Annotated in this window: 49 protein-coding genes and 1 pseudogene (1 of these 50 running past the window's edge); 15 read left to right on the forward strand and 35 right to left on the reverse strand. The window is 55.0% G+C overall.

Going from position 1 to position 57,671, the window contains the following annotated elements; all coding sequences use genetic code 11:
* Nucleotides 1-260 precede the first annotated feature (260 nt).
* The 24 genes from BM022_RS07210 to BM022_RS07315 all read right to left on the reverse strand — a co-directional run bounded on the left by BM022_RS07210 (nucleotide 261) and on the right by BM022_RS07315 (nucleotide 29,066).
* On the reverse strand, nucleotides 261-1,133 hold the full coding sequence (locus BM022_RS07210) for a phosphate ABC transporter ATP-binding protein (protein WP_256209018.1): 873 nt from the start codon (nucleotides 1,131-1,133) through the stop codon (nucleotides 261-263).
* Nucleotides 1,130-1,981, reverse strand: a complete 852-nt coding sequence (gene pstA / locus BM022_RS07215) for a phosphate ABC transporter permease PstA (RefSeq protein WP_091138262.1) — start codon at nucleotides 1,979-1,981, stop codon at nucleotides 1,130-1,132. Before pstA ends, BM022_RS07210 begins: the two co-directional genes overlap by 4 nt.
* Before the next feature lie 34 nt (nucleotides 1,982-2,015).
* Nucleotides 2,016-2,885, reverse strand: coding sequence for a phosphate ABC transporter permease subunit PstC (gene pstC, locus BM022_RS07220; RefSeq protein WP_091138097.1), 870 nt, complete (start codon nucleotides 2,883-2,885; stop codon nucleotides 2,016-2,018).
* On the reverse strand, nucleotides 2,839-3,666 hold the full coding sequence (locus BM022_RS07225; protein WP_091138099.1) for a phosphate ABC transporter substrate-binding protein: 828 nt from the start codon (nucleotides 3,664-3,666) through the stop codon (nucleotides 2,839-2,841). The genes pstC and BM022_RS07225 overlap by 47 nt, the downstream gene beginning before the upstream one ends.
* Before the next feature lie 10 nt (nucleotides 3,667-3,676).
* Nucleotides 3,677-5,818, reverse strand: a complete 2,142-nt coding sequence (locus BM022_RS07230) for an FAD-dependent oxidoreductase (RefSeq protein WP_091138100.1) — start codon at nucleotides 5,816-5,818, stop codon at nucleotides 3,677-3,679.
* Between the two features lie 57 nt (nucleotides 5,819-5,875).
* A complete protein-coding gene (locus tag BM022_RS07235) occupies nucleotides 5,876-6,841 on the reverse strand; it encodes a radical SAM protein (RefSeq protein WP_256209020.1) in 966 nt (321 codons plus the stop codon).
* The gene (locus BM022_RS07240) at nucleotides 6,832-7,887 is read right to left on the reverse strand and encodes a methyltransferase domain-containing protein (RefSeq protein WP_091138102.1); all 1,056 of its coding nucleotides are present in this window, start codon (nucleotides 7,885-7,887) and stop codon (nucleotides 6,832-6,834) included. The genes BM022_RS07235 and BM022_RS07240 overlap by 10 nt, the downstream gene beginning before the upstream one ends.
* A gap of 20 nt (nucleotides 7,888-7,907) precedes the next feature.
* Complete coding sequence (locus tag BM022_RS07245; RefSeq protein ID WP_091138103.1) at nucleotides 7,908-8,594, reverse strand: TIGR04283 family arsenosugar biosynthesis glycosyltransferase; 687 nt, start codon at nucleotides 8,592-8,594, stop codon at nucleotides 7,908-7,910.
* Nucleotides 8,581-9,276 (reverse strand): TIGR04282 family arsenosugar biosynthesis glycosyltransferase, encoded by a 696-nt coding sequence (locus BM022_RS07250; RefSeq protein WP_091138105.1) that lies wholly within the window; start codon nucleotides 9,274-9,276, stop codon nucleotides 8,581-8,583. The genes BM022_RS07245 and BM022_RS07250 overlap by 14 nt, the downstream gene beginning before the upstream one ends.
* A 579-nt stretch (nucleotides 9,277-9,855) precedes the next feature.
* Nucleotides 9,856-10,680 (reverse strand): PEP-CTERM sorting domain-containing protein, encoded by an 825-nt coding sequence (locus tag BM022_RS15960; RefSeq protein WP_091138107.1) that lies wholly within the window; start codon nucleotides 10,678-10,680, stop codon nucleotides 9,856-9,858.
* 31 nt (nucleotides 10,681-10,711) lie between these two features.
* The gene (locus BM022_RS07260) at nucleotides 10,712-11,965 is read right to left on the reverse strand and encodes a bifunctional metallophosphatase/5'-nucleotidase (protein ID WP_256209023.1); all 1,254 of its coding nucleotides are present in this window, start codon (nucleotides 11,963-11,965) and stop codon (nucleotides 10,712-10,714) included.
* Between the two features lie 47 nt (nucleotides 11,966-12,012).
* Nucleotides 12,013-12,138, reverse strand: a complete 126-nt coding sequence (locus BM022_RS15965) for a hypothetical protein (RefSeq protein ID WP_256209024.1) — start codon at nucleotides 12,136-12,138, stop codon at nucleotides 12,013-12,015.
* Between the two features lie 98 nt (nucleotides 12,139-12,236).
* Nucleotides 12,237-12,620, reverse strand: coding sequence for a hypothetical protein (locus BM022_RS15970; protein WP_256209025.1), 384 nt, complete (start codon nucleotides 12,618-12,620; stop codon nucleotides 12,237-12,239).
* Between the two features lie 90 nt (nucleotides 12,621-12,710).
* A complete protein-coding gene (locus BM022_RS07265; RefSeq protein ID WP_218146852.1) occupies nucleotides 12,711-15,728 on the reverse strand; it encodes an ExeM/NucH family extracellular endonuclease in 3,018 nt (1,005 codons plus the stop codon).
* Between the two features lie 359 nt (nucleotides 15,729-16,087).
* Complete coding sequence (locus BM022_RS07270; RefSeq protein ID WP_256209027.1) at nucleotides 16,088-17,920, reverse strand: asparagine synthetase B family protein; 1,833 nt, start codon at nucleotides 17,918-17,920, stop codon at nucleotides 16,088-16,090.
* Nucleotides 17,921-18,059: 139 nt separating this feature from the next.
* Nucleotides 18,060-19,295: a pyridoxal-dependent decarboxylase, exosortase A system-associated gene (locus BM022_RS07275; RefSeq protein WP_091138110.1), complete on the reverse strand. Its 1,236-nt coding sequence runs from the start codon at nucleotides 19,293-19,295 to the stop codon at nucleotides 18,060-18,062.
* Nucleotides 19,288-20,898: an acyl-CoA ligase (AMP-forming), exosortase A system-associated gene (locus tag BM022_RS07280; RefSeq protein ID WP_091138112.1), complete on the reverse strand. Its 1,611-nt coding sequence runs from the start codon at nucleotides 20,896-20,898 to the stop codon at nucleotides 19,288-19,290. The genes BM022_RS07275 and BM022_RS07280 overlap by 8 nt, the downstream gene beginning before the upstream one ends.
* A 58-nt stretch (nucleotides 20,899-20,956) precedes the next feature.
* Nucleotides 20,957-22,309, reverse strand: coding sequence for a PEP-CTERM-box response regulator transcription factor (prsR, locus tag BM022_RS07285; RefSeq protein WP_091138114.1), 1,353 nt, complete (start codon nucleotides 22,307-22,309; stop codon nucleotides 20,957-20,959).
* Between the two features lie 50 nt (nucleotides 22,310-22,359).
* Nucleotides 22,360-24,441, reverse strand: a complete 2,082-nt coding sequence (prsK, locus tag BM022_RS07290; RefSeq protein ID WP_091138116.1) for an XrtA/PEP-CTERM system histidine kinase PrsK — start codon at nucleotides 24,439-24,441, stop codon at nucleotides 22,360-22,362.
* A gap of 22 nt (nucleotides 24,442-24,463) precedes the next feature.
* Nucleotides 24,464-25,861 carry a TIGR03013 family XrtA/PEP-CTERM system glycosyltransferase gene (locus BM022_RS07295; protein WP_091138117.1) on the reverse strand — a complete coding sequence of 466 codons (1,398 nt, stop codon included), beginning with the start codon at nucleotides 25,859-25,861 and terminating at the stop codon, nucleotides 24,464-24,466.
* A gap of 730 nt (nucleotides 25,862-26,591) precedes the next feature.
* Nucleotides 26,592-27,257, reverse strand: coding sequence for a response regulator transcription factor (locus BM022_RS07300; protein ID WP_256209029.1), 666 nt, complete (start codon nucleotides 27,255-27,257; stop codon nucleotides 26,592-26,594).
* Between the two features lie 28 nt (nucleotides 27,258-27,285).
* On the reverse strand, nucleotides 27,286-27,768 hold the full coding sequence (locus tag BM022_RS07305) for a helix-turn-helix domain-containing protein (RefSeq protein WP_091138119.1): 483 nt from the start codon (nucleotides 27,766-27,768) through the stop codon (nucleotides 27,286-27,288).
* Nucleotides 27,769-27,958: 190 nt separating this feature from the next.
* Nucleotides 27,959-28,744, reverse strand: coding sequence for a S1 family peptidase (locus BM022_RS07310; protein ID WP_091138121.1), 786 nt, complete (start codon nucleotides 28,742-28,744; stop codon nucleotides 27,959-27,961).
* 64 nt (nucleotides 28,745-28,808) lie between these two features.
* A complete protein-coding gene (locus tag BM022_RS07315) occupies nucleotides 28,809-29,066 on the reverse strand; it encodes a DUF2024 family protein (protein WP_091138270.1) in 258 nt (85 codons plus the stop codon).
* A gap of 309 nt (nucleotides 29,067-29,375) precedes the next feature.
* Between BM022_RS07315 and BM022_RS07320 the strand changes: the two genes are divergently transcribed.
* Nucleotides 29,376-31,085, forward strand: coding sequence for an OprO/OprP family phosphate-selective porin (locus BM022_RS07320; protein ID WP_091138123.1), 1,710 nt, complete (start codon nucleotides 29,376-29,378; stop codon nucleotides 31,083-31,085).
* 143 nt (nucleotides 31,086-31,228) lie between these two features.
* Here BM022_RS07320 and BM022_RS07325 read toward each other — a convergent pair whose 3' ends face one another.
* Both BM022_RS07325 and BM022_RS07330 read right to left on the reverse strand, forming a co-directional pair.
* Nucleotides 31,229-34,345, reverse strand: coding sequence for a DUF748 domain-containing protein (locus BM022_RS07325; RefSeq protein WP_091138124.1), 3,117 nt, complete (start codon nucleotides 34,343-34,345; stop codon nucleotides 31,229-31,231).
* 162 nt (nucleotides 34,346-34,507) lie between these two features.
* Nucleotides 34,508-34,876, reverse strand: coding sequence for a DUF2784 domain-containing protein (locus BM022_RS07330; protein ID WP_177191650.1), 369 nt, complete (start codon nucleotides 34,874-34,876; stop codon nucleotides 34,508-34,510).
* A 281-nt stretch (nucleotides 34,877-35,157) separates the two neighbouring features.
* Here BM022_RS07330 and BM022_RS15975 point away from each other — a divergent pair, with 281 nt between their 5' ends.
* The 4 genes and pseudogenes from BM022_RS15975 to BM022_RS07345 all read left to right on the forward strand — a co-directional run bounded on the left by BM022_RS15975 (nucleotide 35,158) and on the right by BM022_RS07345 (nucleotide 37,867).
* Nucleotides 35,158-35,589, forward strand: a complete 432-nt coding sequence (locus BM022_RS15975) for a hypothetical protein (RefSeq protein WP_256209033.1) — start codon at nucleotides 35,158-35,160, stop codon at nucleotides 35,587-35,589.
* Nucleotides 35,590-35,601: 12 nt separating this feature from the next.
* A pseudogene (locus BM022_RS15980) lies at nucleotides 35,602-36,141 on the forward strand (TSUP family transporter); the annotation flags it as partial.
* Nucleotides 36,142-36,516: 375 nt separating this feature from the next.
* Nucleotides 36,517-37,281, forward strand: coding sequence for a DUF2490 domain-containing protein (locus BM022_RS07340; RefSeq protein ID WP_091138273.1), 765 nt, complete (start codon nucleotides 36,517-36,519; stop codon nucleotides 37,279-37,281).
* On the forward strand, nucleotides 37,268-37,867 hold the full coding sequence (locus BM022_RS07345; RefSeq protein ID WP_143079548.1) for a hypothetical protein: 600 nt from the start codon (nucleotides 37,268-37,270) through the stop codon (nucleotides 37,865-37,867). The genes BM022_RS07340 and BM022_RS07345 overlap by 14 nt, the downstream gene beginning before the upstream one ends.
* Nucleotides 37,868-37,895: 28 nt before the next feature.
* Here BM022_RS07345 and BM022_RS07350 read toward each other — a convergent pair whose 3' ends face one another.
* The 4 genes from BM022_RS07350 to BM022_RS07365 all read right to left on the reverse strand — a co-directional run bounded on the left by BM022_RS07350 (nucleotide 37,896) and on the right by BM022_RS07365 (nucleotide 41,886).
* The gene (locus BM022_RS07350) at nucleotides 37,896-38,447 is read right to left on the reverse strand and encodes a TlpA family protein disulfide reductase (RefSeq protein ID WP_091138275.1); all 552 of its coding nucleotides are present in this window, start codon (nucleotides 38,445-38,447) and stop codon (nucleotides 37,896-37,898) included.
* Between the two features lie 176 nt (nucleotides 38,448-38,623).
* Nucleotides 38,624-40,603: a protein-disulfide reductase DsbD gene (gene dsbD, locus BM022_RS07355; protein ID WP_256209035.1), complete on the reverse strand. Its 1,980-nt coding sequence runs from the start codon at nucleotides 40,601-40,603 to the stop codon at nucleotides 38,624-38,626.
* On the reverse strand, nucleotides 40,600-40,929 hold the full coding sequence (gene cutA / locus BM022_RS07360; protein WP_091138128.1) for a divalent-cation tolerance protein CutA: 330 nt from the start codon (nucleotides 40,927-40,929) through the stop codon (nucleotides 40,600-40,602). Before cutA ends, dsbD begins: the two co-directional genes overlap by 4 nt.
* A 60-nt stretch (nucleotides 40,930-40,989) precedes the next feature.
* Nucleotides 40,990-41,886 (reverse strand): SDR family oxidoreductase, encoded by an 897-nt coding sequence (locus tag BM022_RS07365; RefSeq protein WP_091138129.1) that lies wholly within the window; start codon nucleotides 41,884-41,886, stop codon nucleotides 40,990-40,992.
* Between the two features lie 50 nt (nucleotides 41,887-41,936).
* On the opposite strand from BM022_RS07365, the gene BM022_RS07370 reads away from it, so the two are divergent.
* Nucleotides 41,937-42,977 carry a CDP-6-deoxy-delta-3,4-glucoseen reductase gene (locus tag BM022_RS07370; RefSeq protein ID WP_091138131.1) on the forward strand — a complete coding sequence of 347 codons (1,041 nt, stop codon included), beginning with the start codon at nucleotides 41,937-41,939 and terminating at the stop codon, nucleotides 42,975-42,977.
* Between the two features lie 109 nt (nucleotides 42,978-43,086).
* On the opposite strand, the gene BM022_RS07375 is transcribed toward BM022_RS07370, so the two are convergent.
* Genes BM022_RS07375 through hemC form a run of 4 tightly spaced genes read right to left on the reverse strand, consistent with a single transcriptional unit; the run spans nucleotide 43,087 to nucleotide 47,097 of the window.
* On the reverse strand, nucleotides 43,087-44,289 hold the full coding sequence (locus BM022_RS07375) for a heme biosynthesis HemY N-terminal domain-containing protein (RefSeq protein ID WP_091138132.1): 1,203 nt from the start codon (nucleotides 44,287-44,289) through the stop codon (nucleotides 43,087-43,089).
* Nucleotides 44,286-45,335 carry a uroporphyrinogen-III C-methyltransferase gene (locus tag BM022_RS07380; RefSeq protein WP_091138134.1) on the reverse strand — a complete coding sequence of 350 codons (1,050 nt, stop codon included), beginning with the start codon at nucleotides 45,333-45,335 and terminating at the stop codon, nucleotides 44,286-44,288. The genes BM022_RS07375 and BM022_RS07380 overlap by 4 nt, the downstream gene beginning before the upstream one ends.
* Nucleotides 45,332-46,135 (reverse strand): uroporphyrinogen-III synthase, encoded by an 804-nt coding sequence (locus tag BM022_RS07385; RefSeq protein ID WP_091138136.1) that lies wholly within the window; start codon nucleotides 46,133-46,135, stop codon nucleotides 45,332-45,334. Before BM022_RS07385 ends, BM022_RS07380 begins: the two co-directional genes overlap by 4 nt.
* The gene (hemC, locus tag BM022_RS07390) at nucleotides 46,132-47,097 is read right to left on the reverse strand and encodes a hydroxymethylbilane synthase (RefSeq protein ID WP_091138138.1); all 966 of its coding nucleotides are present in this window, start codon (nucleotides 47,095-47,097) and stop codon (nucleotides 46,132-46,134) included. The genes BM022_RS07385 and hemC overlap by 4 nt, the downstream gene beginning before the upstream one ends.
* 183 nt (nucleotides 47,098-47,280) lie before the next feature.
* Here hemC and ppc point away from each other — a divergent pair, with 183 nt between their 5' ends.
* The 9 genes from ppc to BM022_RS07430 all read left to right on the forward strand — a co-directional run bounded on the left by ppc (nucleotide 47,281) and on the right by BM022_RS07430 (nucleotide 57,444).
* Nucleotides 47,281-50,031 carry a phosphoenolpyruvate carboxylase gene (gene ppc / locus BM022_RS07395; protein WP_371264307.1) on the forward strand — a complete coding sequence of 917 codons (2,751 nt, stop codon included), beginning with the start codon at nucleotides 47,281-47,283 and terminating at the stop codon, nucleotides 50,029-50,031.
* 49 nt (nucleotides 50,032-50,080) lie between these two features.
* Entirely contained in the window at nucleotides 50,081-51,496 is a 1,416-nt protein-coding gene (gene miaB, locus BM022_RS07400) for a tRNA (N6-isopentenyl adenosine(37)-C2)-methylthiotransferase MiaB (protein ID WP_091138279.1), read from the forward strand.
* A gap of 98 nt (nucleotides 51,497-51,594) precedes the next feature.
* Complete coding sequence (locus tag BM022_RS07405) at nucleotides 51,595-52,569, forward strand: PhoH family protein (RefSeq protein ID WP_177191651.1); 975 nt, start codon at nucleotides 51,595-51,597, stop codon at nucleotides 52,567-52,569.
* Nucleotides 52,538-53,059 (forward strand): rRNA maturation RNase YbeY, encoded by a 522-nt coding sequence (gene ybeY / locus BM022_RS15485; RefSeq protein ID WP_256209040.1) that lies wholly within the window; start codon nucleotides 52,538-52,540, stop codon nucleotides 53,057-53,059. Before BM022_RS07405 ends, ybeY begins: the two co-directional genes overlap by 32 nt.
* Nucleotides 53,060-53,122: 63 nt before the next feature.
* Nucleotides 53,123-53,965: an HlyC/CorC family transporter gene (locus tag BM022_RS07410; protein ID WP_091138142.1), complete on the forward strand. Its 843-nt coding sequence runs from the start codon at nucleotides 53,123-53,125 to the stop codon at nucleotides 53,963-53,965.
* Between the two features lie 59 nt (nucleotides 53,966-54,024).
* Nucleotides 54,025-54,603, forward strand: coding sequence for an inorganic diphosphatase (locus BM022_RS07415; protein ID WP_091138280.1), 579 nt, complete (start codon nucleotides 54,025-54,027; stop codon nucleotides 54,601-54,603).
* Nucleotides 54,604-54,752: 149 nt separating this feature from the next.
* A complete protein-coding gene (locus BM022_RS07420; RefSeq protein WP_091138144.1) occupies nucleotides 54,753-56,663 on the forward strand; it encodes an ATP-binding cassette domain-containing protein in 1,911 nt (636 codons plus the stop codon).
* 95 nt (nucleotides 56,664-56,758) lie between these two features.
* Nucleotides 56,759-57,088 (forward strand): c-type cytochrome, encoded by a 330-nt coding sequence (locus tag BM022_RS07425; RefSeq protein ID WP_091138145.1) that lies wholly within the window; start codon nucleotides 56,759-56,761, stop codon nucleotides 57,086-57,088.
* Between the two features lie 29 nt (nucleotides 57,089-57,117).
* Nucleotides 57,118-57,444 (forward strand): c-type cytochrome, encoded by a 327-nt coding sequence (locus BM022_RS07430; RefSeq protein ID WP_091138147.1) that lies wholly within the window; start codon nucleotides 57,118-57,120, stop codon nucleotides 57,442-57,444.
* Between the two features lie 64 nt (nucleotides 57,445-57,508).
* On the opposite strand, the gene BM022_RS07435 is transcribed toward BM022_RS07430, so the two are convergent.
* Nucleotides 57,509-57,671: the 3' portion of a DUF1841 family protein gene (locus BM022_RS07435; protein ID WP_091138149.1), read on the reverse strand. Its footprint extends 275 nt past the window's final position; the window shows 163 of its 438 coding nt (coding positions 276-438); its start codon lies beyond the right edge, outside the window; its stop codon occupies nucleotides 57,509-57,511.

Genomic DNA, 57,671 nt, shown 5'->3' on the forward strand with positions numbered 1-57,671 from the left:
CGGCAACGAGGTATGCGCGAATTTCGAATTTTTAGAGATGCCCTAAAGAGCGTAGGCCCGGCAACTATACAGCTTTACAATTTACATGTCCATGGTGAAAATCATCGAAATAGCATTGATGTGAAAAGGGTTTTTCGAGACAGTAAACCTCCCGTCATGAATATCCACCGTCATATCCACCGTCGTAACGGGTTCACATAAAACTTGACGTGCGACAGCATTCAAATTGCAAACTGGGTGCTTTATCTGCCCTTAGTGCGTCAACCACGAGCCCCATTGATATAAGCGGCGGTAAGTTCATGCGCAGGCGCTTCAAAAATCTGCCGGCAATGACCAAATTCAACCAGCCGTCCGGCATCGCCCCTGGTCCAGAAAAATGCCGCATAGTGGGCGATACGCCGAGCCTGCGCCAGGTTGTGGGTGACGATAACGATGGTGTAGCGTCCGCACAAGCGCGTGATGAGATCCTCCACCACCCCCGAGGCGATCGGGTCGAGGGCACTGCATGGCTCATCCATCAGCAGAATCTGAGGAGTTAATGCCAGTGCGCGCGCAATGCAGAGGCGCTGCTGCTGTCCACCTGACAGGCTGAGCGCGGGACTATGCAGCCGGTCATGCACCTCTTCCCACAATCCAACGTCCTGCAGGACGCGCTGAATGATGCCATCAGCTTCGGCACGCCGGGTAATACCATGTTCGCGCAAAGGCAGCTCAATATTACGGTGGATTGAGAGCGGGAAAGGCGTGGGCTTCTGGAAGACCATGCCAATCTTCCGCCGCAACGCGCGGAGGTCGCACTCCGGGTCATGTATGTCGCAATTGTCAATGCGAATACGACCACCGACCCGGCAACCGGGAATCAGATCAGTCAGCCGGTTGATCGAGGACAGGAAACTGGTTTTCCCGCATCCGGAAGGACCGATAAGGGCGGTAATGCAGCCACGATAGATATTCAGGGAGAGGTTTTCCAACACGGTCCTGGCGCCATAGCTAAGAGAGAAGTTCTCCGCCTCGATCAAGGACTGGGGTTCGCAACATGCCGGGCCGGACTGCATGGGTCCGAGGGTATACGTGTCGTCCTGGCCCATGAATCGGCCAGACGCGGTTGTGCCGGCTTGGTGTTTTGTATTCATTCCGTCACTATCTTTCCTCGTTGCCAGCCTGTTGCCATCTCCATGGCGAGAAGGTTGATAAGCAGCAATACAACAATCAGCACCAGTGCCGAGGCGTGGGCTGCCACATCCCCGCCCGGAATATTCATCGATAAGTCAAGGATATGCACCGCCAGCGTGCGTCCGGAGTCCAGCAAAGATCCCGGCATGCGGTCGACATATCCGCTGGTGAATAATAGAGCCGCGGTTTCCGCCATCGCACGGCCGATGCCCAGCAGCAAACCGGCGACCAGCGCAGGCGCGGCGGCCGGTAGCAGTACATGAAACACAGTTGCCGCGCGTGACATGCCCAGCGCCACGGCTAACGAACGGTACGTGTCAGGCAGCGCTCGCAAACCAGCCTCGGCCGTGCTGACAAGAATGGGCAGGAGCATACAGGCCAAGGTCAGCCCTCCGGATAAAATGGAAAACCCGAGACCGAGATAAATGCTGAAAAAAGCATTGCCAAACAGGCCAAAAACGATGGACGGCACCGCGGCGAGAATCTGCAGACTATTGCGCACGGTATAGCCAAAGCGGCTGCCGGAGGAAACATATTCGGCAAGCATGACAGCCGCAGCCCAGCCCAGCGGGAGGGCCACGACCAAAGCGATCAGGAGGACCAGGATGGTGGAAACCAGGATCGAACCGATGCCCCCGCCGCGCCCGGCATTCTGCGGTGGATCCAGCAGGAAGCTCCAGGAGAGATGTTCAATTCCGCCGCGTGCAAGATCACCGAATATCCACAGAAAAACGGCGCTGATCAGCAAAGCAACGGCGTATACGCTCCATTCCGCCAGCCGGTCGTGCCAACCATTGCTGGAGGGCATAGCCCTTGTCGAAGCTGTTTCAGCTTTTCCCACCTCAATTCCTTCCGATCCGCGCTGCGGCGCTCCATAGCGCGACCACCAGCAGCATGAGCACTAGGCCGGATACAAACAAAGCAGCCCTGTGGTCGCCTAACGCGTAAGGCATTTCCAATGCAATGTTGGCAGCGAGCGTGCGTATCGGATCGTACACAGTGGACGCGTGCTGCACTACATTGCCCGTTACCATCAGCACAGCCATCGTTTCGCCGATGGCGCGGCCCGCCGCAAGGATGACGCCCGCGGTGACACCCATCCTCGCCGCAGGCAGGACCACACCGCGAATGATGCTCCAACGTGACATCCCAAGCGCTGCCGCACCGCGCAAGTATTCATCCGGCACAGCCAGAAGCGCCGCGTGCGCCGTCAACGCGACGGTTGGCAGGATCATCAACGTCAGCACCAGGATTCCAGCCAGTAAACTGGCGCCCGGGGGATGCAATTCATTAATCAGCGGTACCAGAGTCGTCAATGCCCAAAAGCCATACACCACCGAGGGAATGCCCGCGAGCAATTCGATCAGACGCCGGTAAACGCCAGCCGCCGGGGGCGGGGCATAGTAGGCAACAAATAAGGCCGAGGCTATACCAAGCGGCGTGGCCAGGAATAACGCCCCTCCCGCGGCGTAAAGCGTACCGGACAGCATGGGCGCGAGGTTGTACGCACCTTCGCTGGGTTGCCACGAGCTATCTGTGACGAAGCGCACAGCCGAGACCTCCCTCAGAAGAGGCAAGGACTCGGCAAGAAGGAAGAAGAGAATCAATAACACCATGCCAGCCGCTATACCGGAGGCTATCCGCAGCAGCCAGAGAATCAGTGTATCAACGGATGCTGATGGGAACAAAATATTGCGCTTCGACCAGATCATGTGCCTCCGGGGAGCGTGCGAATTCGATGAACTTTCTTGCCAGCCCTTCCGGAAAGACCCGGGTCACCAGGTTCAGCGGCCGTGATAGTGGAAACGTACCACTACGCACATTCGCCACCGTGGCGGCAACGCCATCAAGAGGCAACAGCTTGATTGGCGTCCCATGCTCTGCTTCGTATGCAGCCGCGCCTATCGAAACGTAACCAATGGCATTCCGGTTGCCCACAACTGTTTTAATACCTTGGGCGTTATCCCCTATGACTACGTGCGGTTTAATCTGGCTGTTCTTTAGATTAAGATAGCTCAAAAACAATTCAAGCGTGGAACGTCCCTCGGCCTTGTTCACCACGGTGATAGGCGAATTTACCCCTCCCACTTCCTTCCAGTTCGCGATTTTTCCGGTATAAATATCGATAAGCTGCCGCCGGTGTAGCATAACGACCGGGTTGCTAGCGTGGACGATTATTCCGACTCCGTCCAAAGCGATAGCGTAGGCGTGCAAACCCTTCTCCTCCGGCTTCAGGTCACGCGAGACCATGCCGATATCGGCCGTCCCGTTGCGGACGTCGTTGATTCCCCGCGAGGAGCCGCCAGTCTGCACATCTATTCGTGTTCCAGGATGCCGTGATTCGAAACGCCGCGCAATCTCTCCAGCTAAGGGCGCGATTGTGCTGGCCCCTGTCAACACCAGTTTTTGCGCTGCAGTGTTCCCCGACGGGCTCCAGACCAGTCCAACGGCGAACATGATAGTGCCCACGACTGCAACTCCCGCAAGTTTCATTCCGTTCTCCCTATCCTCTCCGCCAAGCGTGGTATTTTTCCACCAAGTCAAGCACGCAGCCGGGCAAATGCTCACTCCGCCACTGTCCCGCGGCATACTTGTTCGCCTCGGACCAGGTCGGGTAGGTATGGATCGTACCCAGAATCTTCTTGAGGCCGATGCCATGTTTCATGGCAAGGACGAATTCCGCCAGCAGGTCGCTGGCATGCTCACCGACAATGGTGACGCCCAGAATGTGATCCCTTCCCGGCGGGCTGAGAACTTTGACAAACCCGAACGCCGCTTCGTCCGTAATTGCCCGGTCTAGATCTTCCAGACTGTAGCGCGTTGCCTCATACTTAATGCCGCGCCTGCTGGCTTCAGCCTCGGAAAGCCCGACGCGAGCGAGCTCGGGATGGGTAAACGTGGTCCATGGAATGACCGAGTAGTCCACCTTGAAGCGCTTCACGCTCCCGAACAAAGCATTCACGGACGCGTACCACCCCTGATGCCCCGCAACGTGAGTGAACTGATAGGGACCGGCCACGTCGCCGCAGGCATAGATGTTGGGATAAAGCGTCTGCAACCACGCATCGGTCTCGATATGGCCCTTTTTTGAAACCGGAATTCCCAACTCCTCCAGGCCCAACCCTTCGGTATGTGCCGTTCTTCCTACAGCGCATAGCAGGGCATCAAAAGGAAGCGAATTTTCGGCTCCGTCCTTGTGACGTACGATCAAATGCTGTTCCCCTGCTTCGCATTCGCAACGAACAGCATCGGTTTGAGTCAGCAGGCGGACGCCATCCATGCGCAACGCGGTTTCAATCACCGCAACAGCATCGGCATCTTCTCTCACCAGCAAACCGTTGTTCGCCACCAGCGTGACCTCACAATCGAGAAGTGCGAACGCCTGAGCCAATTCGCAGCCGATCGGCCCGGCGCCCAATACCACCAGCCGCGTGGGACGCTCAGTCAACGACCAGATGGTGTCGGATGTATAGTAGCGCACCCGCTCCAGGCCCGGGATGGACGGGATGACCGGGCGCGAGCCGGTAGCGAGGACAATCGCGCGCGTGGTGATGGATCGTCCGTTAACCTCCACCGTCCAGGGAGAGGTAACCCGGGCCTTGCCATGGATGACCTCCACTCCCAGTTCGGCGTAGCGCTGCGCGGAGTCATGGGGTTCGACGGTTGTTATAACTCGGCGCACACGTGCCATTATGTCAGCGAAACTGTATTCGACGGCTGCGTACGCAATGCCCAGCGCTCTAGCCCGGCGCGTCTCCCGCAGGAACGCGGCGGAACGGATCAGCGCTTTCGAAGGTACGCAACCATAATTAAGACAGTCGCCGCCCATCCTGTTTGCTTCGATGAGGGTCACTCTGGCCCGCGTAGCAGCGGCGACATAGGATGTGACCAGGCCGGCGGCGCCGGCACCGATGACCACGAGATTACGCTCGAAACGGTTTGGTTTAGTCCAGTTTTTGCCCCTCATCCTACTCATTCTCGTCATCCGAACGTGTTCAAGACCCCACCTCGCCACCCAGGGAAAGGCAGCCAGCAACGCAAGGGAACCGATCAATCCCGGCGAGAGGATCCCTGAAAAGCTGGTGAGCAAACCCAACTGCGTCCCGGCATTAACATAAATCGCGGTCCCGGCCAGCATGCCCAACAGGCTGACCCAAAAGAAAGTGCCGGTCTGCATAGCGGTGAGGCCCATTAGCAGATTAATCATGAAAAAAGGAAAGATGGGTATCAGGCGCAAAGTGAAAAGATAGAATGCGCCATCCCGCTGGACGCCTTCGTCGATCGCCACCATGCGTTCCCCGAAGCGTTGCTGGACGGCAACGCGAAACACGTACCGCGACATCCAGAAAGCAAATGTCGCCCCAATACTGGCGGAAATGACCGCGACCGGAATGCCGACCCACAACCCGAAAATTGCGCCGGCCGCCAGCGTCATCATCGCCGCCCCGGGCAGGGAAAGGGCAGCGATAATAATATAGACGCTGGCGTAGTATCCTATTAAGCGCAGTGGCTGCGTCAGATAGGCCCGTTGCAGTTCGTCGCGACTGTTCTTGAGGGTTTCGAGGGTAATGAAACGCTGGAGATCAAAGGCAAAAAACAATCCGCCCAACAATATCAGCAACAAGAGCAACCACCAGCGTTTCATCGTCGGTGCCTCTAACAATCATTCTTCGCGACATGGGGGATTCTGCCCGCGCTGGCGTTAATCAACACCGCGCTTCACTTCGCTGCACGACGCACCGTATTTAAAGCAACTATAGCATCGATGATGTTTCATGCTCACAGGTGCTTGCAGAGCTTCGGTCAGTGTTTGCGCAAGGATGTAATCGGGATCGTCATCCACAAGCGTGCAGGCGTAAACATACGTGCAGCCGTTGCTTTTTACGACCATCCTACTGAAAGAACACATGAAAGATCGTCTTGTCTCTTCAGAATGGAAGTCGGCCATGCAGCGTCCGGTAATCTGCGGCACTGCCACATCCGCGTGTGGGGGATGAAGTTCTGGAAACTCGATCAGCGTCAACTGCTCGGGTAGCCCGGCGGAGCGAAAAATCTCGGCGAAGCGAGCAGCAACGGCATCCTGTGCCATGTCGGACAGCTTTTGGTGCGCCACCGACACATGAAATCCCATCTCGTGGAGCGCCCGCAGGCCTTCCAAAGCACGCGCAAACATACCTGCTCCGCGGGCCGCGTCATGGCGTACCGGATCCGCATAGTCCAGGCTTATGCGGAAATGCAATTCCGATGAATGGTCGCGTAGCGGTTTTAGCTGCTGGAGACGTTTTATCAATGGCTCGGTCGCGTTGGTCAACACCAGACAGGACCGGTGCCGCAATGCATAATCCAGGATGCGTATGATGTCCTTGTTGACGAAAGGCTCACCGCCGGTAAAAGAAAACCGCTTGACGCCGAGCCTGAGCGCTTCGTCTATATAGGGCATCGCGTCATCGAAGCGCAACAGCTGCAGGCGGTTGTCGCCCGGCTTCGACCCCTCAAGGCAGAAAGGGCAGGCAAGATTGCAGGCGGTGCCGGTATGAAACCAAAGTTCGTCCAATGCATGCGCCCGGATAGCACCACGCGGTTCTCCGCTCGGAGTCAGCCACCAGTCGTTGGAACGGATGGTCCGGTCCGCCTCAAGCTCGAGCCGCGTACCCATCGCTAACAGCATCCACCGGCTCGTGCTGTCCCGCTGTCATTGACGTTGTCGTCATAGGGAAGCCCCATGCCGCAACCGGGAAAAATGCCGTAATGCCGCTCGAAGTTGCCATAGAACTCAAAATGCGCGGCGAACCGGCTGTCGCGCAGCATGCGCCAAGTGTTCCCGCAGACCGGAAAATGCTTTCCCGTTTCGATGCGGTGATGCTTGTCGAGCACGAACACATGGGGGTGATGTGGTATCGTGCCGCGATAAACGACCGCCTGGCCATAGTTCTCGCATGCCGGCTCCAGATTGTCCATTTTGAACAAGCGGTAAGTCGCGGAGAAAAAACGGATGTTGCCAGTGCGGGAGGCCAGCTCTGCGTTGCGCAGGACAACCCTGCGATCGTATATCAGGCGTGGGTCGTCAAACCCATGCTTCAGGGAAAGGTTGATGAAATCGTTCCAATACAGGGCGCCGCTTAGGCATTCCCCATATAGAACAGGATCGGTGCTGAGTGTTGCAGGTACCCGACGGTCCGTATAAATATCGGAAAAGTATAATTCGCCGCCGGGCTTCAGCACGCGCCAAGCCTCACGCAGCACCGCTGCCTTGTCGGGCGCAAGGTTGAGCACGCAATTCGAAACAATCACATCCACGCTCGCATCGGCCAGTTTGAGCTCCGACAGGCGCTCGATGTAGCCGTGCAGAAAACGCACATTGCTGACGGCATAACCGAATACTTTACGATGGTATTCCTCATGCTGCCGCGCGACAGCCAATTGCTCTTCGGTCATATCGACCCCCACTACGCGGCCATTTTCTCCCACCAGTTTCGACAACACGTATACGTCACGCCCGGCACCGCAGCCCAGATCGAGCACGGTCAGATCTTCAAGCAGTTCGGGCAGCACCAGCCCACAGCCGTAGTAGCGAGTAAGCACCTCGCTGTGTATCCGGGCGAGTATCGGCTTGACATATTCGGGCAAGTTATCCCCGGTTGTACAAGCATTGGTCTGAAGATCGAGCGACGAGCTTAGGGTCGCTCCATAGTACTGCTGGACAATATCATGCATGAATCCACCTCCTGCGAAAATCAGTTGGTTTTCGACCGATAGCGTGCCGCCAATCTATCAGGCGAGACACCCCGGGCAAAAGCAAGCGCAAGATTGCGATTGACCCAGGTACGGCGCCACCATCCATCCCGATGCCAGCGGCGCGGATCGACATGGATTGGCTGGCGCACGGGCACAAAGCGTCCCTGCCGGCGCAGCCCCTCAATCAAGGCGACCTCCTCGAACAAGGGCCAGGGTGAATGGCCACCCGCGTTCCAATAGGCATTCCGCCGCATGAACAAACCCTGATCACCGTAGGGCACCCCGAACCGGCAACGGAAGGCGATTGCTGGTTCCAGCAGCAGCGCAGGCCAAGCGCGAGGACGATCAAAACGAAAGCGGAAATAGCCACCCACCGCCCCTTGGTCGAATGCAAGCTGCATTGCACTCAGCGGGTCGGGAGGCAACCGGTTGTCGGCATGCAGGAACCATAGTGCATCCCCTCTCGCTACCGCGGCGCCCATGCGTAATTGTTGTCCACGGCAAGGTTCGGCCGCCAGCCACTGCGCCCCATACTGCTGACATACTCTGCCGCAGGCCGCGTCGCGCGCACCGTCCACGACGATGGTTTCAAGCGACGAATCTGGCAACTGTTGCAGCTGGCGGAGCAGATCTGCCAGCTTGCTCTCATCATGGTAACAAGGAATGATCACGCTAAACCTGGGCATGGCCCAGTGCCCCCACGCTGACGATATCGCAAGTCAACTGGCACAATGCCTGCCGGGCCGGCCGCGGGTCGGCCTTCAAGGCGGCGATTAAATGAAGCATATCCTGCTCTTCATCCACGTCGAAACTCTGCGCAAGCGTGGCAAGAGACTGTCCAGCCGCTTGGCAGCAGTCGGCCAGCGCCGACCCCAGATGCGATGTGCTCCACGGCAGCGCGTCCAGCATCGGCCAACTGCGGCGGCTCCCCATCAACACGACGCCGCCATCGGCAGCAGGCTTCAAAACAGTATCATGGTTCAGCAAAGCCTCCCGCGCCGCCGCGTAGTCGGCTGCCACCAGCGCGGGCGCGTCGCTGCCGATGTAAATCAGGTGTTCCAGCCCCCGTTCGCGCAGGCTATGGTCCACTGCGTTTAGCCGCTGTCCCAGATTGCCCTCGATTTGGGGGATGATATGAATTCTTGGCTGTAACTGGGGTAATAAGGAAGCGGCCCAGGCGTAATTGGAGGCGTGCGCTGGCGCGATGACCACCGGACCCGGCCATTCGCGCGCATCCTCCAGCGCACAGGCGAGCAATGCCTCGGCAATGCGCCTGGCTCCTTCCTGTCCCACGCTCGCGGCCAGCCGTTGCTTGGCGATGCCCAATGTTGGCCGTTTGCATACCAATACCAAAACAAGCTCAGTCATGACGCTGCAGGTGCGTAGCGTAGTATTTGAACGATAGGATTTGCTGACTAGACAGCATGGCCATCTTTTGCGCCACCGTTAGCGCTTACATTGCTGACGTCCCCGCGTATCACGAGATTGCCTCCGCGCTTATAACGTTAGCAGTTCGCGGTCTTGCCCTTTGTAATTACATCATAGACAGCATTTGATCGTGAAGCACTAGATTTTTTTGAAACCGCTGTGCCGCATGGCGGTATTTGTCAGGAACGAGCACGATAAGTGCGTAACCGCCTGTGACTCACCTCGTCGTACGGCTGAATAGTGGACGATACTTCGCGACAATTGGGGAAACACTACTCTCAGTCCTAAGGTTACCCAACGAAGGTAGAGGGTACTGGCGGCTCGGGCGGCCTCCGTGAGGGAGACGCCTATAAGTGGGTTCCGCTGAAAGCGGAAGCATTTTGCAGAAAGAATACGGCGTTCAAGTCCCTCGACAGAACGGCACCGACATTTACTGCCGGCAACGGACGAGGGGTAAAAACGTGTTCATTCCACAGGTCTTACCCCTGTCCGCGCCGTATTGTCTGCTTCTGGATCGAATCAGGATAGGGAACTGCGTGACATGAAACCGAGCAAACCCAAACCTGCAAGAAACATGGCGTAGGTTTCTGGCTCCGGCACAACGGCAATGCTGAAACTGCCACTCAGCAAGGCCCCTGCTTCAACAAGCGTATAGGGCGAAGCGTTGGGGGCAAGATAAGCATTCTCAAGGCTGGCGCCCGTAAGCATAAAACTGCTGAAGCTGAGTTCCTCGCCGACGACGCCCGCGAAGCTGAAACTCACCGGTTGATCGCCTCCTTGCTGCACGTCCCATAGATATTCCCCAACCACGTCATTGCCCCGGGAGACGGACAGGCCAAGCCCGAGACAGCCGCCGCTTACCATGCTATGTACATCGTAGAGCGCGCTGGCATCCCCCGCGAAGCTGACTTGTACGGCAGAACCATTGGCTTCCCCAAGGCCAGCCACTATTGTGAGGGTCGCCGCAGTAAGATCAATGAAAGCGTCCTGCTGATGACTGGGAACATTGAGTCCACCGCTCGACGCCGCGCTCAACGAGTGGCTAAGGGTCATTGTCAGGTCCATGCTCGCCACCGAAAAACTCAGGAACGCATCCGTGGCGTAGCTATGCTCCAGCAAACCGCCGGTTAAGGAAGCGTTATATAGATTGGCGCCAAACAGAGCCACGTCGCTCCATGCCGGGGATAAATCCGTTACGGCGTCACTGACGCTGTCGCCGTTCGTCGCGGCGCTATAGCCACCCGTCGCCAGATAATCGACCCGTTCGAAATAGGCAGCGTGTGCGCCGGCGCTTAACCCCGCCATGAACAGGCCGGCCAGCAGGGGTTGGACCCTGGTTTTCATTATATTTTTACCCGGCTTATTTCAGCTATGCTCATTGACGTATTATGCGGTTTTGCGGTCCGGGGACGACGCCGGTAGGATTAGCCATCAGGTAGGCTTCCAGCGCATCGGTATCCACTGCGCCCCCCAAACGGTTCGTGCCCTCACGCAATACGGTGAAGGTGCCGCCGCCGTCCGCGAGGAAGCTGTTGACGGTGACACGGTAGCTTGCGGACGGGCTTATCGCGGCGCCATCGATCATGACCGAGCGGGGCACCACGTAATTGTGTCCACGTACCGAGTTGGTGAATTGCGCCCCTTCGGCTTCATCCAGATTGCGGTTAAGTGGCAGCGGGAAAGTATGTGCGTAGGTGAAGCCATTCGATACCTGGAGAATCCGCGGGAAGGGCTGCGCAGTGCCCCATTGCTGCTCAAGCAGTGCATAGAGTTGCGCACCAGTCAGGGTCATGGTCACCAGCGAATTGCCAAAAGGCTGCACGGTAAAGGCTTCGCCATAGGTGACGGTGCCATCCACCTTGCCCGGAGCGGAGAATGGCAGGTCAGCCCGGATACCGCCGGGGTTCATGAACGCTACCACCGCGCTACCCGTACCGGCGCTTCGGGTCGCTGCAAGCTGTGCGTCGGCGATCACGTCACCCAGCGCCGATTCGCCGGAGTTGTTGTTATCGCGGGCGATGGTTGCCGTAATGTTGCCGATCACGCGCGTTGCGGGCATAGCTGACAGGGCGGCATAATGGTCGACCAATTCCAGCAGGCTGGGGTCCTGCACCACGGCACTGGTGCTGCTGCCGACATTGATGTTGTTGGCACTGACAGCGACAACATCCTTGCTGCGGGTGTCTATAATCATGTCGACGTCGCTCAGCACACGAGCATATTGACCCGCTGAGGTTACACGCACCGACTGATCCGCGGAGTTGTTAATGAGGCAGTTATAAACCTTATGGGTATGTCCGGAGATCACAAGATCCACTTCCGTGTGAAGTCGATTGACGATATCCAAGATGGGTCCCGATAGGCCAGTGCAATTGCCTCCCTCCAGGGTGGGAAAACCGCCTTCGTGAATCAGCACGACTATCGCTTCGATACCTTGTGCCTTGAGCTGCGGAATCATCGCATTGACGGTATCCGTTTCATCGTGAAATTCCAGACCGGCAACGCCTGAGGGTGACACAATAGTCGGCGTGCCCTCCAGCGTCATGCCGATGAAGGCGACTTTGATGCCCGGAAAGCTCTTGATGCCTACCCCGGGGAAGAGCGTGCTGTTGGTAGCGCTATCCACCACGTTGGCCGCCAGGAACTTGAATTCTGCGCCACGAGATACACCTTCCTTCAGGTCGGCGGGAAGGCCTTTTCCGTGTACGGGTCGGTTGGATGATTGCCGCCATTCTGCATGCGCAGCAACTCAGTCTTGCCTTCGTCGAACTCGGTTGCCAACGGCGTTGAAGTCGACGCCAATGCGGTTCATCGCTTCTATGGTGGGCTCATCCTTGAACAGCGCAGAGGTAAGGGGACTTGCGCCAATCAGATCTCCCGCTGAGACGACGGCATGCGACTCATTGGCAAGCTCTCAATTCCTTGATCGTCGTGGCAAAACGGGCGACGCCAGGATTGCTGGAAGAGCCTTCGCCCGATTTAATATTGCCGTGAAAGTCGTTGAAAGCTATCAGCTTGATCTTCAGAGTTGTTCCAACGCCAGATTTCAGGGCACCGACCATGAGCCTATTGCGTTCTACAGCCGTGATTTTGCGTTGCTTGAACAGATCGAAGCTAACTTTTGACGCGTGGGTGAGGAATGCCTGCTGGCTACCCCAGGGTTGCTCGTCTTTGATGAGATCATCGATCGTACAGACGCCATCGACCGCCCGGTTGGCGACCTCGGTATCGTAATTGCCGAACGCAACCGTGGGGGGATGTATCAGGTGTCGTGCAGGCGCCATGCGCCAGCGTTGGAATAAAGGCAGCCAGCAGCGCTGCCAAAAATGCCTTTTTGTTCATTCGGTAGCTCCACCGTTCGTTAAAGTCGGCCATCAATCGGCATCCCCCGCACCGACGCCGGAGGCTTGGGCGGCAACCATGAGCTTGCTGCGCTCAGCGGCAGTGATCTTCTTCTGTTTGAGCAGATCAAAACTTACTTTCGATACATGGGCGAGGAAGGCGGTCTGGCTGATCCATGCCTGCTCGTCCAGTATCAAGTCATCAATGGTGCAACCTTTGTCGATCACGCGGTTGACAACCCCGCTGCTGGCGTTGCCCAGGACTACGATGGGCGACGCGTCAGGACTGGTGCAAGTACCGAGCGGCGCCAGCTTCAGGCCGACGATAACCGGGTCGTGGTCGGAATTGCGGAAAGGATCGGGGGCGAACAGGCTATTGATCTGCGCGGGCGTCTTGAAGTTAGTGTTATAGTCGAGCACATTCGGCTCATCCGCATTGACGTGCCATTCTGCTACGCTCACCACCTGAGATGCCAGGGAAGGCGTCGCCAAAGCATGATCGAGATAACCCCACTGACCATCGAAAACGTAGCTGTACGCGTCCAGCCCGCGGTAGGCTTCGGTTAGATTCACCCAGCCATTGCTCGTGAATGCCCTCACCGGATCTTCCTTGGCGTATGCATTGAGGTCGCCAATGATCAGGACGTCCGGATCCGCCGTGTCGGTGGGATTGCTAGCCAACCAGCTTCGAAGCTCGTTCGCGGCATTCAGTCTCACGGCATTGCAATTGCCCTGACCGTCGCCAGCGTCTGGCGCGTCACAGGCGCTGCCTTTGCTCTTGAAATGATTCACTACCGCGATGAAACGTTCTCCATCCCCGGCATCACCGATCTGCTGAAAAGACTGCGCCAGCGCCGGACGATTGCGGGGGGCACTATCGCCCCCACTCTGGAATGCCGCACTGTTGAGCGCGGAAGTCGTCCCCACTAGCGCAAGCTTTGCCGGACGATAGATAAAGCCGACCTTGATAGCATCGGTACCCAACGCATTGGTCTGCCCGGTGCGGGCATCGACATCCACAATGTCATAATTGCCGGGCATGGTTGCGGCGTTCAGGGCAGCCACCAAATTGCGAATCGCGCTGTTGCCGCCGTAGCCGTCATTCTCGATCTCGATCAGACCGACAATATCGGCTTCCATCTCCACGAGGGCGGCGATGGTCTTCGCCTGCTGACGGGTAAACTCTTCGCTGTTCTCGGCGCCACGACAATCCATCGGACTGCCCGATACGCCTCCAGTGCACTCGCCGAAGCTATTGAAATAGTTCAATACATTCATGCCTGCGACGCGCAGCGTACCGCCCACGTTGGGACTGAACTCCGGTCTTGGGTTTTCGGTATGGAACTCGGGCATGCTGGCGGCCAGCGCATTGACCGGCCGCACCCGCCAGGCGTTACCGCTGGCAGCGTTACCGCTCCAGGCGTACGTCATGACGCCCACGATACCGGTGGCAGAATCTCCACCGCGCAGCGTGTTGACTGCCGACAGGGGCTGAGCATTGCGCGCAAACACGATCGGATCGGGGTTTTGACCGTTCGATCCATCGTCAAGGATGATGCGGTTGAGATTGTTCTGTGCCTGTACCGCCAGCGCGGCCGCGCCGGGTAGGGCGACATTCGTCGGCTGCGGCAGACGCGCGCTGGATGACAGTACGACCTGACCGAAACGTCCCAACTGGAAGTGCTCGGTGACATACAGGATTTGCGGCAGGCGCACCACCATCCCCTCGTAACGCTCGAAGTCCTCGCTCGACGCCATGGGCAACATTACATCCACCGGCGCCACGCTTCCGGTGCCGCACTGCTGAATACTGGTCGCGCTTAGCTGCGTCTGGTTCTGAAATTCTCCAACAGTGCCGGTAACGCGAACAACCTGACCCAATTGGACGCTATCGTTGTTACCATTGAAAACAAATACCGCGTCCGAGGTGGTGGAGTCGTTATCGCCGACAAGATCCTGCAGGTAGAAGCCGCGCAGCGCGGGCGAAGGTCCCTCGTAGTCCCCCACGACTACGCCCTTGGTTGTCACCACGCCGCTAAGGGGCGTGGCGCTTCCGCTCCCCTGAATCAGAAAGGCCGCCGTGTAGGGCCCGTCACATCCCGTCTCCGTTCCCGCAACGCTGAAGCTGGCGGTGTAGTTGGCCGCCATCGAATCGGGCCCATCTGCCGTGTCCTGATCGGTCACACTGGCGCCCACAACCGTCAGCGTGCAGGTCTCACCTGCCATGAAATCGTCAACCGGGTCCAGCGTGAGATTAGAAGCGCCACCGCTGGTTATTGCGGTCTTCATACCACTGCTCGAACAGCTCAATGAATACCAGCTGCCACTAACATTTACCGGCTCGGAAAAGTTGACTGTCACGCTGGCATCCGCCGCCACCCCCGCCGCCGCATTGGCGGGCACGGTGCTGGCCACAACCGGGGCCGTATCGCCCCCATTAGTGCCGCCCTCATACGCAGCCAGATCGGAGAAGTCGTCGGCGGCAAAACCTTCCCACTCCAGCGCCGGATTGAAGGCGTCGTTGGGGTTGGTGTCCCCCTCCGTCACAACCGACTTTCGGCGCAATGTGTTGTCTTGCGTGCTGACCAGGCCACTGCCCCATTCGCTACCGGGATCAACGCCGACCTGGCCGATGGAATCGACCACGGCTGTTCCCTTGACCAGCACCAGCGCATCGTCGCCGTTGTACCAGCTTGAGGTGTCTGTCTGGTCAGCCTTGCTGAGTATCGCCGCGGATGCGCTGCCATGCGCGAGCACGAAGACCCCGCCGGCGGGCACTGTCCCATTCAGGCTGATTGTCAACCCAGGTGTAGCCGACCCATTAAAATATATTCTTAAACCATATCGGCCGGCAGCCAGGTCAACGTTGGACGCCGTACCATTGAATAACTCAATTGCCTTGTTGTTGCTGCTGCCCTCGATATACTCGGAAATGTATAGGTCCGTAGCCGCCATTGCTGCGGAGCCAGCCGTACATGCCAAACCCACAATCATGGTCAGCGCCAGCCTGCGCAAGCGACCAAAATAAATAAATACGTTATCCAGCCTCATGTGGTCTCTCCCCGGAAATGATAGCGGCAGCAAATGACGCGCAGTAGCTTCGCGGGGTAGAGAGGGCGCGTTACACGCCTTCAATCGGATAATTGGCGGAAAATAGTCTGAAAGGGCTCTGAAGGAGAGGATCTTCAGCCACATCAGTAGGCTTCTCGGAGGAGAAGGCGGGTGGACCGATATTCTCACTGAAATGGTAGCAGAGCATCGCGGCGCGTCGGTCTAAACCGATACAACCATTCCACTCCACTCTGCCCCATCCAACCTCGACACGTTTCAACCGCGCAAGGGATGCAGCATCGGCGCCGATTGCTTAACAAGCGAGGTTGGATCAGGATGGGGATGAAGCCCAATTAATATCACTGATTGTGGGTTCCCCGCTGCCGGTACCACTGCTCCAGCATCATCAGGACCCAAACCATGGTGCCGTGGTAGCCAGCATGCTCATCCAGATGCTTCCCGAGCAGGTTGTCGATGAAGTCGGCACGGACAATATTTCGCGACCTGAGGCTGCTCAGGCTGTCCGAGGCCAAAGCCTGCAAACCCCGATGCTGTTGCAGCCAGACGCCGAAAGGCAAGCCGAATCCGTGCTTTTGCTTGGTGATAATATCGTCGGGAAGAAATCCCCGCAGCGCTTCCTTGAAAAAATAACGTAGCTTGGTGCCATTGAGTTTCAGATGAGGCTCCAGCCGCAGCGAGAACGCGACGATCTCGTCGCTGATCAGGGGAAAGGCGACTTCCATCGCCGCCAGCTCGCAAGCCTTGGCCACTTTGGGCAAGTCGTTGTCAGCGAGCGTGAACTTGCGGTCAAAAGCAAGCATACGATTGATGAGGCTGCTAGCCTTGTTCTCGTGATACACGTTTTCCAGCAGCGCAGCTGGATTACCGGGATTAACGGTTTCAAGAAATTCACGCGTAAAAACTTCTGCAGGCCCATACCGCTCCAGCAGATTATAGGTCTCCGTCCGCGCCGGCATCGGTATGGACGCCTGCTCGATGTAGCTGCGCGCCTTCTGTACCAACGGCAATGCGCTCCCCCCGGGTAGACCAAAGACCAGCGGCTCGAGGATACCCTTGCGCACAAGGACTGGAGTCTTTTCATAAAGTGAAAACAGGTGTTGTTTCGCGTAACGCGCATTGCCGCCAAACAGCTCGTCCCCGCCGTCACCGCCGAGCATCCTGGTCACCCCGTCGGCTTTCGCCATTCGTGCGCAATAGAAGGCAGGGATAGCGGAAGCATTGCCGAAAGGCTGATCAAAAATGGCGGCGACTTGGGGGATTGTGCTTACGATGTCATCGGGGGTAACGTAATACTCATGATGACGCGTGGAAAAATGACGGGCTGCAATGCGCGCATACTCCATTTCGTCATACCCAGACGCATCGAAACCGATGGAGTAGGTGCGGGCAGGCGCGCCGCAAACTTCTCCCAATATTCCTGCGATGGTCGAGCTATCGGTGCCGCCGCTGAGAAAAGCGCCAGCTTGATGATCGCCGACCGCATCGCGTACGCTTGAGCGCAACACGCTCAGAAAGTCGTTTTTGAGCTCCTGAAAGGGGCGCTTCTCGTTTTCCAGGAATTGCATTTGCCAGTATTTGCGAGTCTCGGCATGACCCTTGCGATAAAACAGATACTCGCCCGGCAGGAGACGTTTCTGGCCCTGGTAAATAGTATCCGGACCGGGAACCATGTGAAAGTACACATAGTTATAAAGGCTTTGAGGAGAAATTTCGGATTTCGCGCGGGTGTGTATGTTGATTGCGTCCGCCGATGAGCCGAAGACGAGCCCTCCGTCATACACTTGATAGGTGAGCGGATTCACACCCATGCGGTCTATCGCAAGGAAGGCCTCATGCGCGACCTCATCAATTATGCACAAAGAAAACGCGCCCGCCAAACCTTCAAGGGCTTTTTCGCCGCGCTCGCGCCAATCGTGGCCGAGGGTCTTTGCCGTTCCGTTGGTAAGCGCAAGCTGGATTAAGCGCGGCTCACGAAAGCGGGGTTGCCCCCATAGCGCGACCAAAAGCCCATCCTGTTTATGAATATGTCTGCTATCGCTGCTGGCTGCAACCGCAGCGGCGCTGTTTCCTCCAGCATCAGCCGCAATATCGCTGGCATCAAAGCGCATCAGCGGGCCGCACATTTGCCGCACAAGCTGCATATTTTCAGTAACGGAGGCGCTATGGCCCATCCAACCGCACAATCCGCTCAATACAGTTCTCCCGTTTTTTTGTATCGTTTCGCTATTGTCATTGGTTCTGGCTGCTACGCGCGGAATGCTAGCCGGTAGGAAAGCATGCCGTCCGCTGGGTGAAGAAGTGGAACAGGTATTAAACCAGCACTTCGACCGGCGCGGGATGGCTCAGGAATGCCGTGGGACTTGCGGTCAGGCCATAAGCGCCGGACTGAAGAACGACGATTAAATCGCCGGTTTCCGCTTTGCCCATTTCCATCCGATCCGCCAATAAATCTAACGGCGTGCAAAGCGGTCCCACAACCGAGACTGTTTCTTTTACGCTATTTTGAGCCTTGTTGCCGACGATGACCGGGTAATTCTTGCGGATTACCTGTCCGAAGTTGCCAGAGGCGGCAAGATGGTGGTGCAAGCCACCGTCCGTGATGAGAAAAGTCTGACCTCTCGACTCCTTGCGCTCCAGCACCCGGCACACATAAATTCCGGCCTCGGCCACCATATAGCGCCCGAGCTCGATCACAATACGCGCCTCCGGCAGTTCTCGCTTCGCTTCCGGGAGCAAGCGCCGGAGGTTGTCGCCCACGCTTGCCAAGTCCAGAGCGTCGTCGCCCGGGAAATAAGGCACGCCGAATCCGCCGCCTATATTCAGCATTCGGACTGGGGCCGGCGCGTACCGCGCAAGCGAGACGCCAAGCTGCACCGTTTTCTCGTGGGCTTCCTGCAGGGCCCCTGCCTTAAGGTTCTGTGAACCGCTGAAGATGTGAAATCCTTCGAAATCAAGGCCGAGCTGCCCCAACCGCTTAAGCATTGCCGGTACGCGCTCCGCATCGACGCCGAACTGTTTTGCGCCGCCACCCATTTTCATGCTGGAGGATTTAAGTTCGAAATCAGGATTGACGCGAACCGCCACTTTCGGACAAACGCCAAGATGGTAACCGAGGCTGGCGATACGCTCCATTTCCTGCTCCGACTCCAAATTCACGACCACGCCAGCCGCAATCGCGCAGGAAAGCTCGGCGTCGGTCTTCCCCGGTCCCGCAAAACTGATTCGCCCGGGGACCATCGGCGTATCAAGCGCGACGCGCATCTCGCCCGCTGACGCGACGTCGATGCCATCGACCAACCCGGCCATATGCTGCACCACAGCCGGCATCGGGTTCGCCTTCATTGCATAGTGGAGATGAATTTCAGCCGGCAGACATTGCCGCAGCAACGCGACCCGTTCAGTAATCCGCTGTCTGTCATAGGCGTAGAAAGGAGTTCTCCCCACGCGTTGCGCCAGCTGCGTGAGAGCAATGCCACCAATTTGCAGGCAATTGTCACGCACCGGGAATTGATCCATGGATGCATGCTTCGGACGGATATTACTCATGCGCAGGCTCTATAAAGGTATTCTGGAACTCCTGAGCAAGCAGTTTGCGATCGATTTTACCGTTGGGGTTGCGTGGCAGGCTGCCTTCCCGAACCTCGACCCGGCTCGGTAGCATAAAAGCAGGGAGATGAAGCTTGCAGGCTGATAGCAATTCGTCTTGTTCAAGATTGCGTCCCGTCCGCGCTGTAACGATCAAGACGATAGCCTGGCCGAGCATCGGATGCGCGACGCCGATTGCCGCCGCTTCCCCCACCAGCTCTGTCGCATAGATCACCTCTTCGATTTCGGTGGGGCTGACCCGGTAACCGGATGTTTTGATCATTTCGTCCCGGCGACCGATGAAATATAGGAAACCTTCTTCATCCGTGCGCACAGTGTCGCCCGACCAGACCGCCAATTCCTGTATGGGCAGCCCGGACTGCCGGGTAGGAAGCGGCTTGAAACGCTCCGCGGTTTTTTCCGGGTCGTTCCAGTATCCCATGGATACCAGCGCGCCGCGGTGGACAAGCTCGCCCGGCTCTCCCGGCGCGCAAAGCGACCCGTCTTCACGCACGACCAGGACTTCAGCATTTGGAATCGCTTTGCCCATCGAGTCGGGACGCGCCTCGACTTCTTCAGGCGGCAGAAAAGTCGAGCGGAACGCCTCGGTCAGCCCGTACATCAGGTATATCGCAGTATTGGGTAGATTGTCCCGCAACAGATCAAGCGTCGCCCTGGGCATCGCGCCGCCGGAGTTGGTGATATAACGTAATGATGTATTAGTTGGCCAGTTCAGTTGAGCCAGCTGAATCCACAAGGGGGGAACCGCCGCCAAGCCGGTAATGCTTTCCGCTTCCACAGCCCCGATAATATCCCGCGGCAAGAGGTAGTTCATCAGTATGCCCGTTGCGCCGACGTGAAACGCGGTGGTGAGCTGGCTTAGGCCATAGTCGAAGCTGAGCGGCAGCACTGATAAAATTCGATCCTCCCGTCCGTTCTTGAGATATTGCGCCACGCTCATCGCGCCGGCGATCAAGTTGCGGTGAGAAAGAACCACGCCTTTTGGCTTGCCTGTGCTTCCTGAGGTGTAGAGAATTGCAGCCATATCGTCATCGATACTGCGGTGGCTCCCCACCGCAACAGCCGCTATCAGCGCGTCGTTCCAAGGTATGACACGCAGGGCGGCAAGTGTGCGCGAGAGGTCGGTTATGCTGTGTTGAGCGTCTGCCGAACCGATGACCATTACGGTGTGCAGATCATGGCACTGGGGTAAAACAGGGAGAAGCACCTTCAATCGGTCTGCCGAGGTGACCAGAATCCTGACATTGCAGTCCCGTAATATATAGGCCACCTGTTCCGCCTTTAGCAGCGGGTTGACCGGAACGAAAACTCCCCCCGCAGCGGACGCTCCGAACAGTGCCGCAATCGTCTCCAGGCGCTTCTCAAGATAGACCGCGACACGGTCGCCGCGATCCAGACCCAAAACCAGCATGGCCTTAGCAACCACGTCGATGTCGTTTGCCAACTCAGCGTAGCTTACCCGGCTTTGCCGGTATACCAAGGCTTCCTCGTCGGGAAATCGGTTGGCGGAGTTGAAAACAAGCTCTTGTACGAGGTGTGCCATTACGAAGATTTAATTTTTTGAGAAAGTTTCAAAAAGATCCGTGATCCATGCAAGGGCGTCATTTTATCCCGTGACGATTCATCAGATCATAAATTGTGGGACGGCTGACTCCGAGCAGCTCGGCCGCCTTCACTACATTTCCGTTCACTCTTGCCAGCGCTTTCATAAGCGCATCGGATTCAGCCTTATCGCGTATCTGACGAAGATTGATGGGTTCAGCCGACCCTGATGACGTCTGCAGTCCGAGATCCTCGGCGGTAATGATCGGACCTTCAGCCATAATCACCGCCCGCTTGATGCAATTTTCCATCTCGCGAACATTACCGGGCCAGGGATGGATTTCGATGGCGGCAAGAGCATCCTGACTAAAGCTGAGCGACGCGCGCTTTTCCTGTGCGCAAAATTTATTCTTGAAGTGATGCGCAAGTAGTGCCGCGTCACCCACCCGGTCTCTCAAGGGTGGAATGGTAATAACGATTTCGCTGAGACGATAATAGAGGTCTTCCCTAAAACGCGATTCCTCGATCAGTTTCTTGAGATTCTGATGCGTCGCGCACACAATACGAACATCAACCGGAATCTCCTTTCGACCGCCGACTCGTTCGATTACTCTTTCCTGCAAGAAACGGAGAAGTTTGGCCTGTAGTGCCATAGGTAAATCACCGACCTCATCGAGAAAGAAAGTACCTTCATGGGCCAGTTCGATTTTGCCGGGGGTCTGCTTGACCGCTCCAGTATAGGCTCCCTTTTCATAGCCGAATAGTTCACTTTCCAACAGCGCTTCCGGGATTGCCGCGCAATTAATAGCCATGAAGCGCTTTTCCCTTCTGGCACTAGACTGGTGTAGCGCCCTCGCCAGTATCTCCTTGCCGGTGCCGCTCTCACCCAGGAGAATGACCGTCGCATCCGACGGCGCGACCTTCTCGACATTGCGACACACCTTCAACACTACCGGATCGCGAGTAATTACTCCGGTGATAAGCGAGTGCGTCTGCGTTTGCAGCAGCCGGCGGTTTTCCTGCTGCAATGCGTGCAAGTAATATGCTCTTTCCACCACGAGATGCAACATGTCCGGGTCGAAGGGCTTCTGGTGAAAATCATAAGCCCCGGCAGCGACAGCCTTCAGCGCATTCCCGTGATCCTGATTCCCGGTCAGCACGATCACCTTGGTGTCCGGCGCAAGCTCAAGTATCTGCACAAGTGTGGCCAGCCCTTCTGAAGCGCCGTCCGGATCCGGAGGCAGCCCCAAGTCCATGGTGACGACCGCCGGCTCATGCCGTCTCAGCAATGCAAGCGCACTTTCACGGTCACTCGCGACTAGTACCTCATACGAATCAAAGCTCCAGCGCAGCTGTTTCTGCAGCCCGGGGTCATCTTCGATTACCAGCAAACTCTTTTTATCCTGACTCACTTACATACCCCTTCGGTTGTATTCTCTTGATCGAGTTTTTGTAGCAATCTCTACTTTACGGTAGCCGCGTTGAGTGCTTGAACGTTTTGACAGAGTGGCAGAAGGATACGGAATACAGTACCATCCGATTCGCGGCTGGTAACTTCCAGCTTGCCGCCCAGTTCAGACACATATTCCCTGCTTTCGAATACACCAATTCCCATCCCGGCTGACTTGGTGGAAACAAATGGCTTGAAAAGCTTCTCGCGGATGAACTCTTCGCTCATGCCGTGCCCGGTATCCTTTATTTCGATGATCGCGAAATCCTGTTCCCTCTGCAGCCGAATTCGAACTTGGCCCTCGCGTGGCGTAGCTTCGATCGCATTCTGAATGAGATGTCCTACAACCCGTTCCAGCCGGGTGGAATTCGCATAAACCGTGAGGTTGGAATCCTGCACTTCGAGAACAGGCTTGGGTTCGGCAATCGATTTGCTCTTAACCGCTTCCTGTAGCAGCCGGGCGATGGAAAGGGGGGCCGGTGTCTCAGCTGAATCGCTACCGCTTAATTTCTCCAAAAGCCGTTTCATCTTTTGGACGGACAGGTAGACCGTTTCAACCATATCCTGCTGGAATTCCGGATTTTGCTTATGTTTTTCAGCGTTGGATAGCAGCAGGGATAACTGTGAAACAAGGTTTTTCAAATCGTGGACTACAAAGGTTGACATGCGGTTGAACGACTCAAACTGACGCGCCACCATGAGCGCGTTGGCGGCCTCGTGTTGTGCCAAATAACTCGCAGCCTGATTCCCGGCCACCTTGAGCAGATCACTTACCTCCCAGTTCAGCTTTACTTTACTCCTCGGTTGTGCCAGCACCACAAAACCGAATAACTTCCGATGCTGTATGAGAGGTACCACCAGCCACGCCTTGGAAATAGCTAGCAACCATGGGGGCAACGTAATTGCCGAGTATTTTTCCGGGCTGGTGCGATACTCCTGCAAGTCGATCACCCACTCCCTGTGCTCTAGAAACTGGCAGAAGGAGCTTGCAACCGGCTCCATCCCAGTCGCCGAGGGCATATTCCAATGAGTGACATGCTCGAAGTTTCCTGAATCCCGCGCGATCCAGACGCTGCCCCCAGGGCTCTCCACCAACTGCGCTAAAGCCTGAATCACGCGCTCACCCAATCCATGGCCGCTCTCCGAAAGAGTGCGCGTAAAGTGCAGCCACTCTTCGCGATAGTCGTAGTTGTAGCTAAAGAAGTGCTTGCTAATAAAGACTCTGAGCCAGGAACGTAACGTACCTGAGAACAGCACGGCCATCAGCAGGACGACCGCGCCGAAGAGGAAACTCACCTGCATGACCGTACCCCAGCTGCCCCCGAAAAAACGAAGATAGTAGCCGGCAGCGGCCATAGCCAGTAAATACGCGGCCGCGCCAAATAATGCCGCGGAATAAAACAGGATGCGACGAGATACTGTAATTCCGACTGACCATTGGGGATTTCGCGCGGCCGACACCGCGATCAACGGAACAACAAACGCGTTCACAATGCCGCGGGCTGCCCAGATTTCTGGATTGACATGCCGCAGCAGCAACGCGTCGCTATAGAGATAAAAATCGTACGCAAAAACACCGCCAATACCCAGACAGGCGAATTTTATTCCCCAACGCTGCTTAACCGGCGTGTTCCTGTACAGCTGTTCCACTAGTATCATTCCGAGCAGCGCCATTGCCACACTGGTAATGATACTGTTGGTATAGTCGGACGTGTGCGCTGGAAAAATGCCAAGGTTTCCATGCGCATAAAAAGTGGCAATAACGCACCCCACATACAACGCCACGATAATGGACATGGCGGGATTCATCCTGCCGTTGAAGAAGCCGTCACGATTCAGCCCCAACAGGGTGATCAGGAACGCCGACCAGCCCGCGTTCCTGGCGATTTCCAGAATATCGGTCACGAGCGAAAGGGCGAAGTCGTGGGACGCTTGGTACGCTAGCGCCGCCGCCCAAAGCACGGACAAAAGGCAAGCGATAGGCAGTACCATGCCGTGCAAACGGCCCCGCCAGCTTGTCAGCAAAAGCACACCTAACACCAGGTACGCAACCGCGGCCAGCGTATAGCTGGCGGCCGCTATGTTCGTCACCATTTTGTGCGGCTGCGCCCGGATATCATCTCCCGCCCTTGCCCAACACTACCACTTCGATGGTATCGATAAGGATAATGACATCAAGAAAAAGACTGTGGTTTTTAACGTAATACAAATCGTACTGAAGCTTTTCGATGGCGTCCTCGACCGAGGCGCCGTAGCGGTAACGAACCTGTGCCCATCCTGTTATTCCGGGCTTGATGCTGTGTCTCACATTGTAAAAAGGTATTTCCGCGCAGAGCTGGTTCACAAAATAGGGTCTTTCCGGACGAGGGCCGACAAAACTCATATCTCCATTCAGAACATTGAATATCTGGGGAAGCTCATCGATTCTCAACTTGCGGATGATTCTGCCTACGCGCGTTATGCGCGGATCGTCGGTCGATGCCCACTGGGGTTTCCCGCCTTTCTCCGCATCATTTCGCATACTTCTGAATTTAAGAACCATAAAGGTTTTACCGCCTTTTCCCACCCTTTCCTGACGATAAAAAATTGGGGGACCATCCTCTAAAAGGATACAAATGGCAGTGATGACCATGATCGGCAACGTAGCGACCAGCAGAATCCCGCTCGCTACCAGGTCGAAGATGCGCTTGATCCCTGAACGAAGCAGGCTTTGATCGAAACCGCCGCCAAAAACAAGCCAACTGGGATAAAGGGAATTTACCCTGATCTGGCCTCGCTCCCGTTCAAAAAAAGCGGATGAGTCCGTAACCTTGATACCGTTCAGCTTACATTCAAGCAGATCTTGAATGGGAAAACAGCCCCCGCGCCGCTCCTGAATCGCAATAATGATTTCCTGCGCCCGGTACCGATTAGCCAGAGATATTAAAGAACCCATCTGGGGCAACACCGACGAAGCAGGGATATGCAGCTCTTCGTCGGACACCGAAACAAAACCGATGATCTTGAGGCCGCGTCGGGCGGAATCGTTTTTTGCCTGCTCGACAAATTCCTTCGCCTTCCCCCCTACACCCAGTACGATGGCTTGGGACTCCATGATTCCCAAACTCGACCATTTCAGGAACGCCGCGCGGGTCAAGAGAATTCCAGCCAAGGCAAGCAACATGACTAGCCCAAGAATGCCACGGCCGAGATAAAGATCAGGCAGTAGATAAAAAATTAAGGTGATGATCCCGAATCCCAGCATCATCGATGGCATCAAACGGAATAAGATTTCTTTTATATCGAGCCGGGAATCGAGTTGGTACAATCCCATCGCCGCCATGCTTAAAATCATGACGAAAGTAAACGTGCAAGCTTCCGGGAACAAAGACGACAACGAGAAAGGGAATGGTTCGACTTGATCGAAAAAGCGAAGGCTCGCTCCAAAATAAACCATGAATATCAGCACCATGATTTCCGTACTGATTAGAAAAATTGCCGTTCTGGAGATGTAGTGATTATATATGCGAAGCAATTTCGATCCCTTATCAGCGCTCTTCAGGAAAGAACACAACTGCAATCAGCGTTGTTATTGCGGCTATTAAGCGCGCGCGACCACTTGTGCAACAGCTCGTGCCAGCACACGCATAAACCTCATATTGCGTGCTCGAATTAAAACTTTTGACCCATCATTATTTTGACTCGATATACCAGACATTGGCTATAACCTGATATATAACCGAGCGGGTTCTTCTCCGCCGGATAGTGGGGACGCTGAAAAATATTCGTAATCGCAACGCTCGCTAAGCGAGCGTATTGAGTGTATTGCGTTGCTTCGAACCACCTATCAATTTAAGCACCAGCAACGCCGGAGCGGAACCTTGTAGCGCATGCGGTAATCATAATGATGAGACAGCTCTTATTATGGATAGTCATCCTAATGCATTACAGTTATCGCATGATATCAACTTAGCCTGCAGGAACAATTGGACTTTGGTACGCCAATCCAGAAATGAACGATAGTCTCACCTTTCGCCAACCCGCGTCGGCAAAATCTTTTTGAACAAGCGGAAGCGGCACAACATTCACCGGTAACATTTTCTAGCGAAAGTCGGGGGCGCAGAACGGAGATTGTAGTCTATGCAACGATGAAAGGACGTCCAAGGGCGCCTCTGCAGCCAAAGGCAACCAGTCGTACCGTGGCCTTTAACTGAACGAAACTCTATCACTCCGCCCCGGGTCAGCACTTGGAGCAGCGTAGCCAGCTAATGCCCTATTTGTGACGAGTCGTGAGGAGAAATCGATCCCTTGACGATTAATGCTAATTTGAGCCGGTCTGCCACGTCCAACTTTCGAAAAACTTCGGTAAGGTGGGCCTTTACCGTTCGCTCGGTAATATCTAGGCGCCGCACGATTTGTTTATTGGTTTCGCCGTTGCCTACCAGAGTAGCGATCTCGTACTCGCGTCGGGTCAGATTAGCCAGCAGCTCGCCGACCGCCTGTTTGATTCTGTTTTTTTCTTGAGTAATCGTAACCAGTTCGTTTAGCAAATGCCAACTAAGCGATCGCCGTATCCATAACTCGCCTTGCTGAACCGCCATCATTACGCTTTTGAGCTGCTCACGCTCGGTTTCACGACGGCAGCAACCCCGTACACCGGTTCGGAACAAAGCCCACTCGGTTTCGTCCGAAAAAGGACCGCCTAAAATAACGACTTTGGCCTCCGGGTTCAAATTCATGAGGCCTGTCAGACCATTTACCCCGTCCAGATTTGGTAAATCGTAATCAAGCATCAGAATCTGGGGTTTTATCCGGACCAGTTCCGCCCTGAGGGAATCCAGATTGGTTGAGCAGAAGACAGGACCAAGGCTGTTCACCGCCTGTTCCCAGCGATAAAGGTTTTCCTGAGACCAACTAGCAAGCAAAATCAAGGAACTCTCCGATCACATCCAGGAATGGTCAGTGCAATACCTTATCCATAATTTTACCAAGCATTCGCCGTGTCACCCATATCTCGCCACGGTCGATGACGCGCACGGCCTTCAAGAAATAAAATGGCTCTGCTTCATGGCTCAAGCAACCGCGCGCGCCACTTGCGAGGGCTTGCATGATCAGCTCTTCCTTGACGGTTTTATCGGTTAACAGCACGACGAACGTCTCCGGGCACTGCCGGTGCAGTGTCTCTAGCAAGGCAAAATCCGCACCCGCCGACGGGTCCAAATGGAAAAAGAGAATTCGGGGCTTCATCCGACCAATTCGTTCAACCATGTCCTTCCCGTTAACAGCCGCATCAGGCTCACCCGGCTGATCCATCAGGTACCTCCCTTCCCCAGGCAGAATGTTCGTCAGGACCTTTATGTCCGGCCCTTCTTGGAGGACTTGTTCCACCCTCGCACGCCGTCCCGGATCGGTATCGGCGATTGCCACCGTGACCATTTGCATTGTTTCCCCCTGTACCCTGTATACGGGCTATCGAGATAATTAAGCGATCTATAATCCCGTTCGGTTGAATTCCACCTATATCCCCAGATTACCGCCAGCCCGACCTACTCCACTGGCCTACCCTTCCCCTGCCATCCTCTGCCAAGCCGCTAAATTCTCAATCGCTATTAAGTCAAGCCGGGTCGGTCACTTATTTACGGCGCAGCAAGTCAATGATGTAGCTCGCGGGAATCGCATAAGTGATGCCGCTCGGATTGCTGAGAGCAGCCTCTTTCTTCCCTTTGACAAACACCATATTGATGACACCGTAAACCCAGCCTGTCTCAGGATCGTAAAGCGGGCTTCCGCTGCTGCCCGGATAGGCAGTTCCATCCAGCTGAAACACTGCATACGCGGGCTTTTGCAACTGTCCGATCATCTTCGCATTGAGTTGCCTCGAATTGTGCGCTGGCAGAATTATAGGTGTAATCGAAGAAACCATTGCCCGATGAGTGACCGGGTAAAATCCGAGTATCATTCCAATCGGAAATCCGGTGAAAATCAGGGACTGTCCCTCGCGAACTTTGCTCGCGTCCCCCAGTCGCATTGCCGGCAGCGGAGAACCGCTAATCCTCAACAGCGCCAGGTCATGTTCCTTGTCGACGGCAACAACCGTCGCATCCCTTAGTTCCGGCTCCTTGCCCTTGCCGGTGATGACGGTATATGCCTCCTTATTGGCAGCGTCCAGCACTTCCGGAACAACATGAGCATTAGTTATTACATGGAGACCGTCATCCACGATGAAGCCGGTGCCCAAAAAATTCAGCGGGGGGGACCGTGTCTTCTGAAAGGTTCCCACTCCAACTATCGATGGCTTACTGTACTCGATAGTTTTTACCAGTTCGCTACCCCAAAGCGGAGAAATACATAGGACGCCCGGGAGCCCTACTTGAGCGAAGCCGAGGAGGATGCGCCGACAAATTCGTGTGATATTCATTGTTGTTTTTTATTGATCACACTTCCGCAATATGTCTATCGCTACCTTTACGACCAGATGAGAACTAACTGCAGCCTTCCATCTTGTAGATGAAATATCCGTCCTTGTTGATCGCATCGGCAACGTTGGCCGGCGCGCTCTGACTATGGCAAAAACTACATTCTCTGCTTGTAACCGTTGCGTCGCCTTCGCCGATCGAGGTCAACCATTGTTTTGCATATTCGACTGCTTTCTTGTCGTCTTTTACCGCAGTGAATACGTCGAAGTGCATGGTGTGACCATCCTTGGCCTTAACATAAGTGTCATAGACGTGAATTTCCATGTGGGCCTCTATAGTTTTAATAAGGTCTAGGGAAGATTTAAGCATGTTCGCTTGCTGAATCAACTTCACGCATAGACTATCACGGCACGGCTAAAAGTGGAATGTTGAGGTCCAGGGGAAAACCTCACGGTTTTCCGCAACTGCGCTTGTTTTGTGGCTCGGATCGCGCCATTTTAATACTTTGCCATCCTATTAAACCAAACTCATCAGAACTGTCATCAAACTGTTATAAAAGTGCAATAAAACCGACACTTCTGGCCGGTAACCTCTCTGCAGTTTTTAACTAAAAACCGGGAAAGGGGTTATTGAATGAAGTTATCCAAAGTTACGCTAGCCATGGCCGCCATCTTAGGTACCGGCGCACCATCCACGATTTTCGCCCTCGATCTTTACGTGGATAAAAAAACCCAGCAGATTTTCGCCACTCCCGGTCCTGGACGGGTACATCTAGGGTCCTTCGTAAAAGAAGACGCTGAGGCCAAGGCGACTGGTGCCGGTATCGCGGCTGGTGCCGGTGTCGCGACTGGTGCCGGTGTCGCTACTAGTGCCGATGTCGCGGCTGAACAAGCGGAAGCAGTCGACGTAGCGGCGCTAAGGAAGGATATTGAAATGAAGGCCAAGATGCGCGAAGCGCGCCTTGTCAGCGATATGGCTTCGCTGGAGGAGCGGGTGAAGGAAAGCGAAAAGGTTCACATTGAATTTCACGATGGGGCGCCGCATTTTGCCAGCAAGGATGGCAATTTCACATTTGCGGTCAATGGACGGGCACAGGTTGGGTCGCAATACAACTTTATTAATGAGGTTGCGCCCCCTACCGGCAACAATACGCCAAACGAGTGGAACAGCGGTGCAACCCTGCGCCGTGCTCGCCTTGGTGTTGAAGGCACGTTCATGAAAATCTGGGATTACAAGTTCGAATACGACTTCAGTCGCGGCAATGGTTCGGTAACCTCGGGGATCACGGACGCCTTCGTGCGGCTGAATGTAACCAAGCCATTCTCCGTGAAGGTCGGTTCCTTCAAGGAACCGTTCAGCCTGGAAGAAGCCGCAAGCAACCGCTTCCTCACATTCATCGAACGTCACATGTCGGTCAATTCATTCGTCGACAATCCCAACACTTACAAAACCGGTATCGGCGCCAATTATGCGGTTCCTCGTTTCCAATTTGGCGTCGCTTTTCAAACAGAACCGGTCGGGCCTTGGTCGTCCGCCTCAACCTCGGTTAATAACGCCGGCAACCAGAGCCGCAATAACGGATCGGGTGATACCAGCTGGGAAGGCATCGGCCGTATATCGGGCAGACCCTGGATGGAGGACGAAACGAAATTCTTGCACGTGGGTATTTCAGCCGGACATACGGATGTCAATACGCAATACACTGCCGCCGGCGATATTGCGGCCACGCCCTCGGCTCAGGGAGGTGGAGGCGGCGGAATGGCATTCTTCGCCTTTCCGGGAACTAACGTGGACCGCACGAACATGCTCAATACCGGCAACCTGAGCATCGGGAACCGGAATGACCCTAACGCGCGCCGGATCGATAGTTATGACCGCTTTGGAGCGGAAGGGTGGCTGGTTCATGGTCCATTCTCGGTTCAAGGAGAATATTTAAGAACCAATATCAACGGCTTGGGATATGACAACGAACATTTCACCGGCTATTATGGTTTTGCCAGTTACTTCCTGACGGGCGAGTCGAAAGCCTATCATGTCAGAAATGGCGCGGCGAACCGGATAAAACCCAAGCAGAACTTTCAGTGGAACGGTAAAGGCTGGGGAGCATGGGAAGTCGCTGCCGGCTATGATTATATCAACCTGAACAGCGGTGTGGTGAGGGGAGGACAAGCCGATATGGTGAGGTTCGCCCTGAACTGGTATCCGCACCCCAATGTCAAGTTACAGAACAACATTATTTATACTCTGAATGTAGATACGAGTGGCTCCCCGATCGCGCGCACCGCGGGCTTTAATAATGCCGAGTTGGCTGCTTGGTTGACTCAGCTTCAGTTCGATTTTTAATTTCTTTAGACGGGAGATAAAGTCGCTGTCGATCCAGAATGGTTGAGGAACTTCGGAACAAGCTTGATAGACGCCTTTGCGGAACCTACACTTAACCCATGCGTTCTGCGAAGGCCACTCAGTTTTTCCGCGGCACGGGGCTGTCATCTGAGCGAAAATTCCACCTTGCTGCCAGATTTCTTTGCATCCGATTCCACTTCGACTTTTGGCTCCAGGACAAATATCCGTTCGCTTGGAATACCGCCGTACTCAACTAACCAGTTGAGTGCAGCCGCGGCACGCTGCTCAGCGAGTTCGCGCATTTCGTTGTCGTCGGCGTTTATGTTCGCCAGCAATAGTTGCTCCATTTCCGGTACTGGCAGGCTCTTTGTCAGACCGACAAGATTTTTCGGCTTTGCGAACTTTGCCTCCTTGTAAGCCAGCGTCAAATATTTGGGATACTCGTCCGGCATGAGCTCGACCTCGTCGATATCTCCAGTTGCCTGACCTTTTTTGACTTGCTCCGCCAATTTTTGAACTTTAACCTTGCGTTCGAGCATTCTGTGCTTCAGGGCTTCCGGGTCATGCGAAGGATCCGCTCGACCGGTAATCTCAAGTTCAAGCGGCGGTCGATCTACCAATGCCTTGGATAAGGTTTTCAGCCGGTTCTCGGACTCAGCCGTAATCGCTGCATCGCCAGGGGCAAAACTGATCTCGGATAACTCTTCTCCGCCGAAAAGCGACCCCAGCACAGTGAAGGGCGCCGTTACTGCCTTGGTAAGCAGATTGATAATCGCGTTAACGATCACCCCGCCAAGGCTGAATTGCGGGTCGTTGATGGAGCCGCTTATCGGCAAATGGACGTCAATTTCTCCCGCGCTGTTTTTCAGCACTGCCAACGCGAGACCCACCGGGATCGACAGCGCATCGGGACTTTCAATTTTTTCACCCAGGGTTAGTTGATCGAGAAATATATTGTTTTCCGCTCTCAGCTCACCTTTCTCAACATGGTAATGTATGTCAACTGATAGTTTCCCTTTCTCGATAGCGTAGCCGATGTATTTTCCCGAGTAAGGACTGAAGGTTGGCATATCGATACCCTTCGCGGTCGCCTTGATGTCCAGGAAGAGCTCCCTCCCAAAGGTGTCAATTTTCCCAACGATTGTCAGCGGGGCGGTTTTGTCCACCGCGCCGCGTATATCGATCTCCCCCGGCTTTCTAGGATCCAAAGGGCCGATCCTCCCGGCCAGCCCTGTCAACCTAGCTCTGTAATTGGGTTTGATGAACTGATCCTGGAAGTTCACGTTTCCCCCCTGCAGAAGAATCCGGCGAATTTGCACGGGTATGTCCTTGCGGACTGATATCGGCGCACGGGCTAAATCAGGCGCAGGGGAAGATGCGGAAGATTTCGTTTCGGGTGGCGCTGGAGGCGAGTCGGCATCATCTTGCCGAATAAGGCGCTTGAGATTGAGCTGTCCCTGGGGAGTAAGGATCACGCGAGCAAAGAAATCGGCAAGCGCTACGGACTCGATATTGATGCCTAAGGGTTCACTGGAAAATTGCATTCGGGTGATGTCCATGCTGCGCCAGCGCATGAGATCCGCCATATCTGACTTGTCCAGGGCGTTAAGATTGCTGAGTCGGCTGTCACCGTTCAGCACTACTGTCGCAGGCGTGCCATCCGTCGCCGCTGCTTTAACGCTCCCCTGAAACGATAGTTCACCACGCGTGAGCACCGCGTTCAATCGATCACCAGCCCAACCTTGCAGGGGGACAAGATTGATATCTTTTGCGTCTACCACCAGATCGACCATCAAGGGCGCCCAACCGAACGAACCGTTCGTTTGCAGGCTGCCGCCGTTATTTATCTCGGCTTTCAACTCCAGCTTCAGCGGTCTCGCTCCGTCGAAGTCGATCTCGCTTACTGTTAAATTAAGCGGGTCAGCGACCATGGGCGCCACGTTCGACAATGTGGCGTCCTCGAAACGAAGAGCAGCGGCAACAATATTTAAACTTCCAAGCTTGGCCGTCCAGGGCTTGCTCGCCTCAGTTTTTTCAGTTTGGGTTGCCGCCGCTTCGGGGGCAGGCTCCCCCTCCTTACGGGCGGCAGAAAATAATTTGGCAAGATCGAGGCGGCCATCGGATTCGCGACGCGCTGATGCATTAAACCGCTCCAGTATCACCGACCCGATAGCCAGGCTCTGGCGCCTAGAGTCGACCGCTATGTCAGTCACGCGCAACTGCGGCAGGCGCAGTGCCGGTACCGGATCGCCTGCACGAACTACGGTCGCCTCAGTCAATATGAGACCGCCTTGCGATGGTTTCGCGCCGTTGAGATTGATCTCGGTTAAGTCGATATCAAGCTGTCCAAGCTTCGCTGTGTAGGGCACCTCTGTCGCCTGGTTCTCAACTTCCAGCTTCCTTAAGGCGGTGTGACCGGTTAAAACGAGATTTGCCGGCTCGCCCGGAATTTGGCTAAAAGTAAGCAATAACTTAGCGTCGAAAAAACCGGACATCAGTTTGATGCCGACCGGAATGGGAGAATATTCGTCCAATCGTGTGAGATCGATGCCGTTGAGTTCCAGCTCAAACTTAGCTTGGCGGTTCTGCGCGAAAGGAAGGGCCTGTCCTTCGATCAAGATCGGGGCGCCGTTGACCACGGCGCTGAAATGCGGTTCTACCCAGGTTTCCTCACTACTTTCAAGGTTGGCGACAAACGGGATTCCAATACGGATATCGGAAATTTCCTGCTGGCTTTTTTTTAACCGATCAACAAATTCGAAGCGGCCGCCTTCGATGACGACATTGCTTACCGAAAACAGTGTGGGCGTTTCATCCTTCGGCTGTTTCAAAAAATCTTCGATCAGATCGCTGATATTGAACTGCTGTTCGCCTTCCCGAACCAGCCGTACGGCGGGCCCGAGTATCGATATTGAACTGATTACGGGCGCACGGTGAGCAATCGAAGCAATGCTGAGGTTTACGTACAGTTTGTCCACGGACAGCAGGGCCTTGTCGGCGTCCGTGCTCCCCGGTTTTTCGCCCACACGGACGCCATGCACGGCCAGTTCCAGCGTATACGGTTGAATATCCACCGATTGCACGACCACGGGACGGTGCAACGCTTCTGACAACGCCGTTTCAAGCTTGGCCTTGGCATAACCAGGCAACCAGAAATAGGCGAGCAGGCCGAATAATACAAAAATTGCGGCGAAAACACTCAGGCCGATTCCTAAACGTTTATGGGCGGCGAAACGATGGCGTAGTGAGGCCAGGGACATGGTGGTGTTTGGTACAGATCGTCTAGATTGTTGACGTAATGGATATACAGCAGGGTTACATGGAAGTTAAGAATGCTATCGGCGTAGCGGGCGGCTTTTAGCCATCGAACTTTACGCTGAGCAGAAAGACGGGTCAATCATGAGACGGTTTTGGCAATTGGTTCAGACCCGGCGTCGGTGCGGCGGCACCAGTTTGTAGGTTGCAGCGACCAGAAGGGCAAACAGCACATAAATCGCCGTAAGTACGCCTTCTGGGAAATCGTAGAAAAGGATGCGATGCAGCCACCGCTGAATGAATCCGCTTTCCGTTTGTGTGCCCCGCAACGAATCTTCCATCCATGTAAGCGGACAGACCATGCCGAGCAGCGACTCTCCGACCACGAACAGGATTGCGCTAAGATGTGCGACCCGGAAGCGGGGATTTCGCACGAACGGGGCTCTCATCCATGCACCGATCCAAATCAATGGCAAACTGCCAACGACAAATAGCACAAAAAGAAAATGAGTGACAAGTATGATATCCGCCAGCATGAACGCTCGCATCCCGGATTAAAGCTCAGGTTGTTTTATATTTGGAACATGGGTGACTGGAACCGTTCCGTGCGTGCTTTTCCATAAAAAAGCAACAATTAGTCAATTCCTATTCCTCGCCCGTATTGCAAGTGCCACAAAGCTCCTCACCGATCAGCCCGCAATGGCAATAGAATAAACTTATTCTATTGCGTTATTAAATATATTCTATTAGGTTATTTCTGGATGTGTATGCGTATAGGTATAGTGTCGCGCAAAGGAAAACAGGCTGAACAAAATAAATGAAGATTCGCAATCTGGATCTGACGGGTAATCCGGTCAACGCAGAGCATCAGGAGCTGGGGCTTCCACCCATAGAGGAGCCAATATCTCACCCTGGAGCGCATCCGTTTCTTCAGGCCGCGATGTGGATTGCCATTGTGGTTTTGATCGCGCTCGTGATTTTTCTGATCGGTCGGTTCTTTTTTTCCAATAACTGGTCGGGCGGCTGGCAGATTGTCGGGGAAACCCTGAGCGGGAATGTTTTTTGGAGCGCCGCGATGGTCGGGTTTCTGGCGCAAGTGATCGACGGCGCGCTGGGAATGGCTTACGGCGTTACCGCAACCACCTTTCTCTTGGCGACGGGCGCAACACCGGGTGCCGCGAGCGCAAGCGTTCATATCGCGGAAATTTTCACAACCGGTGTTTCCGGTATCTCGCACGTGAAATTCTGAAATGTAAACAAGGACTTGTTCATGCGGTTGCTGGTGCCAGGGATCCTCGGGGGAATCATCGGCGCAATCCTCGTTACTCAGATCGACGGCGCGGCCTTCAAACCGTATATATCGGCTTATTTGTTGCTGCTGGGAATTTATATTTTGAGCAAAGCATTTCGGCCGCTCCGTCTTCGTAACAAAGACAAAGCACCTGAACATGTAGGCAAATTGGCCTTGTTCGGCGGGTTCGTGGATGCCGCGGGCGGCGGCGGCTGGGGCCCGGTTGTTACATCAACATTAGTGGGTTCGGGCAATGATCCGCGTACGACTATCGGCTCGGTAAATTTCGCCGAATTCTTTCTTACACTAACCGGCGCTGCTGTTTTCACGCTGCTGATGGAAACCAACAGTTGGACCATAATTATGGGGTTGGTTTTCGGCGGTCTATTCGCGGCGCCTTTCGCTGCGGTATTGTGCAAGACGCTTCACGCGCGAACATTGCTGATATTAGTGGGGATGCTGATAGTCGTCATCAGCCTGTATAACCTGCATCGCGCGCTGTTCAGCTAAAATTGGGACGAGAGATGAATTTGGTATTCCTGTACGTCTTGTTCACCCTTGTGAAGTAGGAAAAGCTGTCCCCCGAAAATGCTGGAAGTATGCTTTCTAAAGCTCAGGCTTGACAAATTCCTCACATCGGCACGATACTTTTTTCAGATAAGCTGTGATAAGTTGCGACACGTTATTGTTTCGGATTCATCCAGTCCAGTCGGCCCCTGGGGGTAGGTGCCTAAATAGCGCGGCTGTGCAGTTAACCGCCTCCAAGTTAATGTGGCCACGTTTCTTGCAGTCGCATTTAGCGCAAGCAATTATCCGGTAACGCATGAACGGCGGATTCTGGTTTGACATTTACATTTTTTAATAATATCCATGGGAGAGAAAACGATGCGAAAGCAATTTGGGACTGCTCTGTTACTGTCTAGCCTGGCAATTTCAGGGACCGCCTCGGCTCAACAATTTGACGATGATGTTTCAGATTTTGGAGTGTGGGGCGCTGCGACTGCGACCGGCAATTTTGGCTTTGTCAATCCGGATAATCCGATATTGGGGAAAGTGAAGTGGTGGGCGGAAGGGCAGGGGCGTTTTGCGGATGATGCATCGAAGTTTTCCCAGGCTATCGTACGTCCCGGTATAGGTTACCAACTCAACGAAAAGATGAGTATTTGGGTCGGATACGCTTGGACACCGACTACAACTCCCTACGTCAAGAATACCTACGATGAGCACCGTGCCTGGCAACAATTCATATACGCCGACACATACTCATGGGGGAAGTTTCAAAGCCGCAGCCGCCTGGAAGAACGCTTTGTCCCCGACCATATAGGGTCAGCATCCAACCCAGGGGATGGAAATCCCAACAACGCGTCGTGGGTGGGTTTTCGTTATCGGCACTTGCTCAAAGCGTCCATTCCACTCTCGTTTGCACCGGGCTTCAGTTACATTGTTCAGGACGAGGCGTTTGTGAGTCTTAACGACACCGATTGGGTTCCCCGGCAAGGATTCGATCAAAACCGGTTCTTTACGGGTGTGGGCTACGCCTTTACCAAAAATATCACCGGCGAGATCGGATACATGAACCAGTACATTATTCGCCGCGGGGCCAACTACATGGGGCACAACCTAGTAGTCAACCTGCTTGCAAATTTCTGAGAATCTCTTTTCGCCACGGGGTAGGAAAAAAATATACGCTCTTTCTGGTTATTCCGTGGCGAACCCACCCGCTTTGATTTTGAATTCAAATTCCTTCTCATTCCCGAGCTTAATTATCTGGTCGTTGTCGCTCGCGATATCCCTGGATGCTTCTGCTCCAAGTCATGCCGCGACGGACGATTATAATCAATGCATCGATAGATCAGCCAAAGGAAGGAGCGGACAGAATACGGCTTCAGCAACTGAAGCAGGTTGCGAGCAGCGATCGGAGAACGTGAGGACTGAAGAACTCGACCTGCCAGCCGATGCGCTCGGCAGGCTGGACGTAAGCGCGGGATTCGGTTGGGGGATTTTCAGCGGGACCATTTTTAACGGAAATAAGGACTACGCGCTGACAGGTGTTACCGTCCTTCTCACTCCGCCAACAAATAAATCTGATCAAACCCCGGTGAACGGCAGGGAATATGACATCGCTTTAGCTTTGGAACCCTTGGCGAAAGGCTCTCTTTCCATGCCTGTTCCGTCCGACAATACCCTTGAATATACGTGGAAGATCACGAAGGCACGAGGTTACAAAGCGCGATAATACCGGCCGTTAAGTATTGAAGATGGCTCTATAACAGAGGTTTTAACATCCCCTCGAGCTTGCTTCGGCTGAGGCGTCCCAGTTTTGACCCTGTGATGTTCCCGCTGCGGTCGATAACAACCGTGAACGGCAGCGCGCCTTGCCGGTTTCCAGCCGCATCAGCCAGCGCCATGACACTCAGGTCTCCTACCAGCACGGGATAATTGATACCGATTTGCTTACTGAAGGCAGCTGCCCGTTCTATCTGATCCACGGCGATGCCGACAAAAACCACTCCCCGATCGCCAAATTTTTTCTGAAGCTCAATGAACTCGGGAATTTCCTCCCGACAAGGCCCGCACCAACTTGCCCAGAAGTTCACCACCATAACCTTGCCGCGCCATTGAGAAATGGGTTGAAGCGTGTTCGTAAGGTCCGGCAGGCTAGCCGCGAAAATTGTCTCCGATCCTTTCCGTGCCGTATCGGCCGGCACCTCGAGCGAGCCATTACTGCTCGTCAGCTGACCACGCAAGAGAACACCCGCAGTCAATGCAAGTATTGCAACACCCGCATACAACAACACTTGCTGTAATTTTGTCATCAACCAGATCTCGAAAAGTTTTGCTGAAACTCCGCCGGGCACTCTTCGCGTTGCAGGCACACCGACGATCCTGTCCTAAATTCCTAGTGAGTTGAACCTGTCTTGAGATGAGATTGGACCCAAGGGACAAGCCCCATGTGCGCAACTGTGCATCCGCGGGACTTGGCCCGAGAAACCTAGATCAATACCGCGTTGAGGATCGATAGGAAACTATCCTTATCCTGATACCCGATGAGCCTCACGCCTGGAATCTCGCGCCCCTGCCGGTCGAGAAACAAAATGCCCGGCGGTCCAAATAACCTGAAGCGCTTGAGTAAAGCACCGTCATCCGGGGTACCCGCGGTCACGTCCACCTGTAGTAGCACCACGTCTTTCAAGCGCGATTGCACTTTAGCATCGGTAAACGTGAAGCGCTCCATTTCCTTACACGAAATACACCAATCTGCGGAAAAATCCAACATGACATACTTGTCCTTCGATTGGGCGATTCGCTGTTCAAGTTCGTCGATGGATTTCACTTTTTGAAACGGTAAATGACGGGTTTGCTCCATCCCGGTTTGGTTCGTTCCATTTCCACCCGCTCCAGCGATGCTTATCCTTGAAAGGGGTTGCAAAATATCGCGACTGCCCGAGAACACACCGATCAGCAGCGCAATACCAGTCAGCAATGCGATCATGCCCAGACCTTTCAGGAGTTTTTGCGTGCCGGAAGCATCGGGATGCAGCGGATCAACGGCACGCAAATAAATGGCTGATACGATCAACAACGCTGCCCATAGCAGCATATGCGCCACGGCGGAGATCACCGGCGATATCAGCCAGATCGCGACACCGAGGAGTAAAACACCGAAAAAGTTTTTGACTGACTCCATCCAAGGGCCTACCCTGGGTAGAAGCGCCCCTGCGGATGCGCCCAGCAGCAGCAGAGGAACACCCATCCCCAAAGCCATGACAAACAATGCTGACCCGCCCAGAACGACGTCACCGGTCTGGCTGATATAAAGCAACGCCCCCGCCAGCGGAGCTGCCACGCAAGGGCCGACAATCAATGCCGACAACGCACCCATTCCAAATACTCCGGTCAGGTGGCCGCCCTTCAAATGCCCCGCCTCCTCCGAGACCTTGCTCTGCAGGAAGGTGGGCAATTGCAGTTCATAAAAACCGAACATGGAGAAGGCAAGCACCACAAAAACCAAAGCAAATGTTCCCAATACCCAGGCATTCTGCAAAGTTGCGGAGAGCATCGCGCCGGAGAGGCCCGCGGCTACGCCAGCGCACGCATAGGTAATTGCCATGCCCATGACATAGGCGAGCGAGAGGACGAATCCCCACCTCTTGGTGATGTGTTCCCCCTTCTTGGCAATAATGCCCGATAGGATTGGAAACATCGGAAATACGCAGGGAGTAAAGGAGAGCAGGAGGCCGATGCCAAAAAAACCGGTCAGAATCAGCCAGAAGTTGCCACTATCGAACATCCGCTCGATCTTGGCTGATTCCGTCTCAATGGCGGGTGACGGCGATGACTGAAAGAGTTCCGCCGTTGGATCCGCCTTTTCCGGCTTTGCCGCGGCGAAGGCAGGCGCCGCCATCGCGTTGTTGCTGATGGCATTGGCCGCTGACCCTGCCGCAGCTTTAGCCATGGGCAGGGTCAGCTCAACCACCTTGTTTATCGGCGCGTAGCAGACACCTATCGGTTCGTTGCAGCCTTGGTAAGTTGCAACGAGAGTGAGTTTGTCACTTGATGACCCATCGCGTTTCAAGGACACGACCGCCTCGAATGGCTGGTGAAAAACCTCGACTTGACCAAAGGTAACATCGCTTTTCAACTTACCCGGGGGAAGAGATATCTTCTCGATAGAGGTTTCCGTATTCTGGGGCTTGAATGCAACCTTATCTTTATAGAGATAATAGTTTTTAGCCGGCTCGAATTGCGCCACCAGCGTATTCTCGTCTCGTACTCTGACTGTCAGCTTGAAAGCCTGATCAGGGGGCAGCAATTCCTCCTCATCACTTTTATCGAAGCTCGTGCCGAGCTGCTTTAAGCCTGAAAGAAACCCGAATGGCTTCGTCTCTTCAGCGAAAATGCTCGTGCTGGAGAAGCAGAGCAAAAGCAGCCAAACGCGGCTCAAGCGCATTGAAAAACTGGTCCGGTTCATTTTTGGTCCGAGGCTGATGTTTCTTCGGCGATCCACTTCAGATAGGCGGGCAAACCACTGATGATTGGGACAGCAATGATCTCTGGTAGTTCGTAGGGATGGGCAGCCTTGATTAACTGCTCTAACTGCGCATAATGCTCCGCAAGCGTTTTAATGAGCACCGGGACTTCACTTACACTTTCATTTCTTCCTTCCCAGCGATATACAGAAGTACAGTCAGCCAGCACGTTAACGCAGGCCGCCACGCGCTCATCCACCAGTTTTTGCGCAAGCCCCATCGCGGCCGCTCGGTCGGGTAAATTGGTAAAAATGAGTATGGGTTCCATGCGTGAATTGTACTCGCGAGACTCGCATTTTATCTACCTTCGCCAGCAGCCGCATTCCCCTTAGCCGCCTTCCGCGAAACAGTCACGCACAGTGGGGTAGCGCAGGTCTACGTGCAACTCATGTTTTAACCGGGTGTTTATCAGCCGCCGCGACTCCCGCATGAATGACAACATGCCGGGCGATATCTGCCCCTCGGCCTCGGCGCGCGAAACGCGCGGTGGCCGCGGCAAGCCGAACCGGTCGGCTATCAAGTCAAAATACTCGCCCATTTTCAAATGCGAGTCATCGCAGGCGTGGTAGACCCGGCCGGGTCTGCCCAAGCGCAGTGCGGCCACAACGATCCGTGCAAGATCGTCAGCGTGTATATGATTTGTAAAGCTATCCTGTTCCGGCAGTAACGCCGGGATGCCGTCACGCAGGCGCGCCAGCGGCAACCGGTTACCGGCATAAATCCCTGGCACCCGCAGGATCGAAACGCTCACTCCGGTGCGCAAGCCCCAGCTGCGCAGCTGTCTTTCCGCATCAACGCGGCGCAATGCGCGTTCGGTCTGCGGGTTGAGCACATGCGTCTCATCTACCAGCCTTCCCTCGCAATCACCATACACGCCACTGGTGCTGATGTACACAAGTCGTTGTGGTAACATTGCCGCCTTTATCTTTGTCTTTGGACGCCTTGTTCTGGTCAGCGCTGCCAGGAGATTTGCGGTGCGGCTGTCGTGCCGGCCCAAGTTGGGTGGCGGCGCCAGATGCAGCACCGCATGAGCCAAGCCGGAAATTTTGCTCAGACTATCAGGTATGTCTAGATCGCCAAATACGGGCGTAATACCCTGCAAACGCAGGGACTCGCGGTTCTCCGGTCTGCGGTACATGCCCAGCAACCGGTAATGCGCCTGTAGCAGGGGCGCCGCCCGTAACGCCACATCGCCGCAACCGGCTATCAAGAGTGTCTGCTTCATAAATGTTCAGTTCACCGCCACCGATTTATTTGCCGATGCATCCGTAATCCATGCCTTATCAAATCACTATTCAGCCGAGCGGACATGTTTTCTTCGCCGAAGCCGACGAAACCATCCTGCAGGCCGCGCTTCGCGAAGGTTTTCCCCTCCCGTACGGCTGCCGCAACGGTGCATGCGGGACGTGCAAGGGCAAAATCATACAGGGAACAGTGGATTTCGGCAGCTACAACGAAAGCGCGCTGTCGGAAGTTGAGAAAAAGGCCGGCATGGCGTTGTTCTGCCGCGCGGTGCCGCTGACGGACCTGGTAATTGAATGCCGTGAGATCGGAGCGATAAAAGATATCAAGGTCAAAACACTCCCGTGCCGCATCCAGAAACTGGAGCGGGTGGCGCCGGACGTAATGATCATTTCCCTGAAGCTCCCCCCCAACGAACGTTTGCAGTTTCTCGCAGGACAATACATCGACATCCTCATGAAAAATGGCAAGCGCCGGAGTTTTTCACTGGCTAACGCCCCCCATGACGATGAGTTGCTGCAACTGCATGTGCGCAACTACCGTGGTGGCACATTCGCCGAGCATGTGTTCACCCAAATGAAGGAAAGAGACATCCTGCGCTTTGAAGGACCCCTGGGCACGTTTTTTCTGCGCGAGGATTCGGACAAACCAATAATATTCGTTGCCAGTGGGACCGGCTTCGCGCCGGTCAAGAGCATACTTGAGCATGTGTTCCACGTACGCAACTCGAGCGGCAATGAACGGCAAATGGTGCTTTATTGGGGCAACCGGACCAAGGCAGATCTTTACCTCGCAAACCTCGCGGGCAACTGGCAACAGGCACATGACAACTTCACCTTTATTCCGGTGTTATCCGAGGCATTGCCATCGGATAACTGGAGCGGAAGAACCGGACTGGTGCATGAGGCAGTAATGCAGGATTTTGACGACCTCGCCGGTTATCAGATCTACGCTTGCGGTGCGCCTGGCATGGTTGAAGCCGCGCATCGGGATTTCACCCAGTTGCGCAGGCTCCCTGAGGAAGAGTTTTTTTCAGACGCGTTTACTGTTTCCTCCGGTGAATCCAAATCCTGACGCGTCGAGCGAAATTCTGACTGCTGGGCTACCTCGCGTTCCAAAGCAGACTGCCCGATGGGTGGGAAAAACGCCTCGTCTGGATCTTATCTTCCGCAACCAAGTCCCGCTAATCCGATTCCAAACGCCTTAACGCAAGTTTTAGCCCCTCGTCATAGTGATGCCTAGCCGGCTCGGATCGGCCGATTTTCTCGTATAGCCGCGCCAACGCCAGATGAGCTGTATAGCTGGGCTCCACCGACAGGCTCGCCTCAAGATAGTTCTGAGCTTTGCCCCATAGCCCGCAATGAGCACAAAGCTTTCCGAGCGCCAGGAGGAGGGAAGCATCGTTAGGATGAGACTTAAGCCATCCTTCCGCGCGTTCAATTTGCCGGATAGCGTCACCCTCCGGACATTCGCCATAAAGCTCGGCTAATTCCGAATCCCATTGGTTATCCAGGCTCTGCTCAATGATTTGATGAGCTGTCGGGCAATCGCCTAGAGCCGCAGACGCGCTCGCAGCGGCAGCAGCCAGCTTGCTGTCCTTTTTATCCGACGATGAAATATTTTGCCAATATTCCTTTAGTGCCTGGGAGTCCCGCGTTCTGCTTTTGAAACCCTCCAAATAGGCATAGCGGCGCCATTGGGTGATCAGGTTCGTGTCGAGCGCGTTTCGGCTCTCTAGCTGCCTGAGCAGATCCAGTACCGCGACCCAGTTCCTGCCCAGCTGCTGCGCTTTCAACTCCAGGCGCAATGCCGCGGTGTGCTGTCGATCGCCCTTCATGCGCAACGACCCTAAAATTTTCAGGGCTTCTTCAGGCCGCCGTTCATCCAGCAACAGTTCAGCGTGAGTCATAACCCGCAGCGTCGTTTCATCCGGCGCGCTGGATTCCGCTTTACTGATAAATTCATCCCGCTGCGAATACCTTCTTAGTTCATGCGCAGAACGCGCGGCGATCATAGCGTTGATTGCAGCGGCCTCGGGAGACTGGTCCATTTCCAGTGCCGCCGCCGACGCGCTCTCGGCCTTGGCATAACGCCCTTCGAAGTACGCCCTGAGGCCATCCATCATGGCGGCATGCGCTTTCTCGCGGCGCCGCCGGGCGCGGAAATCGCTCACTTCAGTTGGCAACCGGATGGTAATGACAGCCAGCCGTACCACAAAATAAGCAATGAAAAGCAAGGCCAGGAGTACCGCCACCAGCAAGTTAAGCGATAGCTCGATACGATAAGGGGGGGACACCACCAGCACATATCCGCTGTTGTAGCGAGCCCCAAGGGTAACTGCCACTGCAAAGAAAAACAATGCCAGAACCCAGAACGCTACTTTCACCTGTTTCCCCGGTCACGGGCTAAACGGTAGTTGCGCACGGCATCCAGACTGGCGGAAATACGAGGCAATTCGATACCGACTTCGCTTGCGCGCAACTGGTGCAGTGCTTCGAGCATGGCGACAGTGGGTCTCGATTTATTATCGTAGTAGCGACCGATCCAATCCAGAGATGCGTCGATATCGGCGTTAAAACTTGCACCGTCGCGCGCAAGCAGTGCCAGCCGCGCCGATAACAGGCGCAATTTCAGATTTTCTCGCAGGAAATAAGCCTGCGATGGCGAGAGCAGGGGAATATCGGGCTTATCCATATGTTGAATACGCACCAGCCGCTTCATGTCTTCCCACATTTCCCGCGCGAATCTGAGCCATACACCTTCCGTTGCTGGCGCCTGATGCTCAGAAGCTCCGGGTTCCGGGGGGCGAAGTTCCATCGCAAGGGGCAGCGCATCAACCGCAGCGGCAAGATTGTCGAGACGCAGGCTGATCCCCACGGTATCGAGATACGGCGCGGCGTTCAAAACATCCATGTCTTTGGATAGAATCTTGCGCAGCGGGGCTAATTGAGGGCGATCAATGCGCTGGAGGCGGGCATCGGCCTCCTGCATCGCGATCAGGGCAGCTTTTACATTACTCGCCAGTTGCAGCTGTTGATTGGCAATGAGTAGCAATTGCTCAACTTCCTCCAGCGTCGCCTCGTCACGCGTTCGCGTAAGCTCCTGGTAAAGCGCCTCCATCGCAAGTTGCTGGCTTTGCGATTCAGCGAGCTTGGCTTCGAGCAGACTAAGCTTTGTATCCAGCCTGCGTCCCGACTCGGTTGCCTCGGTCGCGAGATTTTGCGTCCCCTTTCCCAAGGCGTCCGCATCCGCCAGCCTTTTTGCCAGCTCATGTTGCAAATCGGTGATCTGGTTGCGCGTGTCGTACCATTGCCAAGCTACTACGGCGATAATGATGATTGCAAAAATCCAGATCGGGTTGAAACGCCTGGGCGGTTCTTGCCGCAGGTCCTGTGGTTCAGTATTCTCCGCAGGCTGAAGTTCCGCACTCATTGTCGGGATGAAAAGCTGTCCTTACCAGTGGCTTGCACCCGAAGATAATTCGAGATGCCCTCAAGGAGACCGCGATCACCCGGGGCCGTGAGAATCACCCGAGTGAATCCCAGCGTCCTGGCAGTTTGGGCGATACGCTCATGGGAGACAAACAAGGACACTCTTTTTAAGCATGGCTGTCCCGCCGCCCCGACCATTTCGCACAAGTTGCGCAGCCCCTCGCTGCTGGTCATGATTATCGCATCAAGCTTGCCGCTGGCTGCTGTCCTCAGCAGCGGCGCAGTATCGGCCTCCGGCTTAACCCGGCGGTAGCACTCCACATAGGTAACAGTAGCGCCGCGTTTCAGCAAGGTTTCACCAAGCAGTTCACGTCCGCTGTCTCCACGGAATATCACGAAGCGCTTACCCGTCACCTCTCTCAATTCCCGCAGCTCAAGCAACGCCTCGCTATCGAAACGCGCAGACGGCACGATCACTTTGTCGATGCCGAAGTGGCCCAACGCGTTACGCGTGCCCTGACCAACTGCGACGGCCGTTAAACTGGGGGGAAATGGACGGATTGCGTTTATCCGCGTCATCGCCTTCTCAACCGCGTTGGGACTGATGAAAATTGCGAAATCGAATTCATCCAAGCGTGCGATTATATCAAGGAGCGGTCCGAGGTTGTTTGTATCCCGGATCTCCAGTACTGGAAACAAAACGGGATTTCCGCCTGCGAGGCGTACTTTCGCTGCGAGTTCGCCCGCCTGGTGTGCCGGACGCGTGACCAGGATATTCATCCCGGCCAGAGCGGTACTCACGGATGACTCACTGGTTCCGTTGCTCTCGGACCCAATGCCGCCAATATTTCGTCAGCACCCTGCAGCTTCAGGTTCTGTGCCAGTCGTGCGCCCATCGCCGCACCCGTTTGCGGATCGCCGCTCAATTCGTCGCTTATGATACGCATCCCGTCCGGGCTTGCGACGAAGCCGCGCAACCGAAGGACCCCGGCTTTGATTTCCGCGAACCCGCCCAGCGGAACCTGGCAGCTTCCGTCGAGCGCCCGGCTCATGGCCCGCTCGGCCTCGACGCATTGTGCCGTTTCTGCATGGTGCAACGGTTCCACGAGCTTAAGCAAGTCCGTTCTATCGGATCGGCACTCGATGCCCAACGCACCTTGTCCCACAGCCGGCAAACTCAGTTCCGGGCTCAACAATGCGGCAATACGGTCGCCCAGCCCCAACCGTTTCAATCCTGCGGCGGCCAGGATAATAGCCGAGAACTGCCCCTCGTCCAGCTTGCGCAACCGCGTTTGCACATTGCCGCGCAAGGGCCGGACTTGCAAATGAGGGAAGCGGGCGCGCAATTGACTTTCGCGCCGCAGGCTGGAAGTGCCCACCACGCTGTCCGGAGGAAGCTCATCAAGGCTCGCGTATTGATTCGAGACCAGGGCATCGCGCGGATCCTCACGCTCCGCAATTGCCGCCAGGGAAAACCCCTCCGGCATATCCATTGGTACATCCTTCATCGAGTGCACGGCAATATCCGCGCGACCGTCCTCAAGCGCCTGTTCCAGCTCTTTGATGAACAGTCCCTTGCCGCCGATTTTCGAGAGGGATACGTCAAGAATCTGATCTCCGCGCGTTGTCATGCCAAATATGCTGAATTCGGTTTGCAGGTATAATTTCGAGAGGCGGTCGCAAATGAAATTCGCCTGCCACAGGGCAAGCGCGCTCTCCCGCGTAGCAATAACGACTTTTGTAGGTGTGAATGAATTGGGCATTATTACAATGAGAAAATTAATGAATTATTTCCAGCGGCTCATTTTAGCATGGCGGGCCCCCAGCCGGATTGACGCGCAAACAACAGATCGAAGCGTGCTTTTCCTCGAAGAGGTTGCGTTATGACACTCCTCGTTTCCCAAAGCGAAAACCTCGGCAAGAATCAAGCCGTGGATAAAGACACGATGGTCAAGGATGATCCCCTTCGAGAAGATATCCGGCTGCTGGGCCGGATGCTGGGCGATACCCTGCGTGAGCAAGAAGGTGAACCAACGTTTGAGCTGATTGAGAACATCCGTCAGACCGCGATCCGATTTCGCCGCGAGCAGGACCTGGAAGCACGGCACGAGCTCGACTTGATACTGAACCAGCTCAGCAACAAGGCGACTGAAGCAGTCGTACGCGCGTTCAGTCATTTCTCGCAGCTGTCAAACATTGCCGAGGATTTGCATCACAACCGCCGCCGCCGCATGCATCTGCGAGCCGGATCCCCACCCCAGGCGGGGAGCATAGCGCTGGCGCTGGATCGAGTGCTCGCCAGTGGCACAGACGGCGAAGCGTTGAAAAAATTTCTCTCCAAGGCCCTGGTTTCCCCGGTTTTAACCGCCCATCCAACCGAAGTGCAGCGCAGGAGCATACTGGATTGCCAGTTGACCATCGCGCATCTCTTGAATGAGCGCGACCGTATGCAGCTGACGCCGGACGAAGTACGCAACAATGAGGAGGGGCTGCGAGCGGCCATTCAAATATTGTGGCAGACCCGGATGCTGCGCTCAGAACGTCTTTCCGTGTTCGATGAGATCAAAAACGGGCTGGCCTATTACCATTATACGTTTTTGACGGAAGTACCGCGCCTTTATGCGGAAATCGAAGACTTGCTTGAACGTCGGATGGGGAGCGACGCGCCGCATATTCCGCCGTTTTTGCGTATCGGAAGCTGGATCGGAGCGGACCGGGACGGTAATCCCTTTGTGACTGATGAGGTGATGTTGCATGCGGCTGAGCGCCAGTCGGCACTGGTGCTGGACTTTTACATGGGCGAAGTGCACCAGATAGGGCGTCAGCTTAGCCTGACGGAGCGTCTCGTCGACGTGGACGATGAATTGATCGCGTTAGCTGAGGCCTCCCCCGATAGGGCACCTAGCCGTGCGGACGAGCCATACCGGCGTGCGCTGATTGGAATCTATGCCCGGCTCGCCGCTACCAGTCAAGGACTCGGACATGTGATTAGGCAGCGCCGGCCGGTCGGGTCTGCCGCCCCGTACGTCGACAGCACGGAGTTCGTTCGCGAACTCGATAGCGTCATCCATTCGCTGAAGCAGCACAAGGCGGCATTACTGGCTCGCGGCGACTTGCGCCATGTCCGGCGTGCGGCCGAGGTATTCGGCTTTCATCTCGCGCCGCTCGACATGCGCCAGCACAGCAACATTCACGAGCAAGTCGTGGCCGAGTTGTTCGATTACGGCGCGCAGCCCAAGGGTTATTCTGATCTGCCCGAGGCAGAACGCGTACGGTGGCTGCTGGCCGAAATCAGCAGCCCGCGGCCCCTGCGTTCGCCGTATCTGGAATATTCCGAACTCGTCCAAAGCGAGCTGGCCATACTTCAAACCGCAGCGGATATTCACCGTCGCTTCGGCGCAGCAGCGTTGCCAAACTATATCGTTTCCAAAACGGATGGCGTTTCCGACTTACTGGAGATTGCATTGTTGCTGAAAGAGGTGGGGCTCCTGCGCGTTGGGGAAAAAGCGCATCTCCATCTCAACATCATTCCGCTTTTCGAAACCATTGCTGACCTTCGCGGCTGCGGCAAAGTGATGGACGAACTGTTCTCGTTGCCGTATTACCGCAAACTCCTGGCGTCGCGACAGAATGTTCAGGAAGTGATGCTGGGGTACTCGGACAGCAATAAGGACGGGGGCTTCCTCGCTGCTAACTGGGAACTTTACAAGGCGGAAACTGAACTTACGAAAGTATTCGCTAAGCACGAGGTTGAATTACGCCTGTTCCATGGACGCGGGGGTAGTGTCGGGCGGGGTGGGGGACCCAGCTACCAGGCCATATTGGCGCAGCCGCCGGCGAGTGTTAACGGTCAGATACGGATCACCGAACAGGGCGAAGTCATTGGCAGCAAATATGCAGACCCGGAGATAGGCCGACGCAACCTTGAGACCCTCGTAGCCGCGACAGTCGAGGCCACGCTTCTAAGCCATGATACCTTGGGGGGACGTGCGCCTGCATACTATGAGATCATGGAAGCGCTGGCACAAGATGCGCTCGCCGCTTACCGCAACCTCGTGTACGAAACGCCAGGGTTTAACCGCTATTTTCAGGAAACGACGCCGATAAGGGAAATTGCAGGGCTTAATATTGGTAGCAGGCCGCCATCGCGCAAGAAGTCGGATTTGATAGAAGACTTGCGGGCCATACCCTGGGTGTTCAGCTGGAGCGTCAATCGCTCCATGATCCCGGGCTGGTATGGCTTCGGCACGGCGGTGGAAATGTTCGTGCAGCGCGAAAACAAAGGCGAAAAGGGCTTGGCCCTCCTGCAGGAAATGCATCGGGACTGGCCATTCTTGCAAACGCTTCTTTCCAACATGGATATGGTGCTGGGCAAAACGGATATGGGCATCGCCTCGCGCTATGCTGAGCTGGTAGCGGACGTCGGTTTACGAGAGGAAATCTTCGGACGCATTCAGGCCGAATGGGACCGCAGCGTAAAATGGCTATTCGCCGTCACAGGTCGAACGGAATTTTTACAGGACAATCCGACCCTGGCCCGCAGTATTCGCAACCGCACGCCGTATATCGATCCGCTCAATCATTTGCAAGTGGAGCTGTTAAGGCGTTATCGTTCCGGCGATGCCACAGACGCGGTAAAGCGCGCTATTCAACTCACCATAAATGGGGTGGCAGCAGGACTTCGAAACAGCGGATAAGTGGTGTGCGGAATTTCTAGCAAGCAATAGCAAAATTCAAATACGGGCCGTGGCGAAAAAACTTTATATAAAAACATTTGGCTGCCAGATGAACGAGTACGACTCGGAAAAGATGGCGGACTTGCTTCGCACCGCGCAGGGCATGGAAAAGACCAACGATCCAGCCCACGCCGATGTGATTCTGTTCAATACCTGTTCTGTGCGCGAAAAGGCGCAGGAAAAGATCTTTCACGACCTGGGACGCATCAGGCATCTTAAAAGCCTGAAACCGGACCTGCTCATAGGCGTGGGCGGGTGTGTCGCCAGCCAGGAAGGGGCGGAGATCGTGAAGCGTGCGCCATATGTGGATTTAGTGTTTGGTCCGCAAACTCTGCATCGGCTGCCGGAACTCATTTCAGCACGGCGCGCTACGGGCCATCCCCAGGTTGACATTTCTTTCCCCGAAATCGAAAAATTTGACCATCTGCCTCCCGCCCGGACCGAAGGCGTAACCGCATTCGTGTCGATTATGGAAGGGTGCAGCAAATATTGCAGCTTTTGCGTCGTGCCTTATACGCGCGGAGAGGAAATTTCGCGTCCGCTCGGTGACGTCTTAGCGGAAATCGCGGGGCTGGCAGATCAGGGGGTCCAGGAAGTGACGCTGCTCGGACAGAACGTCAACGCTTACCGCGGTGTCGCTGATTATGGGGAGGAAGACGAAATCATCGATTTCGCGTTGTTGCTTGAATACGTCCATGAGATTCCTGGCATCGAGCGCATCCGCTATACAACTTCCCATCCCCGGGAATTTACCGGACGGCTGATCGAGGCGTACTCAAAATTGCCCAAGCTGGTCAGTCACGTACACCTGCCGGTTCAGTCGGGTTCGGATCGAATACTGGCGGCAATGAAGCGCGGCTACACCGCGCTGGAGTATAAATCCATTATCCGCCGCCTACGCGCTGCTCGGCCCGGCATTTCTCTTACGTCCGATTTCATAATTGGTTTTCCCGGGGAAACAGCGGCCGACTTTGAGACCACCTTGAAACTGATAGAGGATGTCGGTTTTGACGATTCCTTCAGTTTCATATACAGCCCCCGTCCTGGCACACCTGCCGCCGATTTGCCGGATAGCACGCCACAGGAAATAAAACTTGAACGGTTGCGACGCCTGCAGGAAAAAATCACGCAACAGGCGCAGGCTATCAGTCAAAGCATGGTTGGCACAACACAACGTATCCTGATCGAGGGTGTTTCCAAAAAGAACCACGATGAACTTTGCGGGCGTACGGATAATAATCGAATGGTGAATTTTCCGGGCAGGCTGGAAGAGATCGACGGCTTTACCAATGTAAAAATTACCGCGGCTTTAACGCATTCGTTGCGCGGAGAAATCGTGGCGGGCGTAATACGGGATAGCGGACGGAAAGGCCACAATGGGATTCGGGGCGGAACAGCAACCGTAAATGAATCTGCCGAAAAATAGCTGGGAGGACTTTTCAGGAGTTCATTTCTTGCAAAGTAGGTGTGTCGCTGCCAGAATTAAGCACCTCAAACCGATTTAATGGACGCTTCACTGCGCCTTTGAAACCAAAGCCTGTCGAAATTTCCTTTTCTCCTGTCGAAAACCAGCGCCTCGCGAATCTCTGCGGGGCGTTGGATGAAAACCTCAGGCAAATTGAAACCGTGCTTGATGTCACTATCGCCCGGCGCGGAGAACATTTCACTTTACGTGGGAAGGCAAGTCAAACCGCGCTTGCGGCAGCGGTACTGCAAAATTTCTACAGCCACGCACAGCATCATCTGAGCATCGAGCAAGTTCAGTTGGGCTTGATCGAAGCGATGAATCCTCGTCATGCGCTACATCCGCCTGCCGATGATACAACAGTGATAACGGAACCGGCGCTGCTGACACGTCGCAAGGACTTGCGCGGCCGCACACCCCGCCAAGTTGAATATCTGCAACAAATTCAGACCCACGATATTACGTTTTCCATTGGACCGGCGGGGACGGGTAAAACGTATCTCGCGGTAGCGAGCGCAGTCGACGCCCTCGAACGCGATGTCGTCGCGCGAATCGTGCTCGTGCGACCAGCAGTCGAAGCTGGCGAACGGCTGGGCTTTCTGCCTGGCGACATGGTGCAGAAAGTAGATCCTTATCTCCGTCCGTTGTATGACGCGCTGTATGATTTGATGGGTTTTGACAAAACCAGCAAGCAGTTCGAGCGCAGCGCGATCGAGGTGGCGCCCCTCGCCTTTATGCGCGGACGCACACTGAACCAGTCCTTTATCATCCTCGATGAAGCGCAGAACACTACACCCGAACAGATGAAAATGTTTCTGACCCGTATCGGCTTCGGGTCGAAGGCTGTGGTAACCGGCGATATTACCCAGATTGATCTCGCAAAACATCAGAAAAGCGGGCTCATCGAAGCCAAACAGGTATTGGAAAAAGTGCGCGGCATTGCCTTTACGCATTTCGACGCAGAGGATGTAGTGCGGCATCCCCTCGTGCAGCGAATTGTCAATGCCTACCAAGAGTATGAGAAGCAGCAGTAATGTAGCCGAGTCCGCGGCTGCGGTTGCCGGCAAGACGCCCAAGCTGAAACTGGAGGTCCAGTATGCGACAAAAGACCCGCAGGCACCTTCCCGCACAGAGTTCCGCAAATGGATCAGATCCGCGCTGAAGCAGGATGCGGAGATAGTGTTGCGTCTTGTTGGTGCAACTGAGGGTCGCGATCTCAACCGCAATTTCCGCGGGAGGGACTATGCGACCAATGTGCTGACCTTCGTGTATGACGATGCTGAGCGCGACGCCCAAACTCTGGCTGGAGATATCGTGCTGTGCGCACCGGTGATAGAAAGCGAGGCGAGCCAACAACACAAAATGCCGATCGCACATTACGCGCACCTCACCGTACACGGCGTACTGCACCTTCAGGGCTACGATCACCAGACTGACGGTGACGCGGCTGAAATGGAGCGGCTGGAGACGCATATCGTCGAAAACTTGGGATATAAAGACCCTTACAGTGGAACGGTCGAATAAGCATGTGTATGAAATCCGACAATTTAGTTGCAGGCGAATTTACATGCGCGTTGGCGGCGTCGCATGGATGAGCTTCCGAAACTTGGCTGGCTAGACCGTATCACTGCGTTGATTCTCCGCCAACCGGGGGACCGGGAACAACTGGTGGAGCTGTTGCGTGCCGCTTTTCAACGCAATCTGTTCGACTCCGATGCGTTGAGCATGATTGAAGGCGTAATACAGGTATCGGAAATTCAGGCGCGGGACATCATGATTCCCCGTTCTCAAATGGAGGTAATCGATATTAGCGAAACGCCGGACAAGTTTATTCCCTTTGTCATTGAGACCGCGCATTCGCGCTTCCCGGTAACCGAGAACGATAAAAACAACGTCATCGGCATTCTGCTGGCGAAGGATTTGTTGCGCTACTACGCGGGGGAAGAGGAGTTTGACGTACGCGAAATGCTGCGACCAGTGGTCTTTATTCCCGAATCAAAGCGCCTTAACGTGCTGCTCAAGGATTTCCGGACAAATCGCAATCACATTGCCATTGTTGTGGATGAGTACGGCGGCGTAGCCGGCTTGGTCACTATCGAGGATGTGCTGGAGCAAATCGTTGGCGAGATCGAGGATGAACACGACTTTGATGAAGCTGAAGACAATATTGTGCAGGACCCGGACGGCCATTACCGGGTCAAGGCAAGTACCGAAATTGCAGATTTTAACGAAAAGCTCGGTGCGGAACTAAGCGATGAAGATTACGACACAATCGGGGGTCTCGTACTGCATACCTTCGGGCGCCTCCCGAAACGGGGCGAAGCGGTATCAGTTGGCGATTTCAAGTTTACTGTGTTGCGCGCAGACAGCCGCCGGCTGTACACACTGATGGTCGAAAGGAGTATCGCCGAGATTGAGCAGGAATATTGATGCTTCGGGAGCGGGGTGCCGCTTTAAACTCTCCTCTTGTCGTCGCTCTTTACAACGGGATGAGTAGAAGCTGTGCGGCGTCGGGCGGCTATGTGGGGGCTCAGGTAGCGTTAACCCGCAGTATTTCGACCGCTGCGAACAATGAGCAACAATCGCACTTTCGTGAAATATCCGAGCCGTCTTCGGTAGAGGTGGTTATTGAAATTCCGCAGGGTAGCTTTCTCAAACGCGGATCCACCGGTAAAGTCGACTTTATTTCACCCCTGCCTTGTCCATTCAATTACGGCTCAGTACCAAATTACATCGGTCTTGACGGCGATCTTCTGGATGCGGTGGTGCTTGGACCGCGCCTTCCGTTGGGCACGAAGCTCCGCGTCAAGCCTTGGGGCGCGGTTATGATGACCGATCGCGGCCTGATGGACGATAAACTTATCTGTGCCGAACATTCTCCAGATGCGGCGCAACGCGAAAAGGTATTGCGTTTTTTTCGATTCTACGCGAAGTGCAAGGGTTGGCTGAATATGTGGAGGGGCCGACCGGGGCGCAACGCATGCGAAGGCTGGTGCAAAGCGGATGATGCGCTAGCTCGCGCACAGCCACGACACGATTCCTGGCAGGCCCCACCCCTTGAGTTCTGATCGGCGCGGATATTCAATTTTTGCCAATGCCGGCGCGCCATGGCAAAATTGCGCCCCTACTCAAGAATCTTTGAACAAGTCGTCCGCCGAGGAGTGTTCGGCTTGTTTAAAGGTTCCTTTCCGAATACGCTGAAGCCCGCCACCGTCTTATGCCTCTGCTTACCCTTGAAAAAATTTGTCTTGCTTTTGGGCATCATGCACTGCTCGATCATGTCGACTTGCAGCTCGATGCGGGCGAACGTATCGGCCTGATCGGTAGAAATGGCGGCGGCAAATCCAGCCTGCTGCGCATCGTGGCAGGAGAAGCCAAGCCCGACGATGGGAAAATTTGGCGCGCGCCCGGGCTGAAGCTGGCCTATGTATCTCAGGAACCGGCGCTCGACCCAGAGCTTACCGTCTTTGAAGAAGTTTCGAAAGGAATCGGCGCAGTCAGCCAGGTGCTGATTCGTTATCACGAGACGTCTCATCTCTTGAGCGACGGCGCGGGGGACACCGAAGCGCTTCTTTCCCGCCTGCAGGATTTGCAGGCCGAGCTTGAAGCACACGACGGCTGGAGCATTCAAGCCAAGGTGGAAACAGCAATCGACAAGCTTAGCCTTCCTACCGATGCATTGGTGGGGCAGCTTTCCGGAGGGCAAAAAAAACGCGTCGCGCTTGCACGCGCGCTGGTACTATCGCCCGATGTGCTGCTATTGGATGAACCGACCAATCATCTGGACTTTCTCTCTATCGAATGGCTGGAAGAACTTCTTAAGGATTTTTCAGGGAGCGTGGTATTCGTGACGCATGACCGCCGCTTTCTGAGCAATGTGGCGACGCGGATAATCGAGCTTGATCGAGGCAAACTGACAAGCTTCCAAGGAGATTTTGCGGACTATCAGCGAAAGAAATTGGAAATGCTCGAAATTGAAGCGGTGCAAAATCAGAAGTTTGACAAGGTCTTGGCACAAGAGGAGATCTGGATACGCAAAGGAATTCAGGCGCGCTGTACCCGAAACGAAGGACGGGTACGCCGGCTGGAAGCATTAAGACTAGAGCGTGGCGCGCGCCGTGAACGCTCGGGGAATGTCAATCTAAATGTAGACGATGGCGCAAAGTCAGGCCGCATAGTGGCTGAGTTGGAGCATGTCAGTAAAAGCTATGGTGACAAGGAAATCATCAAGAATTTCTCTTGCAGAATCATGCGCGGCGATCGTGTGGGACTGCTGGGGCCGAATGGCGCGGGGAAATCGACCCTGTTAAAGCTGATATTGGGGTCCATGCCACCCGACACCGGCAATATCAGACTGGGCACGAAACTTTCCGTAGCGTATTTCGACCAGATGCGCGAGCAATTAAATGACAACGAAACTCTGATCGACACGATTAGTCAAGGCTCTGATTTCATCGACATCGGTGGGACCAGAAAGCACGTTATAAGCTATCTTGAAGACTTCTTGTTCTCGCCGCAACGCGCTCGCTCTCCGGTAAAGTCGCTCTCGGGTGGCGAGCGCAACCGGCTGTTGCTGGCAAGGTTATTCACGCGCCCGGCTAATGTGCTGGTTCTGGATGAGCCAACCAACGACCTTGATATAGAGACGCTGGAATTGCTTGAGGCATTGCTGCAAAGCTATTCCGGCACACTTTTCCTCGTGAGTCATGACCGGGAGTTTCTCGACAACGTCGTTACCCAGGTTATTGCATTCGAAGGTGACGGCAATCTGCGGGAATACGTGGGCGGCTACGACGACTGGATGCGGGCGAAAAACTTTGAAAGAACAACGCCAAGGCAAAAGGAGCCGCAACCCGCGGCCCCGAAGGTGTCCGCTTCTCTTCCCCGGGTTAAGCTGGCATACCGGGACACGCGGGAACTCGATCAACTGCCCGGAAAGATCGAGGCGCTTGAACGGGAACAGGCGGGTATCAGAGACCAGTTATGTTCGCCAGATATTTACCGGGATTGCCCGGAAAAAGCCAAGGCCTTGCAACAACGCCTCACGGCCCTCGACGAGGAACTCATGAGCCAGCTTGCCCGATGGGAGGAGCTGGAAGGTAAACTTTCAGCCGGACACAACAATTGAGAATAAGTTCCCGGATGTCATGAATTTTATTTTATTCATTGACCAGAAATGGCACATCGTTTAGAGTCGCTCTTTTTAAAAAGAGGGCACTGATAATGAAACGACCAGCAATAATAGGCTTATTTGCGTGGGGTCTGCTTCTGGCAGTAGGCGGTACCGCTCAGGCAGCCGGTGACCCGGCCGCAGGGAAGCAGAAGAATGCTATGTGCATTGGTTGTCATGGAATCGAAGGGTATCGGACATCTTATCCTACCGTGTACCAAGTCCCAAGATTGGGCGGTCAGCACGCCGAGTATCTGGTCAAGGCGCTACAGGCTTATAAAACCGATGCCCGGAACCATCCCAGCATGAAAGGTATTGCCGCTACGCTATCCCAGCAGGATATGGAAGATCTGGCTGCCTATTACGCCGCCGGCGGAAAATAATCAATTCATTACGCAAGGAAAGAAGCCTCATGAAAAATCATATTATCGCCGCGGCAAGCGGCGCGCTGCTGCTGATTTCCGGACAGGGAATAGCAGCTGACCTTGAAGCTGGCAAGAAAAAAGCGGCTGAGGTTTGTGCCGCATGCCACGGTCCGGATGGTAATAGTCCCGCTCCTGCCTTTCCCAAGCTGGCTGGGCAGCATGCGAGTTATCTAGCAAAAAGCCTGAATGAGTATAAGTCAGGCGCGAGAAAGGACCCAATCATGGCTGGCATGGCTGCCGCCCTGAGCAAGGAAGACATTGAAAACGTAGCTGCATATTACGCTAGCCAGTCCGGTCTCAAGACCAAATATTAAGCAGGAAAGCAGGCAGGAAATACGCGTCCTGTCTGCTTTACCCATCTAAATCGGTGATTCTGCTTTAACCTGATATATTCTCCTGCCGGTCCAGGCATTCGAAGTACACCGTCGCATCCAGCGCTTTCTGATCGCGTTGCGCCTGCCAGATCATTTCCGCAAGACACTCCATGAGTTGATGTACGGCGACGTGTTCGTCACCGGTTTTTAGTAGCAGTCGCTGAAAA

Origin of the sequence: Nitrosospira sp. Nsp14 (assembly GCF_900113575.1) — a bacterium.
In the GTDB taxonomy this organism is placed as follows: domain Bacteria; phylum Pseudomonadota; class Gammaproteobacteria; order Burkholderiales; family Nitrosomonadaceae; genus Nitrosospira.

Coding starts and splice junctions, on each gene's coding strand:
- BM022_RS07235 (WP_256209020.1), bottom strand. CDS start 6,841: ATGCTGTTAGCGATGGGTACGCGGCTCGAGCTTGAGGCGGACCGGACC.
- BM022_RS07240 (WP_091138102.1), bottom strand. CDS start 7,887: ATGCATGATATTGTCCAGCAGTACTATGGAGCGACCCTAAGCTCGTCG.
- BM022_RS07310 (WP_091138121.1), bottom strand. CDS start 28,744: ATGAATATCACACGAATTTGTCGGCGCATCCTCCTCGGCTTCGCTCAA.
- BM022_RS07415 (WP_091138280.1), top strand. CDS start 54,025: ATGAGTAGAAGCTGTGCGGCGTCGGGCGGCTATGTGGGGGCTCAGGTA.
- BM022_RS15960 (WP_091138107.1), bottom strand. CDS start 10,680: ATGAAAACCAGGGTCCAACCCCTGCTGGCCGGCCTGTTCATGGCGGGG.
- BM022_RS15970 (WP_256209025.1), bottom strand. CDS start 12,620: ATGGCGCCTGCACGACACCTGATACATCCCCCCACGGTTGCGTTCGGC.
- BM022_RS15975 (WP_256209033.1), top strand. CDS start 35,158: ATGAAGATTCGCAATCTGGATCTGACGGGTAATCCGGTCAACGCAGAG.
- BM022_RS07230 (WP_091138100.1), bottom strand. CDS start 5,818: ATGAAACGCTGGTGGTTGCTCTTGTTGCTGATATTGTTGGGCGGATTG.
- BM022_RS07320 (WP_091138123.1), top strand. CDS start 29,376: ATGAAGTTATCCAAAGTTACGCTAGCCATGGCCGCCATCTTAGGTACC.
- BM022_RS07350 (WP_091138275.1), bottom strand. CDS start 38,447: ATGACAAAATTACAGCAAGTGTTGTTGTATGCGGGTGTTGCAATACTT.
- pstC (WP_091138097.1), bottom strand. CDS start 2,885: ATGATCTGGTCGAAGCGCAATATTTTGTTCCCATCAGCATCCGTTGAT.
- BM022_RS07275 (WP_091138110.1), bottom strand. CDS start 19,295: ATGAGTAATATCCGTCCGAAGCATGCATCCATGGATCAATTCCCGGTG.
- BM022_RS07365 (WP_091138129.1), bottom strand. CDS start 41,886: ATGAAGCAGACACTCTTGATAGCCGGTTGCGGCGATGTGGCGTTACGG.
- BM022_RS07280 (WP_091138112.1), bottom strand. CDS start 20,898: ATGGCACACCTCGTACAAGAGCTTGTTTTCAACTCCGCCAACCGATTT.
- prsK (WP_091138116.1), bottom strand. CDS start 24,441: ATGGTGACGAACATAGCGGCCGCCAGCTATACGCTGGCCGCGGTTGCG.
- BM022_RS07225 (WP_091138099.1), bottom strand. CDS start 3,666: ATGAAACTTGCGGGAGTTGCAGTCGTGGGCACTATCATGTTCGCCGTT.
- BM022_RS07305 (WP_091138119.1), bottom strand. CDS start 27,768: ATGCAAATGGTCACGGTGGCAATCGCCGATACCGATCCGGGACGGCGT.
- BM022_RS07420 (WP_091138144.1), top strand. CDS start 54,753: ATGCCTCTGCTTACCCTTGAAAAAATTTGTCTTGCTTTTGGGCATCAT.
- dsbD (WP_256209035.1), bottom strand. CDS start 40,603: ATGAACCGGACCAGTTTTTCAATGCGCTTGAGCCGCGTTTGGCTGCTT.
- pstA (WP_091138262.1), bottom strand. CDS start 1,981: ATGCCCTCCAGCAATGGTTGGCACGACCGGCTGGCGGAATGGAGCGTA.
- BM022_RS07250 (WP_091138105.1), bottom strand. CDS start 9,276: ATGACTGAGCTTGTTTTGGTATTGGTATGCAAACGGCCAACATTGGGC.
- BM022_RS07315 (WP_091138270.1), bottom strand. CDS start 29,066: ATGGAAATTCACGTCTATGACACTTATGTTAAGGCCAAGGATGGTCAC.
- ppc (WP_371264307.1), top strand. CDS start 47,281: ATGGTCAAGGATGATCCCCTTCGAGAAGATATCCGGCTGCTGGGCCGG.
- BM022_RS07245 (WP_091138103.1), bottom strand. CDS start 8,594: ATGCCCAGGTTTAGCGTGATCATTCCTTGTTACCATGATGAGAGCAAG.
- BM022_RS07210 (WP_256209018.1), bottom strand. CDS start 1,133: ATGAATACAAAACACCAAGCCGGCACAACCGCGTCTGGCCGATTCATG.
- BM022_RS07410 (WP_091138142.1), top strand. CDS start 53,123: ATGGATGAGCTTCCGAAACTTGGCTGGCTAGACCGTATCACTGCGTTG.
- BM022_RS07430 (WP_091138147.1), top strand. CDS start 57,118: ATGAAAAATCATATTATCGCCGCGGCAAGCGGCGCGCTGCTGCTGATT.
- BM022_RS07340 (WP_091138273.1), top strand. CDS start 36,517: ATGCGAAAGCAATTTGGGACTGCTCTGTTACTGTCTAGCCTGGCAATT.
- BM022_RS07265 (WP_218146852.1), bottom strand. CDS start 15,728: ATGAGGCTGGATAACGTATTTATTTATTTTGGTCGCTTGCGCAGGCTG.
- BM022_RS07370 (WP_091138131.1), top strand. CDS start 41,937: ATGCCTTATCAAATCACTATTCAGCCGAGCGGACATGTTTTCTTCGCC.
- BM022_RS07270 (WP_256209027.1), bottom strand. CDS start 17,920: ATGGGCCATAGCGCCTCCGTTACTGAAAATATGCAGCTTGTGCGGCAA.
- BM022_RS07330 (WP_177191650.1), bottom strand. CDS start 34,876: ATGCTGGCGGATATCATACTTGTCACTCATTTTCTTTTTGTGCTATTT.
- ybeY (WP_256209040.1), top strand. CDS start 52,538: ATGCCTACCAAGAGTATGAGAAGCAGCAGTAATGTAGCCGAGTCCGCG.
- BM022_RS07325 (WP_091138124.1), bottom strand. CDS start 34,345: ATGTCCCTGGCCTCACTACGCCATCGTTTCGCCGCCCATAAACGTTTA.
- BM022_RS07425 (WP_091138145.1), top strand. CDS start 56,759: ATGAAACGACCAGCAATAATAGGCTTATTTGCGTGGGGTCTGCTTCTG.
- cutA (WP_091138128.1), bottom strand. CDS start 40,929: ATGGAACCCATACTCATTTTTACCAATTTACCCGACCGAGCGGCCGCG.
- hemC (WP_091138138.1), bottom strand. CDS start 47,097: ATGCCCAATTCATTCACACCTACAAAAGTCGTTATTGCTACGCGGGAG.
- BM022_RS07380 (WP_091138134.1), bottom strand. CDS start 45,335: ATGAGTGCGGAACTTCAGCCTGCGGAGAATACTGAACCACAGGACCTG.